The 57,671-nt window shown below is 52.9% G+C and carries 53 protein-coding genes and 2 pseudogenes (1 of these 55 running past the window's edge); 27 read left to right on the top strand and 28 right to left on the bottom strand.

The genetic code is table 11. The annotated features are described in order from the left end of the window. The 8 genes and pseudogenes from E0E20_RS12250 to E0E20_RS14660 form a co-directional block, all read right to left on the bottom strand. Positions 1–171, bottom strand: the 5' portion of a protein-coding gene (locus tag E0E20_RS12250) for an ABC transporter ATP-binding protein (protein ID WP_330508976.1). Its footprint begins 1,581 nt before the window's first position; 171 of the gene's 1,752 nt are visible here — the first part of the coding sequence; its start codon is at positions 169–171; the stop codon falls past the left edge of the window. Further along, the gene (locus E0E20_RS12245) at positions 168–1,919 is read right to left on the bottom strand and encodes an ABC transporter ATP-binding protein (RefSeq protein ID WP_130838476.1); all 1,752 of its coding nucleotides are present in this window, start codon (positions 1,917–1,919) and stop codon (positions 168–170) included. The genes E0E20_RS12250 and E0E20_RS12245 overlap by 4 nt, the downstream gene beginning before the upstream one ends. Beyond that, entirely contained in the window at positions 1,919–3,373 is a 1,455-nt protein-coding gene (locus tag E0E20_RS12240) for an ABC transporter ATP-binding protein (protein ID WP_130838475.1), read from the bottom strand. The genes E0E20_RS12245 and E0E20_RS12240 overlap by 1 nt, the downstream gene beginning before the upstream one ends. Before the next feature lie 3 nt (positions 3,374–3,376). Then, entirely contained in the window at positions 3,377–4,075 is a 699-nt protein-coding gene (locus E0E20_RS12235; RefSeq protein ID WP_130838474.1) for an energy-coupling factor transporter transmembrane component T family protein, read from the bottom strand. Further along, complete coding sequence (locus E0E20_RS12230; protein ID WP_130838473.1) at positions 4,076–4,678, bottom strand: MptD family putative ECF transporter S component; 603 nt, start codon at positions 4,676–4,678, stop codon at positions 4,076–4,078. A gap of 73 nt (positions 4,679–4,751) precedes the next feature. After that, positions 4,752–5,417, bottom strand: a complete 666-nt coding sequence (locus E0E20_RS12225; RefSeq protein WP_330508975.1) for a TetR/AcrR family transcriptional regulator — start codon at positions 5,415–5,417, stop codon at positions 4,752–4,754. A gap of 75 nt (positions 5,418–5,492) precedes the next feature. After that, positions 5,493–5,864, bottom strand: a complete 372-nt coding sequence (locus E0E20_RS12220; protein WP_242622784.1) for a hypothetical protein — start codon at positions 5,862–5,864, stop codon at positions 5,493–5,495. Between the two features lie 183 nt (positions 5,865–6,047). Continuing rightward, positions 6,048–6,253, bottom strand: a pseudogene (locus E0E20_RS14660) (arsenate reductase family protein); the annotation flags it as partial. Between the two features lie 82 nt (positions 6,254–6,335). On the opposite strand from E0E20_RS14660, the gene E0E20_RS13960 reads away from it, so the two are divergent. Further along, a complete protein-coding gene (locus E0E20_RS13960; protein ID WP_165444099.1) occupies positions 6,336–6,494 on the top strand; it encodes a hypothetical protein in 159 nt (52 codons plus the stop codon). Between the two features lie 134 nt (positions 6,495–6,628). Here the strand turns inward: E0E20_RS13960 and E0E20_RS12205 are convergent, their stop codons facing one another. Continuing rightward, the gene (locus E0E20_RS12205) at positions 6,629–6,850 is read right to left on the bottom strand and encodes a type II toxin-antitoxin system RelE/ParE family toxin (protein WP_130838470.1); all 222 of its coding nucleotides are present in this window, start codon (positions 6,848–6,850) and stop codon (positions 6,629–6,631) included. Beyond that, positions 6,847–7,152: a type II toxin-antitoxin system RelB/DinJ family antitoxin gene (locus E0E20_RS12200; RefSeq protein WP_130838499.1), complete on the bottom strand. Its 306-nt coding sequence runs from the start codon at positions 7,150–7,152 to the stop codon at positions 6,847–6,849. The genes E0E20_RS12205 and E0E20_RS12200 overlap by 4 nt, the downstream gene beginning before the upstream one ends. 239 nt (positions 7,153–7,391) lie before the next feature. Here E0E20_RS12200 and E0E20_RS14845 point away from each other — a divergent pair, with 239 nt between their 5' ends. Both E0E20_RS14845 and E0E20_RS12190 read left to right on the top strand, forming a co-directional pair. Beyond that, positions 7,392–7,721, top strand: coding sequence for a hypothetical protein (locus E0E20_RS14845; protein WP_165444098.1), 330 nt, complete (start codon positions 7,392–7,394; stop codon positions 7,719–7,721). Between the two features lie 44 nt (positions 7,722–7,765). Next, positions 7,766–7,915 (top strand): annotated as a pseudogene (locus tag E0E20_RS12190) (ribonuclease H-like YkuK family protein); the annotation flags it as partial. 128 nt (positions 7,916–8,043) lie between these two features. On the opposite strand, the gene E0E20_RS12185 reads toward E0E20_RS12190, so the two are convergent. The 14 genes from E0E20_RS12185 to E0E20_RS12120 all read right to left on the bottom strand — a co-directional run bounded on the left by E0E20_RS12185 (position 8,044) and on the right by E0E20_RS12120 (position 22,740). Continuing rightward, a complete protein-coding gene (locus E0E20_RS12185) occupies positions 8,044–8,940 on the bottom strand; it encodes a DUF3881 family protein (protein ID WP_130838468.1) in 897 nt (298 codons plus the stop codon). Between the two features lie 108 nt (positions 8,941–9,048). Then, positions 9,049–10,338, bottom strand: coding sequence for a serine--tRNA ligase (serS, locus tag E0E20_RS12180; protein WP_130838467.1), 1,290 nt, complete (start codon positions 10,336–10,338; stop codon positions 9,049–9,051). Further along, entirely contained in the window at positions 10,338–10,865 is a 528-nt protein-coding gene (locus E0E20_RS12175) for a DUF4446 family protein (protein ID WP_130838466.1), read from the bottom strand. The genes serS and E0E20_RS12175 overlap by 1 nt, the downstream gene beginning before the upstream one ends. 125 nt (positions 10,866–10,990) lie before the next feature. Continuing rightward, on the bottom strand, positions 10,991–11,980 hold the full coding sequence (locus E0E20_RS12170; RefSeq protein WP_130838465.1) for a ParB/RepB/Spo0J family partition protein: 990 nt from the start codon (positions 11,978–11,980) through the stop codon (positions 10,991–10,993). 1 nt (position 11,981) lies between these two features. Continuing rightward, positions 11,982–12,755 carry a ParA family protein gene (locus E0E20_RS12165; protein WP_130838464.1) on the bottom strand — a complete coding sequence of 258 codons (774 nt, stop codon included), beginning with the start codon at positions 12,753–12,755 and terminating at the stop codon, positions 11,982–11,984. Positions 12,756–13,403: 648 nt separating this feature from the next. Further along, positions 13,404–14,132, bottom strand: a complete 729-nt coding sequence (rsmG, locus tag E0E20_RS12160) for a 16S rRNA (guanine(527)-N(7))-methyltransferase RsmG (RefSeq protein WP_130838498.1) — start codon at positions 14,130–14,132, stop codon at positions 13,404–13,406. Positions 14,133–14,281: 149 nt separating this feature from the next. Further along, positions 14,282–16,312 (bottom strand): tRNA uridine-5-carboxymethylaminomethyl(34) synthesis enzyme MnmG, encoded by a 2,031-nt coding sequence (gene mnmG / locus E0E20_RS12155; RefSeq protein WP_130838463.1) that lies wholly within the window; start codon positions 16,310–16,312, stop codon positions 14,282–14,284. Positions 16,313–16,461: 149 nt separating this feature from the next. After that, a complete protein-coding gene (gene mnmE, locus E0E20_RS12150) occupies positions 16,462–17,943 on the bottom strand; it encodes a tRNA uridine-5-carboxymethylaminomethyl(34) synthesis GTPase MnmE (RefSeq protein WP_130838462.1) in 1,482 nt (493 codons plus the stop codon). A gap of 139 nt (positions 17,944–18,082) precedes the next feature. Next, positions 18,083–19,045, bottom strand: coding sequence for an RNA-binding cell elongation regulator Jag/EloR (gene jag / locus E0E20_RS12145; RefSeq protein ID WP_130838461.1), 963 nt, complete (start codon positions 19,043–19,045; stop codon positions 18,083–18,085). 28 nt (positions 19,046–19,073) lie between these two features. Next, the gene (locus E0E20_RS12140) at positions 19,074–20,381 is read right to left on the bottom strand and encodes a YidC/Oxa1 family membrane protein insertase (protein WP_242622786.1); all 1,308 of its coding nucleotides are present in this window, start codon (positions 20,379–20,381) and stop codon (positions 19,074–19,076) included. Positions 20,382–20,417: 36 nt separating this feature from the next. Then, on the bottom strand, positions 20,418–20,630 hold the full coding sequence (gene yidD / locus E0E20_RS12135) for a membrane protein insertion efficiency factor YidD (protein WP_207302877.1): 213 nt from the start codon (positions 20,628–20,630) through the stop codon (positions 20,418–20,420). Next, positions 20,587–20,985, bottom strand: coding sequence for a ribonuclease P protein component (gene rnpA / locus E0E20_RS12130; RefSeq protein ID WP_130838458.1), 399 nt, complete (start codon positions 20,983–20,985; stop codon positions 20,587–20,589). Before rnpA ends, yidD begins: the two co-directional genes overlap by 44 nt. A 130-nt stretch (positions 20,986–21,115) precedes the next feature. Continuing rightward, positions 21,116–21,259, bottom strand: a complete 144-nt coding sequence (gene rpmH, locus E0E20_RS12125; RefSeq protein WP_130838457.1) for a 50S ribosomal protein L34 — start codon at positions 21,257–21,259, stop codon at positions 21,116–21,118. A gap of 581 nt (positions 21,260–21,840) precedes the next feature. Further along, positions 21,841–22,740: an AraC family transcriptional regulator gene (locus E0E20_RS12120; RefSeq protein WP_130838456.1), complete on the bottom strand. Its 900-nt coding sequence runs from the start codon at positions 22,738–22,740 to the stop codon at positions 21,841–21,843. A gap of 351 nt (positions 22,741–23,091) precedes the next feature. On the opposite strand from E0E20_RS12120, the gene E0E20_RS12115 reads away from it, so the two are divergent. The 12 genes from E0E20_RS12115 to E0E20_RS12060 all read left to right on the top strand — a co-directional run bounded on the left by E0E20_RS12115 (position 23,092) and on the right by E0E20_RS12060 (position 39,744). Beyond that, on the top strand, positions 23,092–24,447 hold the full coding sequence (locus tag E0E20_RS12115; protein ID WP_130838455.1) for an ABC transporter substrate-binding protein: 1,356 nt from the start codon (positions 23,092–23,094) through the stop codon (positions 24,445–24,447). 78 nt (positions 24,448–24,525) lie between these two features. Next, complete coding sequence (locus E0E20_RS12110; RefSeq protein WP_130838454.1) at positions 24,526–25,431, top strand: carbohydrate ABC transporter permease; 906 nt, start codon at positions 24,526–24,528, stop codon at positions 25,429–25,431. Positions 25,432–25,446: 15 nt separating this feature from the next. Beyond that, on the top strand, positions 25,447–26,280 hold the full coding sequence (locus E0E20_RS12105) for a carbohydrate ABC transporter permease (RefSeq protein WP_130838453.1): 834 nt from the start codon (positions 25,447–25,449) through the stop codon (positions 26,278–26,280). A 33-nt stretch (positions 26,281–26,313) separates the two neighbouring features. Next, complete coding sequence (locus E0E20_RS12100) at positions 26,314–28,242, top strand: glycoside hydrolase family 127 protein (protein ID WP_130838452.1); 1,929 nt, start codon at positions 26,314–26,316, stop codon at positions 28,240–28,242. Positions 28,243–28,279: 37 nt separating this feature from the next. Continuing rightward, on the top strand, positions 28,280–29,728 hold the full coding sequence (gene dnaA / locus E0E20_RS12095) for a chromosomal replication initiator protein DnaA (RefSeq protein WP_242622783.1): 1,449 nt from the start codon (positions 28,280–28,282) through the stop codon (positions 29,726–29,728). A gap of 389 nt (positions 29,729–30,117) precedes the next feature. After that, positions 30,118–31,221: a DNA polymerase III subunit beta gene (gene dnaN, locus E0E20_RS12090; RefSeq protein WP_130838451.1), complete on the top strand. Its 1,104-nt coding sequence runs from the start codon at positions 30,118–30,120 to the stop codon at positions 31,219–31,221. 33 nt (positions 31,222–31,254) lie between these two features. Further along, the gene (locus tag E0E20_RS12085) at positions 31,255–31,470 is read left to right on the top strand and encodes an RNA-binding S4 domain-containing protein (protein WP_130838450.1); all 216 of its coding nucleotides are present in this window, start codon (positions 31,255–31,257) and stop codon (positions 31,468–31,470) included. A 71-nt stretch (positions 31,471–31,541) separates the two neighbouring features. Further along, on the top strand, positions 31,542–32,639 hold the full coding sequence (gene recF, locus E0E20_RS12080; RefSeq protein ID WP_130838449.1) for a DNA replication/repair protein RecF: 1,098 nt from the start codon (positions 31,542–31,544) through the stop codon (positions 32,637–32,639). Between the two features lie 63 nt (positions 32,640–32,702). Beyond that, on the top strand, positions 32,703–34,823 hold the full coding sequence (gene gyrB / locus E0E20_RS12075; protein ID WP_130838448.1) for a DNA topoisomerase (ATP-hydrolyzing) subunit B: 2,121 nt from the start codon (positions 32,703–32,705) through the stop codon (positions 34,821–34,823). A gap of 26 nt (positions 34,824–34,849) precedes the next feature. After that, positions 34,850–37,360, top strand: a complete 2,511-nt coding sequence (gyrA, locus tag E0E20_RS12070) for a DNA gyrase subunit A (RefSeq protein ID WP_130838447.1) — start codon at positions 34,850–34,852, stop codon at positions 37,358–37,360. A 184-nt stretch (positions 37,361–37,544) separates the two neighbouring features. Continuing rightward, entirely contained in the window at positions 37,545–38,762 is a 1,218-nt protein-coding gene (locus E0E20_RS12065; RefSeq protein WP_130838446.1) for a cation:proton antiporter, read from the top strand. 19 nt (positions 38,763–38,781) lie between these two features. Next, positions 38,782–39,744 (top strand): 3'-5' exonuclease, encoded by a 963-nt coding sequence (locus E0E20_RS12060; protein ID WP_130838445.1) that lies wholly within the window; start codon positions 38,782–38,784, stop codon positions 39,742–39,744. Here E0E20_RS12060 and E0E20_RS12055 read toward each other — a convergent pair. The 3 genes from E0E20_RS12055 to trmB all read right to left on the bottom strand — a co-directional run bounded on the left by E0E20_RS12055 (position 39,711) and on the right by trmB (position 42,407). Next, complete coding sequence (locus tag E0E20_RS12055; RefSeq protein ID WP_130838444.1) at positions 39,711–41,303, bottom strand: D-alanyl-D-alanine carboxypeptidase family protein; 1,593 nt, start codon at positions 41,301–41,303, stop codon at positions 39,711–39,713. The genes E0E20_RS12060 and E0E20_RS12055 overlap by 34 nt on opposite strands. 1 nt (position 41,304) lies before the next feature. Continuing rightward, the gene (gene trxA / locus E0E20_RS12050; RefSeq protein ID WP_130838443.1) at positions 41,305–41,622 is read right to left on the bottom strand and encodes a thioredoxin; all 318 of its coding nucleotides are present in this window, start codon (positions 41,620–41,622) and stop codon (positions 41,305–41,307) included. A 131-nt stretch (positions 41,623–41,753) separates the two neighbouring features. Next, the gene (gene trmB, locus E0E20_RS12045) at positions 41,754–42,407 is read right to left on the bottom strand and encodes a tRNA (guanosine(46)-N7)-methyltransferase TrmB (protein ID WP_130838442.1); all 654 of its coding nucleotides are present in this window, start codon (positions 42,405–42,407) and stop codon (positions 41,754–41,756) included. 174 nt (positions 42,408–42,581) lie between these two features. On the opposite strand from trmB, the gene E0E20_RS12040 reads away from it, so the two are divergent. The 7 genes from E0E20_RS12040 (at position 42,582) to E0E20_RS12010 (ending at position 50,924) form a co-directional block, all read left to right on the top strand. Then, positions 42,582–43,325: a hypothetical protein gene (locus E0E20_RS12040; protein ID WP_130838441.1), complete on the top strand. Its 744-nt coding sequence runs from the start codon at positions 42,582–42,584 to the stop codon at positions 43,323–43,325. A 72-nt stretch (positions 43,326–43,397) separates the two neighbouring features. Continuing rightward, positions 43,398–44,477, top strand: a complete 1,080-nt coding sequence (locus E0E20_RS12035; protein WP_130838440.1) for an alpha/beta hydrolase — start codon at positions 43,398–43,400, stop codon at positions 44,475–44,477. 285 nt (positions 44,478–44,762) lie between these two features. Continuing rightward, entirely contained in the window at positions 44,763–45,689 is a 927-nt protein-coding gene (locus E0E20_RS12030) for an ABC transporter permease (protein ID WP_130838439.1), read from the top strand. A gap of 44 nt (positions 45,690–45,733) precedes the next feature. Next, positions 45,734–46,798 (top strand): ABC transporter permease, encoded by a 1,065-nt coding sequence (locus E0E20_RS12025; protein ID WP_130838438.1) that lies wholly within the window; start codon positions 45,734–45,736, stop codon positions 46,796–46,798. Between the two features lie 90 nt (positions 46,799–46,888). Next, on the top strand, positions 46,889–47,899 hold the full coding sequence (locus tag E0E20_RS12020) for an ABC transporter ATP-binding protein (RefSeq protein WP_130838437.1): 1,011 nt from the start codon (positions 46,889–46,891) through the stop codon (positions 47,897–47,899). After that, complete coding sequence (locus E0E20_RS12015; protein ID WP_130838436.1) at positions 47,896–48,921, top strand: ABC transporter ATP-binding protein; 1,026 nt, start codon at positions 47,896–47,898, stop codon at positions 48,919–48,921. The genes E0E20_RS12020 and E0E20_RS12015 overlap by 4 nt, the downstream gene beginning before the upstream one ends. 116 nt (positions 48,922–49,037) lie before the next feature. After that, a complete protein-coding gene (locus E0E20_RS12010; protein ID WP_130838435.1) occupies positions 49,038–50,924 on the top strand; it encodes a peptide ABC transporter substrate-binding protein in 1,887 nt (628 codons plus the stop codon). A 156-nt stretch (positions 50,925–51,080) separates the two neighbouring features. On the opposite strand, the gene E0E20_RS12005 is transcribed toward E0E20_RS12010, so the two are convergent. After that, positions 51,081–51,587 (bottom strand): GreA/GreB family elongation factor, encoded by a 507-nt coding sequence (locus tag E0E20_RS12005; protein WP_130838434.1) that lies wholly within the window; start codon positions 51,585–51,587, stop codon positions 51,081–51,083. Positions 51,588–51,929: 342 nt separating this feature from the next. Here E0E20_RS12005 and E0E20_RS12000 point away from each other — a divergent pair, with 342 nt between their 5' ends. The 5 genes from E0E20_RS12000 to E0E20_RS11980 form a co-directional block, all read left to right on the top strand. Next, the gene (locus tag E0E20_RS12000) at positions 51,930–53,573 is read left to right on the top strand and encodes a VanW family protein (RefSeq protein WP_130838433.1); all 1,644 of its coding nucleotides are present in this window, start codon (positions 51,930–51,932) and stop codon (positions 53,571–53,573) included. 174 nt (positions 53,574–53,747) lie between these two features. After that, on the top strand, positions 53,748–55,079 hold the full coding sequence (locus tag E0E20_RS11995) for a TrkH family potassium uptake protein (RefSeq protein ID WP_130838432.1): 1,332 nt from the start codon (positions 53,748–53,750) through the stop codon (positions 55,077–55,079). 103 nt (positions 55,080–55,182) lie between these two features. Then, on the top strand, positions 55,183–55,830 hold the full coding sequence (locus E0E20_RS11990; RefSeq protein ID WP_130838431.1) for a potassium channel family protein: 648 nt from the start codon (positions 55,183–55,185) through the stop codon (positions 55,828–55,830). Positions 55,831–56,020: 190 nt separating this feature from the next. Further along, positions 56,021–56,590 (top strand): DUF6553 family protein, encoded by a 570-nt coding sequence (locus E0E20_RS11985; protein ID WP_130838430.1) that lies wholly within the window; start codon positions 56,021–56,023, stop codon positions 56,588–56,590. 58 nt (positions 56,591–56,648) lie between these two features. After that, positions 56,649–57,671 (top strand): LacI family DNA-binding transcriptional regulator (locus E0E20_RS11980; RefSeq protein ID WP_130838429.1); only part of this gene is annotated, 1,023 nt, incomplete at its 3' end.

Genomic DNA, 57,671 nt, shown 5'->3' with positions numbered 1-57,671 from the left:
CATCTGTCCGCCTGAAATCTGCATCAGAATTCCTGAAAGCACCGTCAGTATTGCCATAATCGGAATCATCTCAAAGAAGGAGCTTATCAGATAAGCAATAAATGAGCGGATGAGACGACTTTTCTGCGTGCCTGAAAAATCAAGGAGCCTCTGAAACAACTTTATCATCATGCCACCCCCTCTGCGATATCCCGGCCCTTCACATGCGCACTCCACAATTCTTTATATAAATCGCTCGTTTTGAGAAGTTCTTCATGTGTGCCCTCTGCTGCAATATTCCCCCGGTCCACAACGAGGATTTTATCTGCCTCCGTAATCGTTGAAAGCCTGTGCGCTATGACAATCAGTGTTTTACCTGATACAAGTTCTGCAATGGATGACTGGATCACCGCCTCATTTTCGGGATCGGTAAAGGCGGTTGCTTCATCCAGAACAACAACCGGACTGTCCTTTAAGATTGCCCTTGCGATGGCAATTCTCTGCCGCTCGCCTCCGGACAGATGGCTGCCTGCATCTCCGCAGGAAGTATCGTAACCATCCGGCAGGGAAAGAATAAAGTCATGGCAGCTGGCTTTTCTCGCTGCGGCCTCTATTTCCGCGTCCGTTGCATCAGGTTTTCCGATTCGGATATTTTCCCGTATAGAAAAATGAAAGAGGAAGTTGTCCTGGGAGACATAAGAGACAAGCTCCATCACCTGTGATAACGGTATGTCCCTTACATCAGCGCCTCCAATTTTGACACTGCCGCTCTCCGCCTCCCAGAAGGACGCGATAAGCCTTGCGATTGTGGACTTTCCGGAGCCGGAGGGTCCGACAATTGCCGTCATGCCGCCCTTTACGCAATCAAAGGAAATACCATGCAGAACTTCCTCCTCTTTGTAGCGGAATGTGACATTTTCAAAAGATACATCTGCATCCGCAAGTTCTTTTCTTTTGTCCGGCCTTACAAGTTCCTGCTGATCAAGGAGACTTCCGACTTCTTTCACTGTGGAATCCACCATAGCAAGGCTGTCCGTATATTGCAGTGCCTGAATCAGCGGCTTTACAAGACCCAGCGCAAGAATAATGCAGGTGATCAGCGTCCCCGCCTCGATTTTCCCATTGATAAACAGCCAGCTTCCAAGCGGCAGTACACCCACAGGAGTTGCCGTAAGTATGGCAAGACCCGCTACATAATATCCGTTGGTCTGCTTAAACCATGTCGCTTTAGATGCTTCATTTTCCGCCACGGCATCGGCGTATTTTTTATAGGAGCGATCGCCCTGGTTGAACGTCTTGACCACCTCAATACCGCCGATGTACTCAACCGTTGCGGCGTCCATGTTTTTTCCGGCGGCAAGCACCCTGGCGTATCTGTTTTCATAATCTTTTAGCATTCCCATATAACAGAAGGCCCCGACAGGGATTGTAACAAGGGAAATGAGCGCGATTCTCCCGTCAAGAATAAAGAGATAAACAAGCATCAGAACGGGAATCAGAATATTCGCCGTCAGTTCCGGAACCATATGCGCCAAGGGAAGCTCCAGTTTTTCCACTGTGTCCACAATGGTTGTCTTAAACTTTCCCGAAGGTGTGTCCAGAATCATCCCCATCGGAACACGGGAAAGTTTGCCAGTGACAGCCATACGGATATTTCGCAAAATAATGAATGCCGATTCATGGCTTTTCATGGTCGAAAATGTACCGAGCCATACCTGCCCAAGATAGCCGGCGAGCGCGATCAATGCAATCAGGACAAGCCTGCCGAAATGATAATCCGAGTGGCATATCATAATTACGCCCTTTGACACGGCGATATAGGGAATCATCCCGCAAAGGGTTCCAAGCACCGCCAGCACTACGGAGGCGGCAAGCTTCCCCTTGCAGGCCGCGGCAAATCCCATGAGGATTTCCACAGCGCTTTTTTCTTTTTTCTCCATCAATTTTTACCTCCGAGAAGATCTATGATTTCTTCCTTCGCTTCACCCTCAAGATTTCTTTCGATTTTTCCATCACGGATAAATAGTATCCGTGTACATATCTTTTTCATAAATTCAATATCATGAGTAATAATCAGGATCACCTTGTCCTGCCCTGCAAGCATCCTGGCAATCTCACCGACTTCTTCCATGCTTTTTAAATCAAGGCCGCTCGTCGGCTCATCAAATACGAGAAGCTCCTTTCCGCAGATTTCGCTTACAGCTACTGAAAGTCTCTGCATCTGTCCTCCGGATAGAGAAAGCGGATGCCGCTCTTTATATTCCAGAAGATCAACCTTATTCAGAATTTTTTCGATTTCCCCGATATCGGGATTCTTTATACCAAGTGTACATTCAGACAGAACGCTTTCCGTGAAAAGCTGGTGTCCCACATCCTGCATGACCATGTAAGCCTTTCCTCGCCTCATGCGCCGGCTTAAACAATGTCCGTTCCAGAAAACATTTCCTTTTATATTTTTCTGCAGACCGCAGATTGCCCTTGCGAGAGTGGTTTTTCCCGCGCCGTTTAATCCCGCTATGGCAATGATTTCGCCGCCCCCAGCCAGAAAAGACGCTCCTTTAAGAACATCCCTGCCTCCAAGCCGGACATGAATATCCTCCACAGACAGATGATTTTCGGAGATGTTTTCCCGCATACCTCCCTGCTCAGATAAAGAAAGATTTCTGACCCTGAGGCCCATCTTTCCCATATCGGATTCAGGAAGTGTAAGGAAAGCAGAAATCGGCATGTCAGATACAATCTCCCCGCCTTTCATATAGACAACACGATCCACGATATCCATCAGGTACCAGAAGCGGTGTTCTGCGATCAGGATTGTTTTTCCCGCATTCTTCGCATTACGTATCAGTTGCGAAAGCTCCCCGATGGATTTCATATCCAGATTGGATGATGGCTCATCAAAAACGAGAATGTCCGGCTCGGCGGCATATACACTTGAGAATGCAATCTTTTGTTTCTCTCCTCCGGAAAGTTCAAAGATGCTTCTTGAGCGAAGACTATGCAGATCGAGTTCTTCTGTAATCTCAGAAAGGCGCCTTAACAGTTCCTCTCTCGAAACGCCCCTGTTTTCCAGTCCGAACACAATCTCGCTGTCAGTATCGGTGTTGAAAAACTGCGTCCTCGGATTCTGAAATACCGTTCCCACCGTATTGGACAATACGGCAATTTCTGTCTTCTGTGTGTCCATCCCGTTTACAAGGATTCTTCCGGAGAGTTTTCCATGATAAAAATGAGGAATCAGTCCATTTACAAGGCGAGTGATTGTTGTTTTACCGCACCCGGATGCGCCGCTGAGCAAAATGCATTCTCCTCGCTTAATTTTAAGAGATACATTCCGTACTCCTCCATATTCACTTTCATCATAAGCGAAAGAGACATTTTGAAGCTCTATCATAAATCAAAACACCCCCTTCCTATTGGCGTAGATCATCCCTGCGACAAGCGCGATATAAAGCAGGATCACAAGCAGATCCCAGACGGAGAACGCCACATTTTCCATACAGGTTCTCTCATTTGCATGCTCGATGCCTCTTGTGATTGCCGCCTGCGTTATTTCATCAGAAATTTTAGATGCCGATACAAGCATGGGGACATAAACATGCTCCATCGTCTGCACAGGGTGCATAAGTAATCCGACAGGAGATGCCGATATACCTCTAAGTGCCATCGCATCCCGGATGGATGACCACTCCTCTCCCATCGTAGGAAAATAGCGAAGCGTGACGGCAAGAGCTATGGTAAGCCCCTTGGGCAAACGCATCTTTGTGATAGCCGCCAGAAATTTGCTCACGCTGGTTGTCGCAATCAGAAAGCTTCCCAGCATAAAGCATGGCAGGAGCTTACGGATATATACCGCAAACATATAGACAATCCCTCCGACAGTCACGGGAAACAAAGGCACAACATATAGCTGTATCAAAAGGAGGGCAAGGAAAAAAACCGTATATTTTATCGTCTTTTTTAGATGGCCAGATAAGGCCAGCAGCAAAAGCCCGGTTCCGGCAAATATGCACTCAACCGTTATGCTTCTGTTCAGGAAAATGGAAACACTGGTTATTGCAAGAATGAAAAGCTTTGTTCTCGGATCAAGTTTCATTTATACAATCCCTGCTTTTTCAAAGTGCTTTTTCAAAAGCTTTCTTCCGATGAGTCCGCCGATGATGGCGCAGACGACCGTTCCGATGACCATAGCCGGAAGAATCCACCATGTCCCGCCAATCGAATGGATTACCCCTTCAAAGGAAGCAAAGTCTCCCTTGTTCTTCATGAATGCATCAAATTGCTCTGGCATAACTGCCATCGGAATGTATGCGCCCATCGGCGCAAGTGCCATGACGCAGTATGCTGTCAGATTCTTCCTGAAGGATCTGAAATCTCCGGAAGCACAGATGAAATCCGCGATAATACCGAAAATCAGAAAGAATACGGACATCATCCAGAACATTCCGGTCACGAAAAGCAGGATGGCGGCAATGACGCCCAGAATCGTAAGAGCACCCTTTTTAGGAATCCTGGCCACATACAGCATGAATACTGTTCCCGTAAACAGCGCTACGATCATCGGCATAAAAGGGAATGTAACAGGCGTCATCTGCGCAATACCGCCGACAACAAAAGCCACTACGGCATAGATCAGCGAAAAAATACCGACGGAAATAAAGTCCCTTGTTTCCAGTTTATTCACATTTGCTTTGTTCATAAAATAAGCCCTCCATTAATGATTTTTTTATGTTAGATATTGCTAACTCAAAAATAAAAAATATTAGGATGTGTTATTCCAGACGGAGCAGCCCTTCCCATCCCGCGTTAAAAAACTTCGCAAGTTCTTCAATATATTGCACGGCTTCTTTTTTCGGCATATCATGAACGATGGTTTCACATACCGCTGTAAAGTAGGCGCTTGTAATCATGTGGTGAAGCTGCCTGCTCATTTTTCCGGAAAGTTTCCCCTTCTTTCTAAGGAGCCTGTAATATTCTTCGGATCTTTTGACTTCCAGATCCACCAGTTCCTCCAGAAAGTTTGCATAGCGGGTTCCTTCTGCTCGGCAGAAAATCAATTTGAATTCATCAAAGTGCTCGTAGATATACTCCACAAAGACGTGCAGATACTGTGTGGAGAGCTTAAGGCTGTCCTTTGTTTTGTCGTCCGGAATCAGTTCAAAATGCGCATCCTGTGCCGCCCGAAACTGCGTAAGCAGACCATCTGCGGCCTCTCCTACGAGATCTTCAAAAAGGGCTGCTTTGTCCGCATAATATCCGTAAAAGGCACCTTTTGTGAATCCTGCTTCCGCAACAATCTGATTTAAGGATGCATCCTTGAAGCCTTTCTCTAAAAATTCCCTCTTCCCGATTTCAAGAATCTTCATCTGGGTGTCTGTTCGTTCCATCTTTGCCCTCCAGAAATATACTACAGGTATATACCGCTGGTATAATAGCATCTCCCATGTATGTTGTCAAGGTTCCTCATAAAAAACCGCGGATAACAAAATTTATAGTAACAAAATTTATAAAATTTAATCCGCATTACTTAGTGGCAAGCAATGCAAACTTGTACAAGTTTGCGAATTTTGCGAGGCGGCCGCATGGCCTGTCCCCGCAAAATTTCCCGCCCGGATCGCCTGTTCGGTGTAGTCGCCTTTCAGGATATTGCAGCGTGTATAACGATCCTGTCCCGGAAGTTTCAGCCGCAGGTTCTTCCGCTCGGTATTGACCTCTACGCTGGACTCCTCCAGCTTTTTCAGAAAGTCGGAAAAGTCTTTTGGCTTTTCTTCCAGCACCGCGTCGATGATTCGGCGAAGCCGTTCCTGATAGGAGGGCTGCTTTTCTTCGCCGAGCCATGTGCCATAGTGCCCGCGGCTGGGTTTTGGATTTTCGACGATGGACAAGTCCATGCTCCATGCAGAGCTTGTCGTTCATGCGCCCGATCGCCCAGGTCGATCCCCAAAAGTTTCTGAATTTCCGGGTGCAGTCAAGATCCACGGAATTGATGATTATGATGAATTGAAAAGAGCTGTCCCGAAGGACAGCCCTTACTATGTATTCCGCCGTGTAGTCTTTTTGTTCCGTATTCACTGCCATGTCTTCCATACCTCGGGCATATAGCCAACGGTTGCCTGCCGTTTCGGACGATGGGCTGCTTCAGGACAGCCTGATTTTCCAGCATTTTTTGTGCCTTATCTTCAGCAGCAATATACCTGATCAGAGCAAGCAGGTCCTTATCCTTACAGTCCGGGTCGATCATGGCTTCCAGACCGCCCACGGCCTGCATCACCGATCCGCCTTACGCGTATCATTGGATTTCTTTGTTCCGAAAATCTGGATATTCATACTGGCTTCCGACTCCTCAGCAAATGTTCTTGTACTTCGGTCAGCATTTCCCGCTCCTGCATTCCCTTACGGTATCCCCGATGCCAAGCGGCCTCGTCAAGGTCAAGACCGGGACAAATCCGAGGTTCTACCGGAACCAGTTTCACCGGGATATCTACCGGGATCTGAACGATCTGCAAATCTTCTGACGATCGGCACGGTCAATGACATGTATACGGAAATGAGCAACGGCGACTATGACTACCCGGAAGTCGCGACACAGGAAATGATGGACCGGTTCTGAACACATAAGCCCCTGCCTTTGCAGACAGGGACTTTCATGTTACCACCCAGTAGTTTCGTTCAGCTGATGCCGGATGTCTCTACCGCCGTACATAATACGTGCAATAGAAACCATATCAGCAGAGTGATCCACGGTATAGAAAATCAGATAGTTATTGATGGGCAGAAAACGGACACCTCTGCTGTGCCAGGGCTCCTCTTTATACAAAGGATTTCTCTCTGGCATGGAATCAAGCGCCCGAAACGTATAGACAATCTTCATTCGCTGTACCGTCTCCTCATTTCGGTTTCCACATCGTCTGCGGAAATGATGCGGCCTGCTGCAATATCATCCATACCCAGCTGCATTTCCGCATCGAACTGTTCCTTCGTTAGTTCGCCGATGGAGACCGGCTTTGCGGCAGGCAGTCTCATTTCAAACGGCATGCCCCGCTGAATGACAACCTGCTTTAAGAACATACCAATTGCATTAGACATCGGGATTCCCAGCTGACCAAGGATTATCTCAGCCTGCTCCTTTGTCGCGGGATCAACACGTGTGTACACGTTCGCTGTTTTGGATATGGTTCTTGCCATGAAAAGCACCTCCTCAATATTTTTGAGGTCAGTATATCACAAATGATTGCTTAAAGAAATCTTAAAGCAATTTTCAAATGAAATGGCCTATGTCTGGAAGGAGGAACCATATGGCTGATAGAATTCGCGGTATGACTGTTGAGATCGGCGGTGATACGACCGGCCTCTCGAAAGCACTGTCCGGCGTCAATAAGGAAATCTGAAACGCCCAGACCCAGCTGAAGGATGTGAATAAGCTCTTAAAGCTCGATCCGACCAACACTACGCTGCTTGCTCAGAAGCAGGGACTGAAGAACCTGGAGAAGGAAGCAAAGAACACAGACTCCTCCATCGCTGCTGCTCTGAAGCAGACCGGGAGCAAGCTGCAGGAAGTGGGCGGTAAAATCTCCGGTGTCGGGGAAACCCTCTCCAAGGACATCACCGCCCCGATCACTGCCATCGGTGCGGCATCCCTCGCCGCCTTTAACGAGGTGGACGCGGGAAATGTCGCAGCAATTCATGAAGCACGGGTATCAGCTTCCGAACATCATATTCTGGAACGTTTCCAGCAGGCATGATATTTTCCATACTTTGATCGCACGAAAATAGTTTCCGTGATCGCAGTCATGTGGATGCAGGCAACAGTACGAACGGTAAAACAAAAGAGCTGATCCCGGAGCTGGTCGGCTGGATCAAAGCCTGCGGCTACGACTGCCAAGTGAAGTCGGAGAGCTTTGTTGCAGGCACGATCGCCGACAGGATCAGAAAGTAAATCCAACCGGCGGGCTATGTTTTCACAGGCGTTGCATCAAATTGAGGGATTTCTCTGGAACAGCATCCGGAGGATGACGCATTATGCGGAAATTCGGACAAGTCTACTAAAATCTGTGAATTCCACGTTTACAGCTCCGTCCCGAACTGCACCGTCCCCTGCATCCAAACAACGCCCTTGAAGCGCCGGCCCACCTCCGGTTCCCCATACAGATCCTGCGTATGAATCATCAGGGCAAAGCGCAGCCCGTTACAGTCCACGACAAGGCGCCACAGCTCCTCATCCGTCATCTTATTTCTGACGATCTCACACTCCCTGATGTCCCCCATCACCGAGTACATATCACATTCCACACCGTAGGGCATGAAATATGAATCCACCAGAGAATACACGTCGTTCGTCTGAATCTGGTGCGAGATCGCGGCATACATGTCCATATCCTGCATGGTCAGATTCTGCATGGCGCCGTCGTCCCCATCCATGGCCTGCCGAAGGAGATTCGTTCGCTTTTCGCTGCGGCGCCTAGAAACCTGAACATCCTGCACGGTCTTCATCACCGGCAGCATGATCGTTCCCTCTGAGGAAAGCGCCGTCAGCATGACGGAGTTCCCGTCAAGATCTCTCACATCCGCGTTGCCCTCCCCCGCCAGCTTCGCGCAGTCGATGAGATTCTGCAGATGAAAAATCAGTGTGACCCCTACCTTGAGATCGTCGCAGACTCCGGCATACATTTCCTCACGGATTCTGGGTTCGATGGTAATCTTCTGCGACGTGCTGATTTCCGAACTGATCGCGTAGGGATAGCAGTACTCATAGCGGAACTGATCCTCTGCATCAAATTCTCCGACAACCGACACACCAAAATCCGGCCCGCAGCTCATTCGGAACTCTGCAAGCAGCGTGTCTTCACCATTTGTCGTATATGCGCGATATTCCGGTGTGATCAGAACCTGATTGATCAGGATCTGCAGTCCTGCGGCTGACATCGGTTCCGAAAATCCGATGGCTCTGAAAAACTTATTCAAAAGAACCTCACTAAATCACTGTGCTTCATATCCGGCAAGGTGCCTGACGGATAGCAAATTCGCCCTTGTCAGTCCTGACGCCGCCTCTGCTCTTTCTTGCGCCCGGCATCAGTGCTTTGGCGTAAGTACCGTCTGCCCGCCCATATAGGGCTGCAGCGCTTTCGGAATCAAAACCGAACCGTCCGCCTGTAAATTATTTTCCAGCAGAGCGATCAGCATTCTCGGGGATGCCACCACCGTATTGTTCAGCGTATGCGCCAGATATTTCTGCCCGTCTGCCCCCTGCACACGGATGCGCAGACGTCTTGCCTGTGCGTCTCCCAGATTGGAGCAGCTCCCGACCTCGAAATACTTCTTCTGACGGGGGCTCCACGCCTCCACATCACAGGAGATCACCTTGAGATCCGCAAGATCCCCCGAGCAGCAGGCCAGCTGTCTGACCGGAATATCCATGGAGCGGAACAGCTCGACCGTATACTGCCACAGTTTTTCATACCACTCCGAGGACTCCTCCGGACGGCAGACGACGATCATTTCCTGCTTTTCAAACTGATGAATGCGGTATACGCCCCTCTCCTCGATGCCATGCGCACCCTTTTCCTTACGGAAGCAGGGGGAATAGCTGGTCAGCGTCTGCGGGAGCTTCGCCTCCGGAACAATCTGATCAATAAAGCTGCCGATCATCGAATGCTCAGAGGTTCCGATCAGGTACAGATCCTCGCCCTCGATCTTATACATCATGGCGTCCATCTCGGCAAAGCTCATAACGCCCTCCACCACTGCGCGGCGGATCATGAACGGCGGCAGGCAGTAGGTAAAGCCTTTCCCTATCATAAAATCGCGGGCATAAGACAGCACCGCCGAATGGAGCCTTGCAATATCGCCTTTCAAATAGTAGAACCCGTTGCCGGCAACACGGCCCGCCGCATCGAGATCAATTCCATCAAAACGCTCCATGATCTGCGTGTGATACGGAATCTCATACTCCGGAACCACCGGTTCGCCGAACTTCTGAAGCTCGACATTCTCACTGTCATCCCGGCCAAGCGGAACCTCCGGCGAAATGATCTGCGGGATGATCATCATATCGTTCTTCACCACCGCAGCGGCCTCTTCCTGTATCTGATCCAGCTTGCTCAGACGCTTTGCATTCGCCGCGACCTGCGCTTTCTTCTGCTCCGCCTCTTCACGGCGCCCCTCTTTCATGAGCACACCGATCTGCTTCGAGAGCGCATTCCTCTCCGCGCGGATCTTATCTGCCTCCACCTGCGCGGCGCGGGCCTCTGCATCCTTTGCAATGACCTCGTCAACCAGAGGCAGCTTTTCATCCTGAAATTTCTTCCGGATATTTTCCTTTACCGCCTCCGGGTTTTCTCTCACAAATCTGATGTCAAGCATTATCGTTCCTCCCTCTTATGAAAACTGGCAAGCGCGTTCGCCAGCGCCTGCTCTTCCTCCGCGCCGAGTTCCACGTCGCTTTTCCCATTGTGAATCACCTTGGTGTAGGAATAGCAGCCGTCCGCGCTGTGCACGGAATTGATCATAATCCCGCTGTTGTTCTCGTCCAGAAGCGCCACCGCATAGCTGAGCATTCCTCCGAGCTGTGCAAACGCATCATATTTTACCACGCCGACTTTCTGTATGGTACTTCTGAGACGGTAATAAATATTGCCGATCTGGCTGCCGCAGCGGTCAAGATCGTCACGGATTCTGGCATTCTCCTCAAACATCTCGTAGACTGCTTCCTCCAGATTTCTCCCGTCTGCCCCCCGCATGAAGCGGTCACAGCGTTCGGAAAGTCTTCTCAGCTTTACATTCTGGACGATCAGCAGGATTCCGAAAACCAACAGAAGAACGGCAAGCACCAGCACAGCAATCCACAGGCTGCCCTGATCCAGTCCCAGACTGTTTACCATTTCATTCATATATTAATCCTCCATGCCGAAGTGTTCCTCCGCGAGGCACGCGCCGTAAAAACAGCCTGCGCCGGCGCGCGGGCTGCCGAGCCGCAGGGTGGCTCATGCCGCAGGAATATCCCACAGATCCTCATTCAGATTTCTTCCCGGTCAGACTTTGTGAGCATCCGCGCAAGACGCTCAAACTCCGCATCGCTGTAATACTCGATCTCGATTTTTCCGGAGCGGTCTTTCTTTCTCTGAATCGAAACCTTTGTCCCCAGCGATGTTTTCAGCTTTTCCTCATACTCCTGATAAATCAGCTCCAATGCGTGATCTTTTTTCTCAGGCGTCTTTTCCTTTTCCGGTTTGCTCATCTTCCGGATGAGCTTCTCGGTCTCGCGGACGCTCAAATTCCCCCGCACAATTTCCTGCGCAATCCGATACTGCTCATCGCCGTCCTCCACGACAATCAGTGCACGTGCGTGGCCCGCAGAAATTTTTTCGTTGATCAGCATCGCCTGCACCGGATTACAGAGCTTCAGAAGACGCAGGGAATTCGTCACTGCCGCACGGCTCTTCGACACGCGGCCCGCCGCCTCATCCTGTGTCAGATGGAACTCCTCAATCAGACGCTTATACGCCTTGGCTTCTTCAATCGGATTGAGCTGTTCTCTCTGGATATTTTCAATGAGAGAAAGCTCAACGACCTCTTTTTCTGTGAGATTATTCCGGATAATTACCGGCACCTCTTTGAGGCCCACCTGCTTTGCAGCCCGCCAGCGGCGCTCGCCGGCGATAATCTCATAATGCGTTCCCACCGTTCGGACAATCAGCGGTTCGAGCAATCCGAATTTTTTGATTGAATCCGCGAGCTCATCCAATTTTTCCTGATCGAATGCCATTCGAGGCTGCTTGCGGTTCGGTTCCACTTTTGTGAGACGGATTTTTATGGAGCCGTCACTGCCAAGCTTCTCCGCGGTTACGCTGTTCTTTTTCTCTTTTTTTGCTGTTGTGCCGCTTCCCGCAGGATTATTTTCCCCGTTTTGCGTGATCTCCTTTTTCGGTTCTTCGATCCCCTGACCGCTCTGTGAGAACAGTGCATCAATTCCCCGTCCAAGACCTCCATGCCGTTTTGTCGCCATATCAGTTCAGATCCTTTCTTTCGATAACCTCTTTGGCCAGTGCCATGTACGCAAGCGCTCCGGGCGATTTGGGATCATAGGTCGTGATCGGCTCCCCATAGCTCGGTGCCTCTGCCAGCCGAACACTCCTCGGAATGATGGTTTGATAAATGTGCTGGCTGACATGATCTCTCACATTTTCCACAACCTGCATGGAAAGATTTGTCCGTCCGTCATACATGGTAAAGACGATACCCTCGATATCCAGACTGGGATTCAGACGTTTCTTGACGTGATTGATCGTCGTGATCAACTGACTCAGCCCCTCCAGTGCATAATATTCACACTGGATCGGTACCAGAACCGTTTTCGCCGCCGTCATGGCATTCACCGTGAGAATATTCAGCGACGGCGGGCAATCCATAATAATGAAATCATACTCGTCTCTGACGTAGTCCAGAATGTTTTTGAGAATTACGCCGCTCGGACGATCCAGATTGATCAGCTCCACCTCGGCGCCGGCCAAATTGACATTCGCCGGAATCACATCCACGCGCTCTCTGACGTTGCGGATAATAGCATCCTGTATAGAACACTCATCCAGCAGCAATTCATACACCGTGTTGACGAGACGAATTTTATCAATTCCAAAGCCGGTCGTTGTATTTCCCTGTGGATCCGTATCCACAACCAGAACTCTTTTTCCCTGCTCTGCGATTGCGGCAGAGAGGTTTATGGTTGTCGTTGTTTTCCCGACGCCCCCTTTTTGATTCGCTACCGCGATTATTCTGCTCATGGACACCCTCTCTTCTATTACAGCTCGCTGACACCGGCGCAAAAGCCAGCTTTCACTATATCACAGTTAATTTTCTCTTTCTAGCCGATTACAAATGTTTCACGTGAAACATTTGTAATCGCAATCAGCTGTTCTGTTTTGCTTTTGTTTCCTGCTTTGTCAACAACTCCCGGCTATTGGGTCAATGATCTTTCCCGTCCTGTCTATCAAACACTAACCCTCATTATATCGAGCCGATCCCTACTGTCATCAACTCCATTATCGAATCAATCTCTGCCTGCCATCGAATCTTTTCACCCCCACTATCGGTTTGATTCATATTAATCACCATGTCGAAGCACGTTGTGCGAGGCACGCGCCGTAAAAGCAGCCTCGCGTCTCATGCCGTCCCACTACGCAACAGCACTTTTCGCTTGCGGGGCAAATCAGCGCATCAGCGTGATTTTTCACACTAAGTTTATCAGAAAACACGGCATAAAATTGTTAAATGTTCGCTCTTCCAAGGCAAGGGGACGTCGTTTTGAACGAGTGTTTGTCGGAGCTTTTCCTCATCATTTTCCTTTCCGCTGATCCGCGTTCGATCGTCCCTGCCCTGCCTCTTCTCAGTATTTTCTGCCTCTGCCGAACAAAAAGCAGATGTTTTATTTTTTATTCCAGCGGTGTCTTTGCCGGTGTTCCTGCCTTCCTCGGGTATTTTTTTGGTGTTATTTTTACTTTTTCAATAGAAATCAACGTTCGTCCGTAGTCTGTTCCCGGCAGATAAAAAGAGATTTCCTTTTTCTTTTTTCCTCCGAGGATCTGAATCGCTCTTTCCGATCGCTCCATTTCTTCGCCTGCTTTTTCTGATTTGTAGGCGATAAATTCTCCACCGGTTTTCACAAAAGGAAGCTCGTACTCACACAAAACGCGCATCTCCGCAACAGCCCGAGCAGCAGCAAGTGCAAAATGTTCCCGGTATTCTTTTGCCCGCGCCAGTTCCTCCGCCCGCGCATGAATCGCAGAACAGTTTCGGAGCTGCAGGCGTTCAATGAGCTCTGTAAGAAAACGAACCCGCTTATTCAGTGAGTCCACCAGTGTCACCCTGGTCTCGGGAAAAGCAATCGCCAGCGGCACGCCCGGAAATCCAGCCCCGGTTCCTACATCGATCAGTTCAATGCCTTCTTCCAATTTTCTGATGTCATAAATGTAGACGATGGACAAGCTGTCCAGAAAATGTTTGGTGAGCACCTCCGGCAAATCAATGATCGCCGTCAGATTCATTACTGCATTCCAATCCACCAACAGGCAATAATACCAGTAGAACAGTTCCATTTGCCGATCTGACAGATGAATTCCCCATTCTTCTGCCTGTTCCCGAAATTGTTTCACGTGAAACATTTCTAAAAAGGCCTGCTCATTTTCTGGTAGTGCAATTTCTTTTTGGTTCATAAAGGCTTCCTGTCCGTTTCTCAGATCAGAGTTTCATTGAATGTTTCCACTCTGTAATATCCCATTTCTGCACCACTCGCAGTTCTGCTCTGTGCATCTCATTTCTTAAACTTTTCAAGATAAATCAACAAGACCTGCACATCCGCCGGGGTTACACCCGACAGGCGCGTCGCCTGCCCGATGGAAGCCGGCCGGTACTGCTTCAGCTTCTGACGCGCTTCGATCCGCAGGCTCTTCACCTCATCATAATCTATATCTTCCGGAATGTGACGGCGCTCCAACTTCTCAAACTGTTCCACCTGTCTGCGCTGTCTCTCGATATAGCCCTCATAACGGATTTCAATTTCCACCTGCTCTGTCACGGACCGGCTGTACTTCGGTCTGTCCGGATCCAACCCGGCCAGAGCATCATAATCGAGCTCCGGACGGCACAGAAGCTCAGCAAGAGAACAAGCGGTTTTCAGCTCCGCAGAGTTTTTCGCCGCAAGAAATTCCTGTACAGGACGCGAGCCCCCGACCTTTACCCGCTTCAGCCTCTCGATTTCCTTGTGAATCGCCTCCTCCTTATTACACAGAGCCTCATATTGCTCCCGTGTGATAAGTCCGACACGATAGCCGTATCTGCGAAGCCTGAGGTCGGCATTATCCTGACGGAGCAGAAGACGATACTCGGCTCGCGAGGTCATCATCCGATAGGGCTCCCGGTTATCCTTACTGACCAGATCATCTATGAGAACGCCGATATAACCCTCGGACCGCTCGATAATCAGAGGTTCCTTTCCTTTGAACTCCATGGCGGCATTGATTCCTGCAATCAATCCCTGCGCCGCCGCCTCCTCGTAGCCGCTGCTGCCGTTGAACTGCCCTGCGCAGAACAGTCCGTAAATATCTTTTATTTCCAGCGTGGGCTTCAGAATATTCGCGTTGATGCAGTCATACTCGATGGCATAGGCATTTTTGATAATTTCGCAGTGCTCCAGCCCGGGCACCGTGCGATACATTCTCTGCTGCACATCGTCCGGCATGGAGGAGGACATTCCGTCGACATAGACTTCATTGGTTCCACGTCCCTCCGGCTCGATAAAGACCTGATGACGGGTTTTCTCCGCAAATTTGACGACCTTATCCTCAATCGACGGGCAGTACCGCGGTCCGGTTCCCTCAATAATTCCCGCATAGATCGGGGAGCGATCAATATTCTCCCGGATGATATGGTGTGTTTCTTCATTAGTATAGGTCAGATAACAGGGAAACTGTTCTATCTGTACCTCCGCAGGATCCGTGGAATAGGAGAACGGGACGACGACCGGATCGCCCTGCTGCACCGTCATTTTGGAATAATCGAGAGAACGTCCGTCCATGCGGGCCGGGGTTCCGGTTTTAAAGCGGCGAAGAGGGATTCCCGCGCTCTCCAGCGAGGCAGAAAGAAGCTCGGAGCGCTGCATTCCGGAAGGGCCGGTTTCCGTAATACATTCCCCCACAAGACAGCGGGCATTCAGATAGGTTCCGGTACAGACAATCACGGCGCGGCACTCATAAACGGTTCCGGTCACAATCCGGACGCCCGTGACCCTTTTCCCGCCTTTCCTTTCTACTATGCTATCTTCTGACCTGTCTGTCGATCTGTCTCTCGATTTGTTTCTCGCTTTATCTTCCGAAGAAGCACTTGTATCCTCCGGCCGATCCAATGCTTTATCCCTCAGCTTATCCTCCGAGGCAGCAGAAGCTTCCGCCTCCTCCAGCAGAATTTCCGTCACCTCTGCCTGACGGATATGTAGCTGCTCCTGCCCCTCGAGCACGCGGCGCATTTCCTTTGAATACTCCGCCTTATCCGCCTGCGCACGCAAAGAATGAACCGCCGGCCCCTTGGATACATTCAGCATCTTGGACTGGATAAAGGTCTTATCGATGTTTTTTCCCATCTCGCCGCCGAGCGCATCGATCTCACGCACGAGGTGTCCCTTGGATGAGCCGCCGATATGCGGATTGCACGGCATCATCGCAATGCTGTCTACATTCATCGTAAAGATTGTCGTATCCAGTCCGAGACGGGCGCAGGCCAGCGCCGCTTCGCAGCCCGCATGTCCCGCACCGATTACACATACTTCCGTTTTTATCCTGTATTCCATAATTTCTCCGCGCTTCAAACAGAACCCGGGCTAAAAGGAACCCCGAAAAGGAAGCTCGAAAAAGAGCTCCGAAAAGAGACTCGAAAGAGAAACCCGAAAGAGAAACCCGAAAGAGAGCTCCCGCAGCAATTCCACTCTACTTCCCCAGACTATTTCCCCAGACAGAATTTTGAAAAAATCTCCTCTGCGAGATCATCCTCCACCTGCTCCCCGAGAATTTTTCCGAGCTCTGCATAGCAGTTCATCAGATCGATGGAATAAAAATCCTCACTCAAACCGGCTTCGATGCTCTGTCTGACCAGATCAAGAGAGCGGCGGGCATTCGAGACCGCCTCCGCATGACGGCGGCTCACAAGATACGGCTCGTTTCTTTCTTTCAGCTCGCCGACATGGAAGAGACGGAGGATTTCTTCTTTCAAAAGCCCCATGCCGCTGCCGGTGAGAAGCGAGGCGCTGAGAAACAGTGGACTGCTGATTTTTGAATTTTTATTCGCATGAAACAGATCCATTGCCTCTTTTTCTGTTTCCCTCAGCGCCAGCTCGGATTTGACGAGATCCGATTTATTGAGAAGAACAATACCTTTCGCTCCCCTGTGCAGAGCCTTTTCCATCGCCTCCGCAATTTCTTTCTCCTCCGCGGAGAGAGGGAGCGAAGCGTCGATGACAAAGATCACGAGATCCGCATCCTCTATCGCCTGTCTGGCGCGGCCCACGCCGATCTGCTCTACGATATCCTCTGTCTCCCGGATCCCTGCCGTATCAGTCAGATGGAGCAGCGCCCCTCCGATCCGAACCGATTCCTCCAGCGTATCTCTTGTCGTTCCGGCGATCTCCGTGACGATTGCCCGCTCCGAGCCGACAAGATAATTCATCAGAGACGATTTTCCGGCATTGGGTCTGCCGATGATGGCGGTACGGACTCCCTCCTTGATAATCCGGCTGTCGTCCGCATACAGAAGAAGAGCGTCCATTTCCTCAATCAGCCCGGCGACCGCAGTGTGCAGAATTTCCGGATAGCTCTCCGTATCATAATTCTCGGGGTCGTCGATCGCCGCTTCAATAAAGGCGAGCTCGTGAAGAACTCTCTCACGAAGAGAACAGATTTTTGACGAGACCTCGCCGGTCATCTGTCTTGCCGCCGTCTTCATGGCAAATTCGTTCTGCGAAGAGATCATGTCCATCACCGCCTCCGCCTCCGCAAGATCAATCCGGCCTCCGAAAAACGCCCGTTTTGTAAATTCGCCGGGCTCTGCGAGGCGCACTCCCTGATCGAGAACAAGCTGCAGAATACGGTTCATCACATAGACACCGCCATGACTGTTGATCTCCACGGTATCCTCCGTGGTATAGCTGTGGGGACTCTTCATCACGGAGATCATTACCTCATCCACAATGTTCATTTGTTTTGCGGCTTCGGCAGGGCTTTCGGGATCGACGATATGCCCGAAATGAATGGTATTTGCCGCATAAGAAAGAAGAGCCCTCTTCCCCGCCGCATTGCGGAAAATCCGGTCGCATGCGGAAAAAGCCTCCGGCCCGCTTACCCGGATGATGCCGATTCCGGCCTCCGTCATCGCCGTGGCCGCTGCCGCGATGGTATCTTCATTGGTATTCTTTACCGGAAGCGCCATCCTTTTCCTCCCTTCCGCGTTCTTTACGAAATCCCGCAATCCCCTGTCCGAGCCGGACTGCCGGTGAAACGAAAGTCCAACAGTCTCCCCGATAGCAGGAGCACTGTTGGACCCTCTTTCATAAACCGCAGCCGTTTTCTTACCGCTTCATCGTCACCACGACCTTGCGGTAAGGCTCCTCGCCCTCGGAATGCGTCGTCACGTAACGATCCCCCTGAAGCGCCGAGTGGATGATGCGCCGCTCGTAGGGATTCATCGGCTCAAGCGCCACAGGTCTGCGTGTGCGTTTTACCTTATATGCGATGTTTCTTGCCAGATTTTCAAGCGTCTCCTTGCGGCGCGCGCGGTAGTTTTCCGTGTCCGCCTTGACATGAATATACTGCTCCGTATCCCGGTTCACAATGAGAGAAACCAGATACTGGAGAGAATCAAGCGTCTGTCCGCGCTTTCCGATGAGAACGCCCATCTCGTCGCCCGAAAGGTCGAGATTCAGAAGATTCCACTCCTTGTCAAAGCTCATGGAGGCAGAAACCGTCATGCCCATGGCCCCGAAAACATCCCCGAGGAACTTCTCCGCCTTTGCCTTGATCTCCTCTGCCGCTTCATCCGAAAGCTGCTGCTCGGCAGGGATTTTCTTATTCTCAGGCGCCGGCTCTTCCTTTCCTGGCTCTCCGCTCTCGCGATAAGGGCTGTGATTTCTCCTCTCGCGATGTCTTCCCGGCTCGTCGTGACGCTCATCATAACGCCGGCCGTGCTCACGCGGCATGCGGTCTGAACGGTGCTCTCCTCCCGCCAATACGAAGGCTTCTTCCTGTTTTTCCGCCTGATCTTTTTCTTTCAGATCTTCTTCTGCCGTTTTTTTTGCCTTTTCGTCGACCTTGTTCAGGATATCTTTCAGCACGGATTCCGTCTCGCTTAAGGAGACCGCTTTGATCCGCGCCTTGATGACGGCAGGCTTCGCATTAAATCCAAGGAAACCGCTGCTTCCCTCGCTTACAACAATGTAATCAAGACGATCGCTGATGACAGAAAGTCTCTGACACGCCGCAGTGATCGCATCTTCAAGAGTTTTTGCCTTGATCTCAATATATCCCTGTTCCATTGTTCCCTCCCGGCCGCGTCTGTGACGCTTACATTTCCTGTCCGCTGTCCGACTGATTATTGAATTCGCGAACCAGATTTGCCTTGGCGGCAAGACTGTCTCTGCGGTACTTTCTGCCCGCGTAGGTCTGCTGCGCGGTGCGCAGCGCCGCCTCTTTCTGCTCCTCGCTCAGAGCATTTCCCGCAGGAGCGCTCTCCTCCCCGATATTTCTTGTATTCATCGTGGAATACTGATTCATCAGGCGCTGGGAAACAGTCTCCCGTCCCGCATTTTTCGCGGCCCGCTTTGCTTGCTTTTCAACATTCTTTGTGATCATCTCATCAATGTCCATCCTGTCGATGTGCTTATTGATGACGACCTGCTGAATCGAGCGCACGACAGCGCTGGCCACCCAGTACAGTCCCATACCGGCAGGAAGCGTGAAGCAGAAATACGCAGACATGAGAGGCATCATGACGTTCATCATCTTCATGGACTGCATCATGGAATCCTGCTGCGCATCCCCGGTGGACTGCCCCTGCGGCGTCAGCTTGATGCTGATCCACTGCGTCAGCGCGGAAAGAACCGGTATCACCACCGAGGCCACGGCAAGCCCGAACGCCCCGGCCTCCCAATACGTTCTCATGGAATAGAACGGGGAATTTCCCATATTCAGACCGAGAAAATTATTGTAGTGATTCAGAAGCTCCGTCGTTTTGGCGATATCGCCCGACAGCGCCGGGAACTTCGCGGCAAGCTCCGCCCAGTCCGTGGTAGAAAAGCGGTTCAGCACGTCGATGAACGTATTGCTCATCACCTCACCACCGAAGCCCTCTGCGGAAAACTGCTTTGCAAACATCGCGGCGGCCTGCGTGGACTGCAGGTACTCCGATGCGCCGGCTGTCGCCGTCAGATTGGTGACGAGGGGAAAGAACGCTTCCTTGACCTGCGTCACATAGGCCGGAATCCGGTAAATAATCTGATACAGAGCGAAGAGAATCGGCATCTGGATCAGGAGCTGCGCGCAGCTTCCGGTCGCCGAGACCCCGTATTTCTTGTAGACACTCTGAATCTCCTCATTCTGCTTGAGCATGGAGTTCTGGTCTTTTTTATTCTTGTATTTTTCCTGTATCTTCTTGATTTCCGGCTGCATTTTGATCTGCAGCTTGGAAAATTTCTGCTGACGTATCGTCAGGGGCATCAGTGCTGTCAGAATCACAATCGTGAAAAGAATGATGGACAGACCGATGTTCGGAATACCGATCTTATCAAGCAGCCAGAAAATCGCATTCATCAGATATCCCAGAAGAACTGCGATCTGTCCGATGATCACGGTTGAAGATTTTGTGAGCATCATAGGGTCCAAGTTGTAACCTCCTGCCTTATGAAACGATCAGGGCACCGGATCATATCCCCCGTGAGAAAACGGATTGCAGCGGAGTATTCTCCACAACGCGAGCAATCCGCCTTTCAGGGCGCCGTATTTTTCCACCGCCTCCAGACCGTACTCGGAGCAGGTCGGAATGTAGGGGCAGCGCGTATATTTAAGCGGGGACAGATATTTACGATAAAGCCTGATCATTGCAATCAGAATTTTTTTTGTCATTGTCATATGCTTCGACCGGTTTTTTTCTGCGATACAGCTTCGCTCTTCCGGCCAGATTCAGAAGCGCGCTCTCGATCTCATGAAATCCGGCATCCTTTGCCTTCACGCGCGCGACGACTGCCAAGTCCAAACCACTATTGAACTCTTCCTTATGCAGTCTGTAACTTTCCCGTACCAATCGGCAGATATGGTGTCTTACGACACTGTTTCCTACCTTTTTGCTGACGGAAATCCCGAGCCGGTTGCCGTCTGTCCCGTTGCCACACACATACAGAATCAGATAGGCATTCGCGTAGGATTTTCCATGTGAATAACAGTTCCTGAAATCCTCGTACTTTTTCAGCGAATTTTTCATTCTTAAAAATAACCGCCAGATTCGTTTCCCTGCCTGCGGATGATAATGGAAAAGGCCGCCGCATCAGCAAGTCCTAAGCTTCTAATGCGACAGCCTCCTCCGACAGGGTACTCCTTCAAACATTTCCATGTTATGCAGAGAGCTTCTTTCTACCTTTTAATCTTCTTGCTGCCAGAACCTTACGTCCGCCGGGAGTCGACATTCTTGCGCGGAATCCGTGCACCTTGGAACGCTGCCGTCTCTTCGGCTGGTAAGTCATCTTAGACTGTGCCATTTGCGAAACACCTCCTTTATCCGAAACCGAAACCGGTCCTTTATTCTTAATTAGAAGAAACTCCTCTAATCGATGCGCTGCTGTCCGTGTGGTAAACAGCGTTTTAATTATATATAAAGGAAACAGGGGCGTCAAGCCTTAAAAACCGCGTTTTTACGCGTGCTCCGGCCTTTTCCGGCTGCGGCTGGATATTCGTGAACACCTGTTTTTCCCGACCTTTTTTGCCTCAACAAAATATTGATCTGCAAAATTTTTATTATCAACATTTTGTGGTGATCAGAGTGAATAAATTGTGGATTCGACATTTTTTTCTATCCACATTTTGTTGATAAGTTGTGGATAATTTAATAAACAATCTGCTCTCGGTCTGGTATAAAGTGCCGGTTTTATGTTCACTGAACGATATTTCCTCCGGTGATATCCGGACAGAAAGTTATACACTTTTACACCAAAGTCCAGATGATAAGAGATTTTTACAATTTTATCAGGATTTTCCTCAGACAGATCCTCGCTTGACGTCGGACAGTAACGAATTTTCGGTTCTTCCTTCTGAGTAAGGATCCTGCTCTGGTCGGTGGGATTCAGGATCGGTTGGCCTTTTTGAGGTAAATGGTTTTCCGATACTGAGAAGGCGTCATCCCCACATATTTCTTAAAGGTTTTCATAAAATATTTGGAATCATTGTAACCGCAAAGACCCGCGATGGTCTGAATGCTTAATCTCGGATTGGTAAGCAGGTTTTTGGAAACATCAATCCGAAGGCTGTTAATGTAGGATATAATGGAATAGTTAGTGGATCCTTTAAATACTACTTCCAGGTAAGAAGGCGTATAGCCGAAGATCTTCCCGATCTGATCAACGGTGATTGGCCCTGCATAATGGGTTCGTATCCATTCCATAATGGATACGACTATCTCTGGAATTTTCTTTTCCGCAATCACGTTGGACAGCATGGATTCGTGTGACACTTCCAGCAAAATATAACTTAATAGATAGTGACTTCTCCATGTGACTCTGTAATTTTCCCGTTTCGCCATATCCAGAAGTTGACGGAAAATGGGAGTCACCTTATTTACGTTGTCCAGTTTGCCACAGGCAGGGAGGACATAATGGTTATCGTGGGCTGAATTTTTAACAAAGTCTGCGGAAATATCCAGGTTGGATCGTTTCAGAGCTCCCTGATTATGAATCCGGTAATCGGGATCATTGATATAAAAATGGACCCAATAATAGCGAAGTTTCCCGCTGCTGGGTTTTGAAGAAGTATGATTCCGGTTCGGAAAAAGGATCAGAAATTCATTCGGTCCCACAGAATACTCCGGCATTCCATCCTGTATGATATTAAGTTCTCCCTGAATCCCCACGATTAACACAAATGTGTCAATGTTGCGAGTAGGATGGACAAAACCGCTTTCACTGTCCAGAATCCCACTGGACACATATTCGACCGGGTACTTGGCATCAGAAATACAATATAACATTTGTTCACCTTTCCAATATAAATATAAGAAAAATACACCTTATTAATAGTATGAACGATTATTGCAAAATTTCTTTATACCCATATGCTATTCAAAATTAATGTTTTATTTTAATTATATCATTAAAATAACAAACAATAAACAAAATAAGTGTAATAATTACCATTTTTTATTTAACAAAACCATGTTAAATTACATCTTCTTTTTAAAAAAGAGCATCATATATCAAAGAAAAATACACCTAATATGGGGTCTGTATGTTTTATCTTGTGCGGAAGTGACTATACTTTAACTAACACAGGAGGACATCCGGAAATGTCCTGAAAGTCCAAAAAACAGAAGGAGGAAAGTATGAAAAGGAATTCATTTTTGACAGTTTTACTCATAGGAAGCCTGTCCCTTGGGCTCTTGGCCGGATGCGGTTCTGCCCCCTCCCAGGATGCCGGAATGCGCAATCAGGCCGGCACAGAAGGCGCAGACCGTGCCAGATCCGATCCCGGCGATATTGTAGAGCTCACTTTTACCGGCTGGGAGGCTTCACCTCTTGAGACAGAAGCCGTAGAAAAGGGCATCAAAATATTTGAGGAACAGAACCCTGATATTAAGGTGAGCTACACCCCGGGACTGTCTGGCGCTGAATATACAGCAAAACTTCTTTCCGCTGCATCGGCAGGATCTCTTCCTGACATTATGTTCATGCAGTCGACAGATTACAGAGCTTTCGCTTCCAAGGGAATTCTTTTGGATGTAACGGATCGGTTTTCCGGTGAATTTTCACTGGATGATTTCATTGATTCATCGCGTGAAATTATGGATTTTGATGGAAAGGTTTATGGCGTTTCTTCTTGTTCTGTTATGCCGATTATTTATTACAACAAAGACCTTTTTGATGCAGCTGGAGTGGACTATCCGAAATCCGACCCTTCCAACTGCTGGACGATGGATGCGTTTCGTGAGGTGGCAAAAAAACTGACTTCGGATGATGTGTATGGCTGCTACGGCTTTGAGGTAGACGGTATGTGGCCGGCCCTTGTCAATGAAAATAATGGACATTACTATGACCCGGCTGACAAGGCAACACCTCAGTTTGACACAACTGAAAACAAGGAAGTCTTCCAGGCTATTATGGACATTCGTTCCGTAGACGGATCTGCTCCCGATGCAACAACCCTTTCCAACGTCGGTATGACAGCCCTCCAGATGTTTGAAACGGGTAAAATTGCTATGCTCTGCGATGGATCCTGGTCTTTACAGGAGCTGGCGGCTACGGATCTGAATATCGGCATGGCTCCTCTTCCTTCCTTCAAAAAAGCTTCTTCGTCCGGACAGGCTCATCTGCACTGCATCAATGCGAAGACCGAGCATCCCGAAGAGGCGTGGAAATTTGTAAAATTTCTTTCCGGTGAAGAGTATCAGACTGAAATGATCAGTACAGGACTTTGGATGCCGAATCGCAAGAGCTGGTATACAGAAGACGGCTTAAAGATCTGGTATCGCAAAGATGTCCATGGTGACGATTATATGAATATGCTCCGTTATTTTGAGGATGCACAGGCGGATGAGAGACCGTTCACCCTTACGACAGAAACAACGGATGCGATAACTGAAGAGATGCAGTTATTCTTCTCCGGTGACAAAAGTCTGAATGATGCGATGTCAAGTGCGCAGAGCCGTATGATGGATGCCTACCGGGCTTCCATTCAATGAAATACTGTGTGAGAAAGCCTTGATGCGACAGCCCCCTGTAAAACAGGCGGATTTGTTTTTTCGAAAGGAGGGCAATCAATGTCTGGTAAGGCAGTAAAAATTAATTTTAAAAAAAAATTAAACCGGGATGATGGCTGGGCATGGCTGATGCTGGCGCCGAATGTAATCGGTTTTCTTATGTTTATGCTGGTTCCCATGGCCGCTACGTTTGTGCTCAGCTTTATGCAGTACGATATGCTGACTCCTGCCAGGTTTGTGGGATCAGATAATTACAAGACCTTGATTCATGATCCGATTGTATGGGAAGTTACGTGGAACACCATTGTCTACACCATTCTAACTGTTCCGATTGGTCTATGTCTTTCTCTGCTTCTTGCCGTGGCGCTGGATAACATTCGTCATTTTAAACGTTTTTTCCGGGGAGCTTATTTTCTGCCATCCATTACCTCTATGGTTGTCGTAGCCATTGTCTGGCAGTGGATCTACAATCCAGAATATGGAATTTTCAACTGGGTACTCAGCTGGTTCGGAATTCCGGCTCAAAAATGGCTGACCAGTTCTGCTACTTCTCTTTTATCTCTTGCTATTGTAGGAATTTGGAAGAAACTAGGTTATGATATGATCATTTTTCTTGGCGGACTTCAGGGAATTTCAACCTCCTACTATGAGGCAGCCCAGCTCGATGGAGCTTCCAAAGTTCAGATTTTCCTCAGAATTACCGTTCCCCTGCTTCGTCCCACCATCATGTTTGCTTTTATAATGGCAATGATAAGCTCTTTCCAGGTATTTGATCAGGTTAGTCTGATGACCAAGGGTGGGCCGGGAAGATCGTCATCCGTCCTGGTTCATTATCTTTACCAGAATGCTTTCCAGTATTTTAAAATGGGATATGCGTGTGCAATCGCATACCTGCTCTTTGCAATTGTTCTGATCCTGACTGCCATTAATATGAGACAAGAAAAAAGAATGAGAGAAATTTATTAATGGGGGGAATGGGGTATGAGTTCTAAGGTGAAGAAAATAATTTTTAACAGTCTTTTATACTTTATATTAATCCTGGGTGCCATTACCATGCTGGTTCCTTTTCTCTGGATGCTGTCATCCTCATTTAAATCCCTGACCGAAGTGTTCCAGTATCCTCCGAAACTGTTTGGAGAAAAATTAATCTGGGAAAATTATACGCAGATCTCCTCCCGTTTTGATTATTTTGCCTATTTTATGAACAGTATAAAGGTATCGGTCTGGGTAGTTGTGACACAGGTATTCACTTCCGCTACCGCGGGATATGTATTTGCCAAACTGAATTTTAAAGGAAGAGACCGGATCTTTCTGATGTATCTGGCAACGATGATGGTTCCCTTCCATGTGACGGTTATTACAAACTTCCTTCAGATGTCCATGTACGGTCTGGTCAACACTCTTTGGTCTTTGATGCTGCCGGCTTCGGTTTCCGCATTCGGCACTTTCATGATGAGACAATTCTTTATTACTGTACCGAATGAACTGGTAGAATCGGCCAAGATAGATGGATGCAATCCTTTTACAACCTTTATCCGAATCTGTCTTCCCCTCGCGAAGCCTACGATTGCTACGCTCAGTATTTTCTGTTTCATGAATACCTGGAATGATTACTTCACACCTCTGGTATACTTGAATGACAGCAGAAAATATACGCTTCCACTGGGGCTGGCGGCCATGAAAGGCCTGTATTCTACAAACTGGCCTGTTCTCATGGCTGCATCCTGTATTGCCGTCCTGCCTGTTCTGATCGCCTTCCTTCTTGCTCAGGATGTATTTGTCAAGGGTGTTATGATGTCCGGCATGAAAGAATAATCAATATAAAAACCACTATTTAAAGGAGAAATTATGGTACATGCTATTGAAAATCAGCCCAATATCAAACAAGTGAAAATTAATGACAGCTTTTGGGGATTTTATCAGAATCTGATTCTGAAAACAGTAATTCCTTATCAGGAGAAGATCCTGAAAGATGAAATACCAGGAATTGAAAAAAGTCATGCCATCGAAAATTTCAAAATTGCTGCGGGTTTGTCTCAGGGAGAATTCTACGGAACAGTTTTCCAGGACTCCGACCTGGCCAAGTGGATGGAAGCGGTCTCCAATGCACTGGCTATTTCAGATGATCCCTGTTTCAAAGAAAAAGCAGATACAGCGATTCAGTTGATTTCCGCAGCTCAGCAGGAAGACGGTTATCTTGACACCTATTTTCAGATCAAAGAACCAGATAAAAAATGGAATAACCTGCAGGAATGCCATGAAATGTATTGCATGGGACATATGATCGAGGCAGCAGTTTCTCACTATGAATCCACTGGGGAAACCAATTTTCTTAAAATCGGAAAAAAAATTGCGGATTGCATTGACCGCAGGTTTGGCAAAAATAAAGTCCGCGGCATTCCCGGTCACCCTGAAATCGAAATCGCTCTGATGCGCCTTTATCATGCAACCGGTGAAAAGCGCTACTGTAACCTTGCAAAGTACTTCATTGATGAGCGAGGAACAGAGCCGAACTACTTCGCCGAGGAAGCAAAAAACCGTAAGGTTTCCATTTGGTATATGGATCCGGAGGACCGGAATTACACACAGAATAACAAACCTCTTAGAGAATTGGATGAGGCGGTCGGTCATGCTGTGCGTGCCGGCTATCTCTATACTGCTATGGCGGATCTGGCAGCGGAGACAGGGGATCAGGAGCTTTATGATGCTTGCAGAAGGCTTTGGGAAAACATTGTATACAAAAAGATGTATCTGACCGGAGCAATCGGTTCTACCGCTAAGGGAGAGGCCTTCACCATCAGCAATGACCTTCCAAATGATACCATTTATGCCGAAACCTGTGCTCAGATTTCCATGATTTTCTTTACCAGAATGATGCTTAGAATAAGACCCAGCGGTGAGTATGCGGATGTTATGGAGCGAATTTTTTTTAACGGCATGCTCTCCGGCATGCAGCACGATGGAGAGAGGTTCTTCTATGTCAATCCTCTGGAAGTTGTCCCGTCCATCTCCGGAAAGCTGTTTGGCTATGAACATGTACTGCCGCAAAGACCCAGGTGGTATGCCTGCGCATGCTGTCCTCCCAACGTTGCAAGACTTCTGACTTCCATCTCCCGTTATTGCTGGGGGGAAAATGACAACACCATTTACTCACATATGTTCCTGGGAGGAGAATATACCTCTTCCTCCATTGAAGGCGTTAAACTCAATGTTTCTTCCGAGTATCCCTGGCACGGACATGTGACTTATGAAGTGGCTGCCAACAGCCAGAACAAGGAATTTTCCCTTTCGATCCATATTCCTTCTTGGGCAGAAAACTGCAAGATTATGCTAAATAGTGAGGCGATTGGATTCAGTCAGCTTACCGACGGTTACCTAACCCTTAAGAGAAATTGGAAGACCGGCGATATTCTTGACATTTCCTTTGAGATGTCGGTCAGAATGGTGTATTCTAATGCCGATGTCCGTGAGGACATAGGACTGGTTGGAGTTGTAAGAGGTCCCATTGTCTATGCATTGGAAGAAAAGGAAAATGGAGCAAAGCTCTGGCAGCTGAAACTTGAAGATAACCCTGCTTTTACAGTATCCCTGTTCAAGGATGATATGATTGATGATTATATCGGAATTGAGACAGAGGGTAAGCGAATCCATTCAAAAAAGAAAGCTCTTTATTCAAGTGAAAAGCCTCCTGTAACAAGTCAGAAGATACACTTTATCCCTTACTTTCTCTGGGGTAATCGAGGGACAGGAGAAATGAGAGTATGGATTCATCAGTAGAGTTTTATATAGAAACAGAATCAAGAGGTTTTTTACAATGAACGGAATGACAGACGGACAGACTTTCGCAAGACTGCAGCAGGAATGGGATCATATCAAGGAATATATTCAGAGGGAATATGATCTCTCATCCATTTCCTACAAGACGTGGATACAGCCCCTTACCGTAGAAAGCGTGGAGGGAAATACTGTCCATATTCTGATTCATTCCAATCACAACAATATGCTGGACTATATTTCCGGCCGCTACACCAAATTTTTTGAGGTCGCCATCACAGAGCTGCTGAACAGCAATCCCGCCACCGGGGAATATCTGGACGGCCCGGATTATCATGTCGTCTTTCTTCTCGAAACCGAGGAGCAGCTCCGCCGGGAGGAGGAGAGGCAGAACGGAAATGCCGACAATTCACAGGAGCCGTCCGGGAAAGAAGATTCCATTTATCTTGAATCCAATCTGAATCCCAGATACCGCTTCGATACCTTCATTGTCGGCGGAAACAATAAATTTGCGCAGTCCGCCTGTCTCGCCGTGGCGGAATCTCCCGGACAGGCCTACAATCCCCTCTTCATCTACGGAGGAGCGGGACTTGGAAAAACGCACCTGATGCACTCCATCGGCCACTATGTTCTGGAGCATGATCATAATAAGAAAGTTCTCTATGTCACCTCCGAGCAGTTCACGAATGAGGTGATCGAGAGCATCCGCTCCCGCAACGCCTCCTCCATGTCGAGACTCCGGGACAAGTACCGGACGGTCGACGTGCTTCTCATCGACGACATTCAGTTCATCATCGGCAAGGAATCGACGCAGGAGGAATTTTTCCATACCTTTAACGAGCTTCACGCCGCCGGAAAGCAGATCATTCTTTCCTCCGACCGACCGCCAAAGGAAATGGAGACTCTCGAGGAGCGCTTCCGCTCCCGCTTTGAATGGGGACTGATCGCGGATATCCAGCCGCCGGACTATGAGACGCGGATGGCCATTCTCCAAAAAAACACGGAGAATCAGCATATCGAGATCGATCCCGCGATTCTCGAATATATTGCGACCAACATCAAATCCAATATCCGCGAGCTCGAAGGCGCCTACAACAAGATGATCGCCTACTCGAAGCTGAACAATGTCGAAATCAATCTGGAAAATGCCAGAGAGGCGCTGAAAGACATCATCTATCCCGACAACAGCACCGTAGCTACACCGGAAATGATCGTTAATACCGTATGCGAGCATTACGGGGTCCGCGAGAGCGATGTCACAAGCCGCAAGCGCAGCAGCGAATATGTGGTTCCCAGACAGGTCGTCATGTATATCCTCCGGGAGCACACCGATCTCACGCTCGACCGGATCGGCAAGATGCTCGGCAACAAGGATCACACCACCGTCATGCACGGCGCAGACAAAATCAAGGAAGATCTGAAAGGAAACGAGGAGCTGAAAAACAATATCGAGCTCATACTGCGAAAACTCAATCTCATCAGCGGATAACGAAAGGGACTGCGAAAAGCAGTCCTTTTTCATTTATCACGACGGGTTATCCACAATTTACTGTGAATTTTTGGGGATATTGTGAACAAAATCCACAACTTTTTTCAAAAAGAGCCTCTCCCGGGCTTTTTCAGGCGGTTTTTCTTCCACCCCTATCCACTGATCAAAAACGGTCTTTCCACCGCCTTAAATTTGCTTATAGGCCGCATAAATTATATAATAGACAAGGTTATGAACAAAATCACAGACCTTACGAATACTTCTTCTTTTTCTTATCTTTTTCTTATCTTTTCTTATTAGAGATAAGAGTGCCGGACTCCCGGTGTTATGAAAACGAATAAGTGAATAAGTTCAGCATAAATTCAAAATAAATCATAAGGAGAGCGTCAATGAAAATCCTCTGCGAAAAAAAAGAGCTCGTGAATGCCATCACGATTGTATCAAAAGCGGTTCCGACAAGAACGACCATGACCATTCTGGAATGTATTCTGATCGACGCGGCCGCTCAGAAAATCACGCTGATCGCCAATGATACGGAGCTCGGCATACAGACCTCGATTCAGGGAACCATAGAGGAAAAGGGGATGATCGCCATCGACGCCGGCGTGTTTTCCGGTATTGTGAGAAAGCTGCCGGACGAAACGGTTTCCATTACCGCCTCCGGTGAGAGGGTGACGATTGTCTGCGGAAAGGCAAAGTTCGAGATCGGAGGACGGGACGGCAGGGAGTTCACGAGACTTCCCGAGCTGGAAAAGAACAACGGAATCAATATTACCGAATTTACGCTCCGCGACATCATCAACAAAACGATTTTCTCCATCTCCGACAATGACAGCAACAAGCTGATGACCGGAGAGCTGATGGAGCTTAAGCAAAATGTTCTGAAGCTGGTTTCTCTCGACGGGCACAGAATTTCCATCCGCAAGGTGGAGCTTGCCGGTTCTTACAGCGACAGGAGGCTCGTCATTCCCGGCAAGACTCTCGGGGAGATCGCCAAGATTCTCGGCGGCGATATGGAAAAACAGGTCTCCGTTTTCTTTACGGACAAGCATGTTCTGTTTGAATTTGACGAGACGGTCGTCGTGTCCCGCCTGATCGAGGGGGAATATTTCCGCATCGACCAGATGCTCTCGAGCGATTACGAGACAAGGATCACGATCAATCGCAGAGAACTGCTCGACTGTATCGACCGCGCGACGCTTCTCATCAAGGAGGGGGATAAAAAACCGATCATTCTCTCCGCGTCAGAGGAAAATCTGGAGATCCGGATTTCGACGGCCATCGGCTCCATGGATGAAAATATCGAAATTTCCATGGAGGGGAGAGAGATTATGATCGGCTTCAATCCCCGCTTCATGATCGACGCGCTCCGCGCCATCGACGACGAGGAGATTGATATTTATTTCATGAATCCCAAGGCGCCGTGCTTCATCCGCAACGCGGAGGAAAGCTATAACTATGTGATTCTCCCGGTGAATTTCACAACGGTTTGAGAATGAATAGATCCCGTGAGAAAGGGAGATGTCATGAAGGTTGTCATCAAGGATGATTTTATAAAGCTCGGGCAGGCGATGAAGCTGGCCGGATTTTCGGAATCGGGATCCGAGGCGAAAGAGGATATTGAGAACGGCTGCGTTGCCGTCAACGGCGAGATCGAGACAAGACGCGGGCGCAAGCTCCGAGACGGGGATGTTTTTTCATACGGAGGAGAGGAAGCGGTGATTGTCTCTCTTGCAGAGTGATCGCGGCGAGGGCCTCTCTGAGGGTGCCCCGGCGCGCGTCTCGCTGTGAGTGCTTCGGAATGGTGGTTTTTATGTTTATTCAATCGCTGGAGCTCTCGGATTTCCGGAATTATGAGAGGCTGCAGACAAGCTTTTCGGAGGGAACCAATATCATCTGCGGCAGCAATGCGCAGGGAAAGACCAATATTCTGGAAGCGCTCTATATGGCGGCTCTCACGAAATCCTACCGGGGGCAAAAGGACCGCGACCTGATCCGCTTCGGCCATGAGGAGGCGCATATCCGCTGCGGCCTCATGAAAGGCGGAATCGATTACCGTATCGATATGCATCTGCGCAGAAACAAGGCCAAGGGCCTTGCTCTGAACGGGCAGAAGCTCCGCCGGGCCTCCGAGCTTGTGGGAATCCTGCATATTATCTTCTTCTCTCCCGATGATCTTCGCATCATCAAGGACGGACCCTCGGAGCGGCGGCGCTTCATGGATATGGAGCTCTGTCAGCTCGACAGAAATTATCTTCATGATCTTGGCCAGTACAACCGCATCGTGGAGCAGCGGAATCGTCTTCTGAAGGATATCGCGCTGCACGGGGAGCTCGCGGATACTCTGGGGATCTGGGATGAACAGATTGTGAATTACGGTGTAAGAATCATCCGTCGGCGCGAGGAATTTATGCGCCGCGTGGGCGATATCGTCGGTGTCATTCATGAAAAGCTTTCCGGAGGCAGGGAACATCTGAAAATAAGCTATGAGCCGAATGTGACCGAGGAGCTTTTTGCAAAAAATCTCGCTTTTTTCAGAAGCCGGGATATTCGTCTTCGAATGACGACGACAGGGCCTCACAGGGATGATTTTTCCTTTGTGAGCGATGGCATCGATCTTCGGGTTTTCGGTTCGCAGGGGCAGCAGCGTACCTGCGCTCTGTCTCTCAAATTATCGGAAATCGAGCTTGTAAAGGAAATCATTCATGACAATCCGGTTCTGATGCTGGACGATGTTCTCTCGGAGCTGGATTCGGACAGGCAGAATTATCTTCTTGGCAGCATCGGCGGGATTCAGACCTTTATCACTTGCACCGGTCTGGATGAATTTGTGAAAAACCGCTTTACGATGGATCGGGTATTCCGCATCCGGGACGGCAAAATTGATCTGGATAACGGAAATCATCGGTAAAAAACGAGCGGTTCCGCGTTCTGTCCGCAGCCGTTTTGCGGCTTGTTCATTTTGGAGGAAAACATGGCAAAGCAGGATCTTGGTCTTGATGCGAATGACAAAAAGGCGAGAAATATTCTGGAGGAGCTGAATGGCAGCGCGCCGGAGCAGATAAGTGCCCCGGCTTCGGAGAGTACGGAGCCGGAGGAGATCATCATAGAGGAATACGAGGAGAACCTCCGCGAATATAAGGATGACAATGTCAAGGACACCACCGACGTCAATGAGTACACCGCCGACGATATTCAGGTTCTCGAGGGCCTTGAGGCGGTGCGCAGGCGTCCCGGCATGTACATCGGGACGACCTCCTCTCGGGGACTTCATCATCTTGTTTATGAGATCGTGGACAATTCTGTCGACGAGGCGCTGGCCGGATACTGCACGCATATCGAGGTGACGATTCACAGGGACAATTCCGTCTCCGTCCGTGACAACGGGCGCGGGATTCCCGTGGGCATCAATCACAAGACCGGAAAATCCGCGCTCGAGGTCGTGTTTACAATTCTTCATGCCGGCGGAAAATTCGGCGGCGGGGGCTATAAGGTATCGGGAGGTCTACATGGTGTCGGCGCGTCGGTCGTCAACGCGCTTTCGGTCTGGCTTAAGGCGGAGGTGAGGCAGGACGGCAGGGTCTACGCAATTGAATTTGCCCGCGGCGCGATCACAAAGCCGCTGGCGCAGGTCGGCGTCTGCCCCGAGGAGGATACGGGGACGAGAGTGACGTTCCTTGCCGATCCGGAGGTGTTCCAGGAGACGACCGTCTATGAATACGACGTTCTGAAGCAGCGCCTGCGCGAAATGGCGTTCCTCACCAAGGCGCTCCGCATTACGCTCCGGGATGAGCGCGTGGAGGAGGGAGAAAAGCTGAGGGAGCAGTCCTTTCATTACGACGGCGGAATCAAGGAGTTTGTCAGCTACATCAACCGGAGCAAGACGCCTGCCTACGAGGACATTATGTACTTCGAGGGAACGAAGAACAATGTCTACGTGGAAGTCGCGATGCAGCACAACGACGGCTATAATGAGAGCGAGTACGGCTTTGTCAACAATATCAACACGCCCGAGGGCGGCATGCACATCATGGGCTTTCATAACGCCCTGACAAAGACCTTTAACGACTACGCGAGAAAAAATAAGATCATAAAGGAAAACGAGCAGAATCTCTCCGGCGATGATATCCGCGAGGGGCTGACCGCCATCGTCAGCATCAAGATCGAGGACCCGCAGTTTGAGGGACAGACAAAGCAGAAGCTCGGCAATATCGAGGCGCGGGGCGCGACGGACAGCATCGTCTCCGAGCAGCTCACCTATTATCTCGAGCAGCATCCCGCGGTGGCAAAGGCGATCTGTGAAAAGTCCATCATGGCGCAGAGAGCCAGAGAGGCGGCGCGGCGCGCCCGCGATCTCACAAGGCGCAAATCGGCGCTCGACGGACTGGCGCTTCCCGGCAAGCTCGCGGACTGCTCGGACAAAAATCCGAAGAACTGTGAAATTTTTCTCGTCGAGGGCGATTCCGCAGGCGGTTCCGCCAAGACGGCGAGGAGCCGTGCGACGCAGGCGATTCTCCCGCTTCGCGGCAAGATACTGAATGTGGAAAAGGCGCGGGAGGAACGGATCTACGGGAATGAAGAGATCAAGGCTATGATCACGGCGTTCGGAACCGGAATACACAAGGATTTTGACATCAGCAAGCTGCGCTACGACAAAATCATCATCATGACGGATGCCGATGTGGACGGCGCGCATATCGATACGCTGATGCTGACGTTCCTGTACCGTTTCATGCCGGAGCTGATCCGGCAGGGCCATGTGTATCTCGCAATGCCCCCGCTCTACAAGCTGGAGAAGAACCGGAAGACATGGTACTGCTACAGCGACGAGGAGCTGAACCGGGTTCTGAACGAGGTCGGGCGGGATCAGAACAATCACATCCAGCGCTACAAGGGACTGGGTGAAATGGATCCGGAGCAGCTCTGGGACACGACGATGAATCCCGAGACCCGCATTTTGAAGCGCGTGGGGATCAACGAGGAGGATGAGGCGGAAATCGATCTGACCTTTACCACGCTTATGGGGGATCAGGTGGAACCGAGGCGGGAATTTATTGAGGAAAACGCGAAATTCGTGCAGAACCTTGATATCTGAGCTTCCGTTTCGGGATGGAGAGAGCAATGGACGATAAGATTTTTGACAGAATACAGGATGTGGATCTGCAGAAAACCATGAAGACCTCCTACATCGACTACGCGATGAGCGTCATCGCGTCGCGGGCGCTTCCCGATGTGCGGGACGGCCTCAAGCCGGTGCAGCGCAGGATACTCTACTCCATGGTCGAGCTGAACAACGGTCCCGACAAGCCGCACCGGAAATGCGCGCGTATTGTCGGCGATACGATGGGTAAATACCATCCCCACGGCGACAGCTCCATCTACGGCGCGCTGGTCTATATGGCGCAGCCGTGGTCGATGCGCTGCTGTCTCGTGGACGGGCACGGAAATTTCGGCTCCGTGGACGGAGACGGCGCGGCCGCGATGCGGTACACGGAGGCGCGTCTGACAAAGATTTCCATGGAAATGATCGCCGACATCGGCAAGGATACGGTCGACTTTGTGCCGAACTTCGACGAGACGGAAAAGGAGCCCAGCGTCATGCCGAGCCGTTTTCCGAATCTCCTTGTGAACGGCACCACGGGAATTGCCGTCGGTATGGCGACCAACATTCCTCCGCACAATCTGCGCGAGGTCGTCGCGGCCTGCGATAAGATCATGCAGAACCGGATCGAGGAGGACCGCGAGACCGATATCGAGGAGATTCTGCCGATCATCAAGGGTCCGGATTTTCCGACCGGCGGAATTATGATGGGTGTGTCCGGTGCTGTGGAGGCCTACCGCACCGGGAGAGGCAAGATCCTTGTCCGCGCGGTGACAGATATCGAGACGATGCCGAACGGCAAGAGCCGGATCATCGTGACCGAGCTCCCCTATCTCGTGAATAAGGCGACGCTGATTCAGAAAATCGCGGAGCTTGTCAAGACAAAGCGGGTGGAGGGCATCACGGATCTCCGTGACGAATCCGACCGCGAGGGCATGCGCATCGTGATCGAGCTCCGGCACGACGCAAACGCAAACGTGATTCTGAATCAGCTCTTCAAGCACACGCAGCTTCAGGACACATTCGGCGTCATCATGCTGGCGCTGGTGAACAACGAGCCGAAAGTCATGAATCTCATGGAGATTCTCGGCCACTATCTCTCCTATCAGGAGCAGGTCGTGACGCGCAGAACCCGCTATGAGCTGAACAAGGCGGAGGAACGGGATCATATCCTGCAGGGACTCCTCGCCGCGCTCGACAACATCGACGAGGTGGTGACCATCATCCGCCGCAGCGCCAATGTCGCGGAGGCGAGAGGCGCCCTCATGGAGCGCTTCGGTCTGTCCGAGGCGCAGGCGCAGGCTATCGTGGACATGCGGCTGCGGGCGCTGACCGGCCTTGAAAGAGAAAAAATCGAGTCCGAGCACGCCGAGCTTGTCGCCACGATTGCAAGGCTGACGGCCATCCTTGGGGATAAAAAGCTCCTTTTACAGGTCATCCGTGACGAAATGAACGCGATTGCCGAGAAATACGGGGACGCGCGGAGAACGCAGATCGATCTGTACGCGAGTACCGATATCGAGAACGAGGATCTCATCCCCACCGAGAATGTTCTGATTGCCCGGAGCTCTCTGGGCTACATCAAACGGATGAGCGTGGACAACTTCTCGGTGCAGCACCGCGGCGGCCGCGGGATCCGGGGGATGACGACCATTGATAACGATGTGACCACGGATCTTCTTATGTGCTCGAACAAGAGCTATCTGATGTTCTTTACGAACATGGGACGCGCGTTCCGCATGAAGACATGGCAGATTCCGGAGGCGGGCCGGACGGCGCGGGGAACGGCTGCCATCAATCTTCTGAACCTGAATCCCGGCGAGCGGATATCGGCCATCATCCCTCTTGTCGAGGCGGAGGAGGAAGGAAAAAACCTCTTCTTCGTCACAAAGAACGGAACGATCAAGAAGACGCCGCTCAATGATTTCCGCAACATCAACCGGAGCGGAATCATCGCCATCGCTCTGCGGGATGGGGATGAGCTGATTGAAGTCAAGCTGACGGATCGGACAAATCAGATCTACATTGTTACAAAGAATGGTATGAGCATCTGCTTTGATGAAGAGGATGCAAGGGCAACGGGCCGCAACTCGATGGGCGTTAAGGGCATCACGCTCCGGGACGGCGACGAGGTCGTCGGCATGCAGCTCAATACGCAGGGAGATTCGCTTCTCGTCGTGTCCGAAAAGGGTATGGGCAAGAAGACGGCGCTCTCCGAATTCCGTCATCAGGGGCGCGGCGGCATCGGAACCAAATGCTATCGCGTGACGGACAAAACGGGTTTCCTGATGGGCGTCAAGGCGGTTACGGACGAGGATCAGATCATGATGATCACGACGGAGGGCGTCATCATTCAGATCCGGATGGACGAGCTCCGGGATCTGAGCCGCATCACCTCGGGGGTCAGGCTCATCCGTCTGGATGAGGGCAGCACGGTCGCGCAGATCGCAAAGGTACGCAGCGGGCTTTCCCCGGACGGAGAGGAAACCGCAGAGGAGGAGGAAACCGGCGCGGCGGAGGCGGACGAGTAAGCTGCGGACTTTTCAAAAAAGTCTGTTGCCAAAAAAAGAAAACAGGACTACATTAATTGCAGTAGATACAGATCTTCAGTAGAACAGAAAGGACCGGAATATCGATCCGGTTCTTTCTTTATGAGACGTTGCTGCATGGTGGGAAGATCAAAAATACGGGATCTGTGAGAGAGAGGCGGGAAAAATGAGTACATTGGAATTACTGAAATCGCTGGCGATCATCATCGTGTTTGCCAAGGTGTTTGGCCTGCTTGCGAGGAAGCTCCGGGCTCCGCAGGTTGCGGGCGAGATTATCGCGGGGCTTCTCATCGGACCGAGTGTGTTCAACTGGGTGCAGGACGGGGATGTGATTTCGGGACTCGCGGAGATCGGCGTGATTATTCTGATGTTCAACGCCGGTCTGGAGACCAATCTCAAGCAGCTCAAAAAGACCGGGCTCAAGGCGACGCTGATCGCCTGCGGAGGCGTGTTTGCTCCGCTTGTTCTCGGAACGCTTCTTTATATGTGCTTCTACGGCTTCGCGCCCTACGGGACAAATGAGTTTTACGAGGGGCTCTTCATCGGCACGATCATGACGGCGACCTCGGTGAGCATCACCGTGCAGGCGCTGCGCGAGCTCGGAAAAATTCAGGGCTTTGTCGGTACAACGATTGTCAGTGCGGCGATCATCGACGATGTCATCGGCATTCTGGTTCTCACCTTTGTGGTGGGAATGAAAGACCCCACGCAGAATCTCGGCAAGGTTGCTCTGCAGACGGCGTTCTTCTTCGTATTCGCGCTCGGCGTGGGCTATGTGATCTATCTGATCTTCCGAAAGCTGGATGAGAGATACCGCCACACGAGACGGATTCCGATTGCCGGACTGGCGCTCTGCTTTGCGCTCGCCTATATTGCGGAGGAGTATTTCGGTGTCGCGGATATCACCGGCGCCTATGTCGCGGGCATCATTCTCTGCTCCATCGACGATTCGGAGTATATCGCCCGGAAAATGGATATCAATTCCTATATGCTCTTCGGCCCGGTGTTCTTTGCCTCCATCGGGCTGCAGACGGATCTCAGTGAAATCAATCTGGGCATTCTCTGGTTCTCCGTCGCCTTTGTGCTTGTCGCGATGGTGGGCAAGATCATCGGCTGCGGCGGAATTGCAAAGCTCCTCGGATTTACGGGCGAGGACAGCCTGAAAATCGGCGTGGGCATGATGACCCGCGGCGAGGTTGCCCTGATCGTGGCGCAGAAAGGACTGCAGGTCGGCATGGTGTCCCCGGCCTACTTCACCTCCGTGATTCTTCTTATCATCACGAGCTCCATTGTGACGCCGATTCTTCTCAAAATTCTGTATTCAAAGCACGGCGAGGCGGATTATCTCGACATGAAAAAGCCGGTGAAGCCTGCACGCCGGTAAATACAGCGGTTATGTGTCTATGAATTATATTGTTCTGGATCTGGAGTGGAATCAGGGGGATGCGCACCGGGACAGGCAGGATCCGGTCATGCCCTTTGAGATCATCGAGCTCGGCGCGGTAAAGCTTGACGGAAACCGGAAAGTTTTGGGAGAATTTTCAAAGCTCGTCCGGCCGAGCCGCTACCATACCATGCACTATATTACCGGAAAGCTCCTCCATCTCCGGATGGAAGAACTTTCCGGGGAGGCGGACTTTCCCGCCGTCATGCGGGACTTTCTGGGCTGGTGCGGAGATACGCCCTGCTTCTGCACATGGGGCCCCTCCGACCTCACGGAGCTGCAGAGAAATATGAAATACCATGGAATGGGATCGCTTTCCGACGGGCCGCTCCCTTTTTTTGATGTCCAGAAGCTCTATGCGCTGGCGCAGGGGCAGCCGAAAAACCGCTGCGCTCTGGAAACGGCGGTGGAAGGTTTCGCGCTCCCCATGGAGGCGCCGTTTCACCGGGCGTTGGATGATGCGCGGTACACGGCGCAGATTTTCCGGCGCCTTTCGGAATCGGTTCTTGTCAATTATTCCTATGACTATTTCACCCTGCCGGAGGACCGGGAGAGCGAGGTACACGTCCGCTTTGCGGGCTATACAAAATATATTTCGCGCAGCTTTCCGGAGCGGAGCGTCGCGCTTGCGGATGAGGCGGTCATGGAGACGCGCTGTCTGCTCTGCGGACGGCCGCTCCGGAAGCACCCGGTATCGTGGTTTACGCCGAACGGCAGACATTATTACAATGTTTCGGAGTGCCCTGAGCACGGGCTGATGAAAACGAAGGTGAGGATTCGCAGGGCGGAGGACGGCGGGGTCTATGTCGTCAGGACGAACCGTTTTATCGAAAGGGAAGAAATGCAGGCATTGAAAAGCCGCGCGGAGAGAGCCGAAAAGACCGGCTCTCAGAAAGAATCGGTGCGGCGGAACCGACGGTAGCCGCCGATGCTGTCGGCATTTTCATTTCTCTTCCACCGCCGCCTGCGGATGCGCCCGGGCCTCGTGTACGAGCGGATGTAGGAAATCAGGAGAATCAGAAGAAAGAGGAGCGCGGAGAGGCCCGAAAAGGCAAAAACCAGCGAGCGGCCGTCGATGTAGACCGTCCCGGCGCTGCTCCGGTGAACGAAATGAAGAAGCAGGCGGCGCGCTGCCGCCCGGCCGCGCTGGAACAGGGAAAGCTCCTCCGCGGAGGGAGCCTCCGGAAAGGAGAGATACTCGCCTGCGCTCTCATCCGGCTCGAGCAGAAGCAGCTCCGCGGAGCCGACAAAGACGGAGTGAAAATAGCAGGAAACCACCCCGCAGACGCGGCCGTTCTGTGCTTCCGCATAAGAGATCTCTGCGGTGAGATCGGAAGCGCTGCTGCGCACCGGCAGTACGGCGACGCGGTCCGGGGACAGGCGAAAGAGCGGGGAGGCGTTTCCCAGAGGCGACGATCCGCTGGAGAGAAAGGCGGGCTCCGGGGTTCGGAACAGCGTCTCGCTGTCCGCAATATTCACATGGCTGAAATTGTGGAAGCCGTAGTCGAACAGGGCGGCTGTCTCAGTGAACTGAGAAGGAGATTCGCATTTCATGACGACGGCGATCAGCGTCATGCCGTTCTGTTCGCAGGCCGTCACAAGCGTCTGCCGGGCGGCGTCCGTATAGCCGGTTTTGCCGCCGAGAATCCCCGTGTAGGGGAGGGCTCCGGTGATGAGCTCGTGCTTGTTGTTCAGCCAGAAATCGTCGGGCTGCTCCGCCGTCGCCTCGAAGTGATAGCGGGGGGTGTTTCCGATCCGGGCGCAGACGTCGTTTTCAAAAAAGGCCTGCGCAATTTTTGCGAGATCATAGGCCGTCGTGTAGTGATTTTCGTCATGGAGACCATTAGTTGTGACGAAATGCGTATGGAGGCAGCCGAGCTCCTTTGCCCGTTCATTCATCCGGCGGACAAAGGCCTCCGTGCTGCCGGCGACCTTTTCCGCCACCGCGTTGGAGACCTCGTTGGCCGAGCCGACAAGAATGCCGTACAGAGCCTCTTCGACCGTGATCCTCTCCCCGGCGTCCATGCCGATGCAGGAGGAACCCGGGGGGACGGAGGCAAGACAGCTCGCCGTGATCATTACGGTGTCGGAGAGAGAGAGCTCCTCCGCAGCGATGAGGCAGGTGAGGAGCTTCGTGGTGCTGGCCGGATAGAGCGGCTCGTCCATGTTCTTGTCATACAGCACGACGCCGGTATCCGCATCGAGAAGACAGGCCCCCTCTGCGGATATTTCCGGGCCCTGCGGCCATCCCTCGGCGGCATTGCTCCGGATGGGCAGCGCTTTCCGCGCCTCGGCCTCGGTGGCGTAATCCCGCGCGCCGGAGGCAGAAAGAATGACCTCCCCCTCCTGCACGGCGGCAGCGGATACCCGCTGCGGAAAGAGGAGCGCCGGCAGGAGGACGAGAAAGAGAACGGAAAACAGGACGAAAACGGGCGTCAGGATGGGAAGGCGCGCGGGCGCAGAAAAAAGCGGGCGCCTCATGTCACGCTCCGATCACACCGCGGATCTTTTCCTCCAGAGTGGATCTCGGGATCGCGCCGACGGCGGTATCCACCACCTTTCCGCCGCGGAAAATCAGAAAGGTCGGAATGGACATGACGCTGTATTTCTCGGCAATATCCGGGTTGTCGTCCACGTTGAGCTGGCCGACGAGAATCTTCCCTTCGTATTCTCCGGCGAGCTGCTCGACGACCGGCGCCATCATCTTGCAGGGCCCGCACCAGTCGGCGTAAAAATCGACAAGAACCGGGAGCTCACTCTGTAAGACCTCGTGTTCAAAATTGGCAGAATCAAAACGCATGCTGAAATCCTCCTTGATCTCCTGAAAGCAGGTGAGCCGCTGCGCACCGGGAAATCCGGGGAGCGGTCTCAACGTCAGTATAGCATATCGGATTTTCACGGGGTGTAAAGAAAGTCTAAAAAACGACGGGATCAGCTCTCCCGGACTTTCCTTGAAATAATATATTTGCAGATAGGGTTTCCCTTGGCGGAGAAGCGCTCCTCGTATTCCGTCATAATATTTCCTTTGCCTAAGACCTTGTCATGGTGCAGATCGAAGCTGAGGGCCTCAAGCTGAAAGCCGCCGGGTCCGATCTCCCCGAGGGCGAAATCAAAGAGACCGCGGTTGTCTGTCTTGAATTCAATGACTCCGCCCGGACGGAGAAAACGGTCGTAGAGACGCAGAAATTCCTTGCAGGGGAGGCGTCTGCCCGCCTGCGATTTTTTGGGCCACGGGTCGGAAAAATTCAGATAGATGCGGTCGATCTCACCGGGGGCGAACACATTTCCCAGAAGCTCCGCCTCGTAGCGCAGGAACAGGATATTCGGGAGCTCCGCCTCCTCCTGCTTCTGTACGGCGCGCAGAAGCACGCTGCTGTATTTTTCGATGCCGATGTAATTGACGTCGGGATTTTCCTGCGCAAGCTGCAGGAGAAAACGCCCTTTGCCGGTTCCGATTTCGAGGCGGACCGGGTTCGGGCTGCCGAAGCGCTCGCTCCACTTTCCTTTCCATTCTTCCGGATTGCCGATGACACAGGGGCTCGCGGCCAGATGCTCTTTTGCACCGGGAATATTGCGCAGTCGCATGGGAATCCTCCGTGATACGCGGTAATATATGACGCAGAGTATCCGGGCCCCCGGGAACGCCGGGGGCCGCCATAAAAACGATTGTAGCATAAAACTGCCGCGGACCGGTATGCGATGGTATAATAGACGCAGTTTTGACAGCGGACACTGCATACGGAGCGCATCGGAACAGCTATGGGGATCATGAAAAGAGAGAAGAAAACGGGAATCGCGGCGCTGCTTCTCGTCCTCTGCCTCAGTGTGGGAGCCGTCACGGGGCTTGGGGGGTGCGGCGCTTGCTCCGGGCCCGGAAACGTGCGGATCGAGCTCACCGGAGGGGAAACGGACGGGAGCGGGGAAACCGCACAGGAGAACCCTCAGACCGGGGGAGAAACGGTGCAGATTCCGCGCTTTGTGTCGGATTCCTGCGGGGACTCGGCGGCTCTGAACCGTCTGAACGGAGAGACAAAGCTCTTTACGGACGCACTTCGCAAGGCGGGGGAGAGCGAGGGTACGTGCATTGAGATCCGCTCCTATCCGAGGGAGAACAGCCGTTATCTCGAGGTCACGACAATATGCCGGCTCTCGTTTGCAGGCGACGGCGAACCGGCGCGCGCCCCGGAGGAGGAGCTCATGACGCTGGCCTACGACCGGGTGAATGACGAGGCGATCCTCTGCCGGGAGGCGCTCGCTATGGCGGGGCTCGGCGGGGATGAACTGAGCATCGCCGTCCATACCGCCTATCTCGAAGCGGGCGGAGACGGAGAGGTTGAGGCGACGGAGATGCAGGGCTTTGCGCTCGATGAAACGGGGCGGGTCGTCAGTATATATATGAAGCTCCGCATCCGGGAGGAGACAGGAACTGAGCCTGCGGAGCGCTTTTATGTTTTTGATCCCGCGGGAAAGAGCCTTGCTCCTCTCGACGAGCGGGCGCTGTGACGCGGATGCTGCGGCAGAGGACATCTTTAATAGGGATATCTGCATACGGATATCCGGACAGGGGAATATATCATGGGAAATACCATAGAAAAAAGCTATATCAGCAAGCGTTATGAAATCTGGAAAGAAGGGGAATACGCCTTTCGCATGGCAGATCGTTTCCGTCCCAATCTGGTCTGTTACCTGCACCCGGAGAGCGAGGGCGCGGAGCCCCGCCCGTGCATGATCGTGGTGCCCGGAGGCGGCTACGAGCTGGTCTCGCCCTCCGAGGGGGAGCTCGTCGCGCTCCGCTTTTATGAAAAGGGCTGGAACTGCTTTGTCTTTACCTATACGACCAATTTTCTGCGGAATGAGCCGCTCCACGACAGGGCCGAGCAGGACCTGTCCCGCGCCATCCGCTTTGTGAGAGCGCGGGCGGAGGCGTTCCGCATTGACCCCGCAAGGCTTGTGATCACGGGCTTCAGCGCGGGAGGGCATCTTTGCGGGTGCCTCGCCGTGCACCCCTCGGAGATCCGGGATCCGGATCCCGTCTTTCAGGGGATATCCAACCGGCCGGATGCGGTGATCCTTTCGTACCCCGTGATTTCCACCGATCCCGCGATCGCGCATCAGGGATCGGTCGACGCGCTGCTCGGCCCGGCGCCGACAGAGGACGCGTCCCCGGCCGAGGCCGGGGGAGATTCTTCTGCGGCCGTAAAGGCCCCTGCCGCGTCCCGCTACGCGCGAGAGCTCGACTTCTATTCCCTCGAAAAGCACGTGACAAAGGAGATGCCGCCGGTATTTGTCTGGCTCACGGCTACGGATGATCTGGTTCCGGCGGACAATAGTCTCCGCTTTGCGTCCGCGCTCCGGGCGCAGGGCGTGCCGTTCGCTCTCCATCTGTTTTCGAGTGGAAAGCACGGGCTGTCTCTCGCCACGCAGGAATGGGCAGACGGTCGCTTCGGAGAACCCTACTGCCTTGAGCAGCTCTATGAGCTTCTTGACGGATGGCAGGGCGGCAGAATTACCGACAGCGCCCGGGATGAAAAGGAGCTGCGGGCGTGGAACTATGTGCGGGAACATACGGCGGGCGCTTTCCCGGCCGGAGAACCGAATGGAGAGGTGCAGTGCTGGCCCGAGCTTGCGCAGAGCTTTCTGGAGACGGTGATGTAAAGACGGTGCTGTAAGTCCGGAGAACCGGGGCAGGAAAAGGGCTGGCTGCAGCGGCAGAGATCCGGGAGGACTTTTTGCTGAAAGACAGCCTTTTTTGTTGTACTAATTGATGAATGTTTGAAATTTTATGCAAAAACAGGCGTTTCAAACTTGTAAGCCTTGAGAAAAGTGTGTAAAATACCGTTTACTGCTTGACGTTGACAAATGTCCGTTATAGACGGACTGCGCTGCACCCGGAGATGCCGCAGCGTGTCGGAAGCCGGCAGGGATAGGGGCTTTTTATTCATGAATCCGAAAACGCTCAAATATATTCTGAAACGAATTGTACTTGCGCTTTTTACCATCTGGGTGGTGATTACGCTGACCTTTTTCGTCATGCACGCGGTACCGGGCGGTCCGTTTGTCGGGGAGAAAGCGGTCTCTCCGGCGGTGCAGAAAGCGATGGAGGCCAAGTACGGCCTCGATAAACCGCTGGGCGTACAGTACTGGACCTATCTGACGGACGTGATCCAGTTCCGCTTCGGCCCTTCCCTGAAGCAGCGTGGTCGCATGGTGATCGACATCATCGGCGACGGGCTGCGGACCTCTGCAAAGCTGGGAGTGATTTCAGCAGGGCTTGCTACTCTCTTTGGCGTGGTTCTGGGCTCCGTTGCGGCGCTCCGGCGCAATACGGTGACGGACCGCATCATCATGGTGATCACCACGGCGTTCGTATCTATGCCCTCCTTTATCATGGGCTCGCTTCTTCTTGTCACCTTTGCCGTAAAAACGCATATCTTTCCGGCGAACGGCTCCACCCGCGCAGGACTGGTGCTGCCGATCGTCACGCTGATGCTCTATCCGATGGCGTATATCACCCGTCTGACGCGCTCCTCCATGCTGGATGTGCTCGGACAGGATTACATCCGCACCGCAAGGGCCAAGGGCGTATCGGGCATGCGGATCATTTTCGGTCATGCGCTGAAAAACGCTCTCATTCCCGTCATCACCTATCTCGGACCGCAGCTCGCCTATATTGTCACCGGTTCTCTCGTCGTGGAACAGATCTTCGCCGTGCCGGGGCTCGGCCGTTCCTTTGTGAACAGCATAACGAACCGTGATTATACGCTGATCATGGGGACGACGATCGTTCTCGCGACGCTGATCGTTGTCATGAACCTTGTGAGCGATATTATGTATAAGATCGTGGATCCCCGCATCCATCTGGAATGAACGGGGAAAAGGCTATCAGTAAGCAGCGGAAAGGCAGACAGGAAATGGACAATAAACGCAAACGCCTGAGCATGCAGGTTGATCTCAGTGATTTTATGCCTGCGGCGGACGAAGAAAAAGAATACATGGTCAGAATGCGGCCCTCCACGACCGCATTCAAGGACGGAGTAAAGCGGCTGCGCAGGAACCGTGTCGCGATGATCAGTTTCTGGGTCATCGTGATCATCACGCTGGCGGCGATTTTTGTTCCCATGTTCTGGCCTTACAAATACGAGGCCATGCTGGGCATGGTGCCGGGCAAGCCGATGGACCCCTCGTTCAATAACCTCCGGCCCTTTGAGTATGCCAGAACGGAGCTGAACGCGATGGAGAACGGGGCAAGAGTCATGCCGCATCTTTTCGGAACGGATGCAAACGGCCGCGACTACTTTATCCGGGTGATCTACGGTACGCGCATTTCCCTGGCGGTCGGTTTTTTCGCCTCCATCATCGTTCTTCTCATCGGCCTTGTCGTCGGCTCTGTTTCCGGCTATGCGGGCGGCGCCGTCGATATCGTGATCATGCGCATTGTCGATATCATCTATTCTCTGCCGGACATGCTGATGGTCATTTTGCTGGCGTCGGTCATGAAGGTTACGCTCTCGCAGAAGCTGGAGGGGACGCCGCTTGCAAAGATCGGCTCCAACATCATTTCGCTGTTCATTATTTTCGCATTGCTCTACTGGGTATCCATGGCACGGCTTGTGCGCGGCCAGATTCTCTCTCTTCGCGAGCAGGAATATGTCCTCGCGGCACAGGCAAGCGGCGCAAAGGGGAGCTGGGTCATCCGCAGGCATCTCATTCCGAACTGTGTTTCCGTCATCGTGATCAGTACGGCGCTCCAGATTCCGAGCGCGATCTTTACGGAGAGCTACCTGTCCTTTCTCGGCCTCGGCGTAAACGCGCCCATGCCGTCTCTGGGGTCGTTGGCGTCGGATGCGCTGAACGGCCTGAGCTCCTATCCCTATCGTCTCGTGATCCCGGCGATTGTGATCTCGCTTATTGTGTTATCGCTGAATCTTTTCGGCGACGGACTGCGGGACGCTTTCGACCCGAAGCTGAATGCGTGACGGGACGCGCCGCGATAAAGACAGAACGCAGACGCCGGGGAACCAGCCGGAAGGGAGGCGGAGCTTGGCAGCGGGAGGAAATGAACGACCATGGCATTATTAGAAGTGAGAAATCTGTCGACCTCTTTTTTTACGGATGAGGGCGAGGTGCGAGCGGTAAACGGGGTTTCGTTTGACCTGGAGCGCGGCAGGGTGCTTGGCATTGTAGGCGAGTCCGGCTCCGGAAAATCGGTCACGGCCTACTCCATCATGCAGATTCTGGCGTCCACGGGACGGATTGTCGGCGGCTCGGTCCGCTTTGACGGACAGGAGCTGGTGGGGGCCGGCGAAAAGGTCATGAAGACCGTGCGCGGCAACCGGATCTCCATTATCTTTCAGGATCCGATGACCTCTCTCAACCCCACCTATACCATCGGCCGACAGCTCATGGAGGCGATTCTCCTCCATACGGACCGCAATCGGGAGCAGGCCCATGAGCGGGCGGTCGAAATGCTCCGGCTTGTCAACGTCAATGAACCGGAGAAGCGGATGAAGCAGTACCCCTATGAATTTTCCGGAGGTATGCGGCAGCGTGTCATGATTGCCATGGCGCTGGCCTGCGAGCCTGATATTCTGATTGCGGACGAGCCGACCACGGCGCTCGATGTCACGATACAGGCCGGTATCCTTGAGCTGATGAAAGACATTCAGAAGAAGATCGGCATGGCCATCATCATGATCACGCATGACCTCGGCGTCGTCGCCCAGCTCTGCGACGAGGTGATCGTCATGTATGCCGGGGCCATCTGCGAGCAGGGCACGGCGGATGAGATTTTCTACAATCCGAAGCACGAATATACCAAGGGCCTGCTCCGCTCAATCCCCACAGCGTCCAACACGGACCAGAAGCTCGAGCCGATCAGCGGGACGCCTATCGACCTTTTGAATATGCCGAAAGGCTGCCCCTTTGCGCCACGCTGTGATGCGGCGATGAAAATCTGCATCCGGAGCCGCTGTGAGCGCATGGAGATCAACGAGCATCATGCAGCGGCATGCTGGCAGAATCTCCGTGAGGAGATGCTGCGCGCGGGCGTGGAGCAGAAAGGCGGTGAGCAGTCATGACACAGGATACCATCACGGCGCCGGTTCCGACAGAGCCGTCCGCAAAGGAGCAGCCGCTGATCCGGGTGCGCTCCCTCAAACAGTATTTCAATATCAACACCGGCTTCTTTCAGAGCCGTCCGCTTAAGGCGGTCGACGATATTTCCTTTGATATCCGCGCGGGCGAGACGCTCGGTCTTGTCGGTGAGTCCGGCTGCGGCAAGACCACGGCGGGGCGCACGATCCTGCACCTCTACCAGCCCACGGCGGGAGAGATCATTTATAGGGGAAAGACGATCCGGACGCGGGAGGATGTGCAGGAGTTTCGCACCCATGCGACCATGGTCTTTCAGGACCCTTATTCGTCGCTGGATCCCCGCATGACGGTCGAGGATATCATCGGCGAGCCGCTCGATGTCCATCATATATACCGGAATCCGAAAGAGCGCCGGGAGCGCATCCTTGAGCTGATGGAACATGTCGGGCTCAATTCCGAGCATGCAGCCCGTTACGCCCATGAGTTTTCCGGAGGACAGCGGCAGCGCGTCGGCATCGCGCGGGCGCTGGCGGTCAGCCCGGATTTCATCGTCTGCGATGAGCCGGTCTCGGCGCTGGATGTTTCCATACAGGCGCAGGTCATCAATATGTTTGACGAGCTGCAGGACAAGCTGGGCCTGACTTACCTCTTCATCGCCCATGACCTTCTGGTCGTCCGCCATATCAGTGACCGCATCGCGGTCATGTACCTCGGCAAGATGGTGGAGCTGGCGGATTCCGGAGAGATTTACAGCCGGCCGCTGCACCCCTATTCCAAGGCGCTGATGTCGGCGGTTCCGGTTCCGGATCCGAAAGCGGCGCGGGCGAATCAGAGGATCACGCTGACCGGCGAGATCCCGAGTCCCTTAAACGCACCCGGCGGCTGCCCCTTCCACACGCGCTGCCCCTATGCGAACGCGCGGTGCACCGAGCTTATGCCGGAGTTCCGCGAGCTGGAAAAAGGCCGTTTCGTCGCCTGCCACCGGGCGGAGGAAATCAACGGCTGATCTTCCGAAAGGTTCATTTCATATCCTGCCGGAGCGCCACAGGCAGACGCGCCGCGCCGGATATGTTTTGATATCGCTTCATTGATCTTTGTTTTCAAAGAAAAGAGGAGTCAATTATGAAAAAGTTCATTGCACTCGGACTTTCCGCAGCGATGATGCTCAGTCTTGCTGCCTGCGGCGACTCTGCGGCCGGCACGGCCTCCGCAGATACCGCGGCCTCCGGGACGGAGACCGAAGCGGCGGAGAGCAGTACGGAAGCGGCCGCGGAAACGACTGCTTCTGCGGATTCGCTCAATGTCTGTCTGGCCTCTGAGCCCGCCTCGCTCGATCCGGCGCTCAATACCACCGTCGACGGCGGCACGCTCTGCCTGCATCTTTTCTCCGGTCTGGCATCGTGGAGACAGGCGGAGGACGGCTCGATGGAGCTGGTTCCGACCTGCGCGGAGGAGCTTCCGGAGGGCGTCGTCAACGACGACGGCACGGTGACCTACACCTATACGCTGCGCGACGGCCTCAAGTGGTCGGACGGCAAGCCGCTCACCGCGGGCGACTTTGTTTTCGCGTGGAACCGCGCGGCCTCCACGGCGCTGGCGGCGGACTACGGTTATATGTTTGAGGCCGTAAAGGGCTATGCCGATATCTGGGAGACGGATGCGGACGAAAATTATGTGAATCCCGACGCGAAGCTCGCCGTCGAGGCACCGGACGACAAGACCCTTGTCGTCACCCTGAACAACGCGATTCCCTACTGGAACGAGCTTCTCGCGTTTCCCGCGTATCTGCCGGTCCGCGAGGATGTCGTCTCGAACGAGGCCTGGGCGACCGACCCGTCCACCTATGTCGGAAACGGCGCCTATGTGATGAGCGGATGGGAGCACAACAGCGTCATCACGCTCAAGAAGAACGACCAGTATGTGGATGCGGCGGAAGTGACCATGCCTGAGATCAACTTCTACCTCTCCGACAATTCGAACAACATGCTGACCAATTTCCAGAACGGCGACTGGCAGATGATCGACGACGTTCCGACCAACGAGATTGCCGCTCTCAAGGAGCAATATCCCGAGGAATTCAAGGTGACGGGACAGCTTGGAACCTACTATGCCTGCTGGAATGTCAATCAGGAGATTCTGCCGAAGGGCAGCAGCCTGACCGGTGTCGAGGCGGAGAGAGCCCGCGAGGAGATCCGCAGAGCCATTTCGCTTCTCTTTGACCGCAATTACATCGTTACGAACATCACGCAGGCCGGACAGGTTCCCGCGTCCTCCTTTGTCGCGATGGGACTTACGGATGCGGATGGCTCCGAGTTCTATCAGAACGCCGGCCCCTCCGATGCATACAATGGCTATTACGATGTTTCCGCCGATGCGCTGGAGAGCAATTACAACGAGGCGATCGAGACGCTGAAGAAGTATTATGAGTTCGACGAGGCGAAGCAGCAGTTCACCAATGTCCCGAGCCTGATTTACCTCTATAACACCTCCGAGGGGCACAAGGCGATCGGCGAGTATCTGCAGAGCGCGCTGGCCGGCATCGGCATCACCATGAACCTTGAGAATCAGGAATGGAACACCTTTATCGCAACGCGTAAGGCCGGCGATTTCACGCTTGCCCGCAACGGGTGGCTTGGCGATTACAACGATCCGATCTCGTTCCTCGACATGTGGGTGACGGTATCGGGCAACAACGATGTGCAGCTCGGCAAGGGCGCGCATAAGGATCTCAAGGCGTACAGCCTTGATCTGACCGATCTCGGTTATGACCTCAAGGTCACGGACGGCACCTGGGCCGAGACCTACGATGTCCTCATCACGGACATCAAGACCTGCACGGACAAGGAAACCCGCTACGAGCTGATGCACAGAGCGGAGGATCTGCTGATGAGCACCGGCACGATCTGCCCTCTGTACTATTATACAGATCTCTTTATGGTCGATCCGAACCTCAAGGGCTTCTTTACGAGTCCTCTGGGCTTCAAGTATTTTACCTATTCTCACTTCTGATAAGCATGGCAGCTGCCCTGACGCTGCACAGGAGCTTATACACTAAAAATAAAACCGTTCGTCTGCGGCTCTCTTTAAGAGAGGGCAGGCGGGCGGTTTTTTATGTTCTCAGGAACAATTTCAGAAATATGATCGGAGACGTGATCAGAAGCGGGGTCAGAAGCTTCGCAGGGCGGCTTTCTCCGCGTCGTCTCCGGCATCCTCGATCCGGCGGATCACGGCGGTATAGCGGTAAGCGTCGCTCACGCGGACCGTGACGGTGTCGCCGGCTTTCCGGCCGAGCAGCGCCCTGCCGAGCGGCGATTCGATGCTGATGAGATTTTTCAGCGAGTCTCCGCGGATGGTCGAGACGAGGCAGTAGCTCTCCTCGGTGTCGTCCTCCGGAATATAAATGGTCACCCGCTTGTTGATCCCGGCCTCATCTCCGGAGGACGATTCCTCGACGATCTCAGCGGTCCGGATCATCCGCTCAAGGAAGCGGATCCGGCTCTCATTTTTGTTTTTGAAGCGCTTGGCGGCGTGATATTCAAAGTTTTCGGACAGATCGCCCTGCGCGCGGGTCTCCTTTACCTCCTCGAGAGCCTGCTGCCGTATCACAAGACGGCGGTGGTCGATCTCCTTCTGCATTTCCTCGATATCATTTCGTGTCAGCTTGTTCCGCATGATGATTTCCTTTCTGCAAAGCTCTGTATATTATAGCGCAGATTTGTATAAAAATCGTAACAAACGGAGATTTCTTGCAATGTGCGGGAAAGAGGATTATAATAGCAAATCAGACTTGAGGAACGTCTGTTCGAGACTGCGCGGCACCGCAGGGTGACGCCGGCGCATGCCTCGCATAAGTGCTTCGGCAATGGAGATATCTATGTTTCATATGAAAACAGGCACCCGGCGGGTGATTGCGGGAGTGATCGCGGTGCTTCTGATTGCGGCAATGGTGGTCACGCTGCTCGCGGCGGTATAGGCATCGGATGTTTGAGCAGGTGCTTCGGCACATGGTATTTTATGAACGGAAAATTACAGAAGAGAATATTGCGTCAATCGACGGCAGGGGCGGTGCGGACGCTTGTGTATCTTGCGGCTCTCCTGCTGCTTTTTGCTGCAGGCGGCGCGCGGGTGCGTGCGTCGGAGAGCGATCTGGTCTATCCGGACCGTGTGATACGAAACGGGATCTCCATCGGCGGCGTCGATCTGTCCGGCCTCAGCGAGACGGAGGCCTATCAGAAGTATGCGGCGTGGGTTGAAGAGATACGGCAGACGCCGGTCACGCTGCAGGGGAAAGAGCCGGATCAGACCGTTGCGCTCACGGCCGATGCGTTCGGCCTCAGCTGGGACAACCCGGCGGTCATCGACGAGGCCGGAAGCTACGGGCGAGGCAGCAACATTATCCGCCGCTACAAAGAGCAGAAAGAGCTGGAACGGAATGGCGCGGATCTGAAGTCCGGCCTCCGGCTTGACAGGACAAAGATCGCCGATGTGCTTGCCAATCAGTGCGCGGCGCTGAACAGGGAGGCCGAGAACGCCTCCCTGAAGCACGAAAACGGCGTATTTACGGTTGTGGGCGGAACGGAGGGCTATGTCGTCGATAAGGAGGCCTCCGCGGCGGCGATTTACGATGCGCTGACCGGCGGCTGGGATGGCACGGCGCTGGTTATTCCTCTCCCGATCACGGTCGACAAGCCGCAGGGGGATGCCGAGACGCTGTCCAGAATCAAGGATGTGCTGGGGAGCTACACCACAAAATACCCGAATTCAGGCAAGAACCGCTGTGACAATATCGCTAATGCGAGCGCCAAGCTGAACGGCAGGACGCTGTACCCCGGCGAGCAGCTTTCCGTTCTCGATGCGATCACGCCCTTTACGGAGGAGAACGGCTATTATCTTGCGGGCTCTTATCTGGGGTCGCAGGTGGTCGAGAGCTTCGGGGGCGGAATCTGTCAGGTTTCGACGACGCTCTACAATGCCGTGATCCGGGCGGAGCTCCGGGTGGACGAGCGCTACAACCATTCCCTGATCGTCAGCTATGTCGAGCCCTCCATGGACGCGGCCATCGCGGAATCGAGCGGAATGGACCTTAAATTCACGAATACCTCGGAGTATCCGGTCTATATCGAGAGCTACACCGAGGGAAAGAGCATCACGTTCAAGGTATGGGGCGTGGAGACGCGCGACGCAGGGCGGAGCGTCTCGTTCGAGAGCGAAACGCTCGAGACGATCGTGCCGGAGGGCGTGAAGATATACACGGACAGCACGCGGCCGATCGGTTATATCAGCACCTCGGCGGCGCATACCGGCTATCGGGCGCGCCTGTGGAAGACGGTGAAGCAGGACGGAAAAGAGCTGAGCCATGAGGTATTCAACTCGAGCTATTACAATGCGGCCCCCGTTTCCTACACGGTAGGAACCGCGGGGAGCGTGTCCGAGGAGCTGTCCGCGGCGATTGCGGCCAATGATATCGAGACCGTCAAGACGCTGATTGCGGGCGGAAGCCCGAGCACTCCGGCGCCGGATGCCGTCACTGCGGCGGCGCAGCAGGCGGCACAGGAGGCCTATGCGGCCGCGCTGGCCTCCGGCGCGGATGAAGCGACCGCCATGGCGCAGGCGCAGGCCGCCGCCGCGGCTACTGTGGCGTCGCAGACACCGCAGTAGGCGGCAGGAGAGGCGATGGATCGCCCGCCGCGGGCGGATACGCGGGCAAGGCAGGCACGGACGGAAACAGCAGCATTTTCTTCCCGCACCGGGGGGCTGAAGAAACAGGGTCCCTCCGGTGCGTTTTTTTGGTAGAATGGACCAGAGGAACAGAGAGGACGGCAGAGTGACGGCATGAATCGACTGCGTACAAAAATACGTTTATCGACCTTTCAGGTCATTATTTTTTCGTTCGCAGGCGTGATTCTCATCGGAGCCCTGCTTCTGTGTCTGCCGTTTGCGTCGCGGGACGGCTGCGCGGCTTCCTTTGAGGATGCGCTTTTCACCTCGACCTCGGCGGTCTGCGTGACGGGACTGATTGTCCGCGACACATGGTGGGGCTGGACGGTGTTCGGCAGAACGGTGATTCTCCTGCTCATTCAGGCGGGCGGCATGGGTGTCGTGACCATTGCGATTCTGATCTCGCTCTTTTCCGGAAGAAAGATTTCCCTCTCCCAGAGGACGCTGATGAAAGAGGCGATTTCCGCGGAGAAGATCGGCGGAATCGTCCGTCTGACCTCGTTTATTCTGAAATTCACACTGGCCGCCGAGACGCTCGGCGCGCTCTTCCTTGCGCCGACGTTCTGCCGGCACTACGGCGCGGTCCGGGGCATCGGCTTTGCCGTCTTCCATTCCGTCTCCGCGTTCTGCAATGCGGGCTTTGACCTGTGCGGGGAGCCGGAGCCCTTTTCCTCTCTCACGGCCTATGCCGCGAGCGTTCCGGTCAACCTCACGGTGATGCTTCTCATCATTGTCGGCGGGCTGGGCTTCCGCACGTGGGAGGATATCGGCCGTCACCGGCAGAATGTCGGCAGATATCAGCTGCAGACCAAGGTGATCCTGTCGATGACGCTGTTCCTTATTTTTCTCCCGGCGCTGTATTTTTATTTTTTTGAGTTCCGGGGAGAGCCCTTTGGGGAGCGGCTTCTCGCTTCGCTTTTTCAGGCGGTCACGCCGCGGACGGCGGGCTTTAATACCGTGGATGAGACGGCGCTCAGCGAGACGGGCAAGATGGTGATTATCTTTCTGATGCTGATCGGCGGCGCGCCGGGATCCACGGCGGGCGGAATGAAGACGACGACCGCCGCCGTGCTGCTTGCTTCGGCGGTCGCGGTGTTCCGGCACAGGCAGAATGCCGAGATGTTCCGGCGGCGGGTCGAGGCGGAGGTGATCCGCAAGGCGGCGGCGCTTCTTCTGATGTATCTGCTGCTCTTTCTGTCGGCAGGCATGGTCATCAGCCGGGTCGAGGGTCTGCCGCTGCTGCCCTGCCTGTTCGAGACGGCCTCCGCCATCGGCACCGTGGGATTGACGCTGGGGCTTACGCCCGGGTTTTCGCTCGTATCAAAGGTGATTCTGATGCTGCTCATGTTCTTCGGAAGAGTCGGGGGACTGACCATCATGTTTGCGGCGGTATCGTATCGCTCGGACTGCGTCACGCTGCCGCGCGAGGATATTGCGGTGGGATGAGGGGACGGTACCTGCCGTGCCATCGATTTTGACCGCAGGGGAGAATCCGCCCGTGCGAAATTTTTCCTGCGGACGCCGCAAAATTATGTAGGAGGAGAAACGCATGAAATCAATATTGCTGATCGGACTGGGAAGATTCGGGCGTCACACCGCCATCCGTCTGCAGGAGCTGGGACATGAGGTCATGGCGGTCGACCGGCAGGAGGGGCGCGTGGAAGCGGCGCTGCCGTATGTGACGAGCGCCCTGATCGGGGACAGCACGCGGCAGGACTTTCTGGATTCGCTGGGCGTGGGCAACTATGACCTCTGTATTGTGACGATCGGGGACGATTTTCAGAGCTCGCTGGAGACGACCTCGCTCCTTAAGGAGCTCGGGGCAAGGCGGGTGGTGGCCAGAGCGTCCCGCGATGTACATGCAAAATTCCTTCTGCGGAACGGGGCGGACGAGATCGTGTACCCGGAGAAGCAGATGGCGGAGTGGACCGCCACTCGGTACAGCTCGGACCACCTGTTCGATTATTTTTCCATGGGCGACGGCTATGCCATCATGGAGATCGAGGTCCCAAAGGACTGGAGCGGGCGGACGGTCGGGGAGCTGGACATCCGGAACCGCTACAAAATCAATATCATGGCGGCCAAGACGGACGGCAGGCTCAATATGCAGATTTCCAACGTGACAATGTTTACCGGACACGAAACGCTGCTGGTGCTGGGAAAAGGGGCGGATATTCAGCGCTGTTTTCATATCTGACGAGCGCGCCGGGCCGTCCGGCCCGTGCGCATATTCCCGTCTTTCCTTTTTGCTTTCTTTTTCGCGCGTCGGATCCCTCTCCGCTTTTCCCGTCCTGTGGCTTGACATTCCGGAAACGGCAAAGCTAGAATAAAGGAGAACAAAACGTTACGCGCATATTTCACCCGAGTTTCGGCATGGAGAACGCAGGATGAACGAAGAACAGGAAATGGAGCGGAAGTCTCTCGTGCAGCAGTTTTACGATGTGACGGATCGGAGCGGGAGAAGGGAGCTTCTTGCGCGGATTACGGCGCTTGAGGGGGAGACGGAGGAGAATGTTCTCCGCCGGAACGTCATGGAACGGCGCTACGACGTAAAGAACGGGGCCGAGGTGGATTATTTTATCCGCGGCTGGATGCTTCTTGGCTCTCTGCGGAGCCGTTTCTGGGGCGTGCGGGCCATGCGCCGGGATGCGGCGGAGGTGCTCGCGTGCTGGCAGATGGACAGGGCAGAGAGCGAGCCGGGGCGGAGCGTGATTTCCGGCGAGCTCTACAACATGACGCGGCTTTATATCGAGCTTTGCGGCCGCGACCGGGTCTACAACTCTCTGCTGTGGGGCTTTGGAACCATCAGCGACAGGCGGCGCGGCGACAAGATCGCGGAGGAGATCGTCCGGCAGACCGAGACGATCCCGAAGAGGCTCAGCATGGAGACGGAGTTTGCCCTGTTCCGCGAGGCGGCGCAGGCGGCGTGGAGAAAGTCGTCTTCGGAGCGCGCATAGGCTTCCGGCAGAACGCCGGACGGACGGCGCAGACAGATGCAGATCGCGGGGAAAAATTATGGCGTCTACAATCAAGGACATACGGGAGGAGACAGGACTCAGTCTTGCGACGATCTCCAAATATCTGAACGGCGGGCATGTGCTGGCGGAAAACAGGACAAAGATCGAGGCGGCGGTAAAGAAGCTCGACTATCATCCGAACGCGCTGGCGCGCGGACTGGTGAAGAACCGCACGATGACCATCGGCTTCGTCTGCCACAATGTGAGCAGTCTGTTTGAGTGCACGCTGATCCATTATGCCGGGGAAATTCTGCGCCGCAAGGGCTATGGTCTTATGATCTGCGACTCCTCGGGGGACGCGGAGCAGGAGCGCCGAAACATCCGTTTTCTCGTGGAGAAGCAGGTCGACGGGATCCTGATTGTCGCGATTTCGCAGTACAGCGATTTCCTGAAGCCCGCGATTTCGGCGGGGATCCCCTTTGTTCTGCTCGACCGTCTGGTGTACGGAGGGCAGTTTGACTGCGTGACGATCGACAATCGGGAGGCGGCGGAGACGGCGGCGCGCTATCTCATAGAAAAGGGGCATCGAAGGATCGCCTGCATCTGCTCCAATCAGGAATACACGGGGGAAAAGCGTCTCGAGGGCTTTCACGCCGCGATGCGCGCGGCGGGCATTCCGGCCAGGGAGGAATACTGCAAGACGACGGACAAGTTCTCGGTGGACGCAGGCTATCAGAAAATGAAAGAGCTCATGGCGCTTCCCGAGCCGCCGACGGCGGTGTTCCTCGGCAATTACGAGGTCGATCTGGGCTCTGTGATCGCGCTGAACGAGCTCCATCTGAAATATCCGGAGGACGTGTCGCTTATCGGGATGGACGACTTGTTTCTGTCCGGTCTTACCAGGCCGGAGCTGACGCTCCTGCTGCAGCCGATGAACGAGATGGTCGAGGTGGCGGTGGATATGCTGCTGCGCCGCGCGGAGGGGGACAGGCTCTACGCGCCGCAGAAAACCGAGCTGTTCGTTACGCTGAAGGAGGGGGAGTCCGTCCGGGATCTGCGGGAGGAAGCGCAGCAGCGGTCG

Source organism: Lachnoclostridium sp. Marseille-P6806 (genome assembly GCF_900625025.1).
Taxonomy (GTDB): Bacteria; Bacillota; Clostridia; order Lachnospirales; family Lachnospiraceae; genus CAG-791.
This window is presented reverse-complemented; position numbering and strand designations above follow the sequence as displayed.

Excerpts from the sequence above, each read along its gene's own strand:
- E0E20_RS12245 (WP_130838476.1), bottom strand. The coding sequence starts at position 1,919 with ATGGAGAAAAAAGAAAAAAGCGCTGTGGAAATCCTCATGGGATTTGCC.
- E0E20_RS12240 (WP_130838475.1), bottom strand. The coding sequence starts at position 3,373 with ATGATAGAGCTTCAAAATGTCTCTTTCGCTTATGATGAAAGTGAATAT.
- E0E20_RS12235 (WP_130838474.1), bottom strand. The coding sequence starts at position 4,075 with ATGAAACTTGATCCGAGAACAAAGCTTTTCATTCTTGCAATAACCAGT.
- E0E20_RS12230 (WP_130838473.1), bottom strand. The coding sequence starts at position 4,678 with ATGAACAAAGCAAATGTGAATAAACTGGAAACAAGGGACTTTATTTCC.
- E0E20_RS12225 (WP_330508975.1), bottom strand. The coding sequence starts at position 5,417 with ATGCTATTATACCAGCGGTATATACCTGTAGTATATTTCTGGAGGGCA.
- E0E20_RS12205 (WP_130838470.1), bottom strand. The coding sequence starts at position 6,850 with ATGAAGATTGTCTATACGTTTCGGGCGCTTGATTCCATGCCAGAGAGA.
- serS (WP_130838467.1), bottom strand. The coding sequence starts at position 10,338 with ATGCTTGACATCAGATTTGTGAGAGAAAACCCGGAGGCGGTAAAGGAA.
- E0E20_RS12175 (WP_130838466.1), bottom strand. The coding sequence starts at position 10,865 with ATGAATGAAATGGTAAACAGTCTGGGACTGGATCAGGGCAGCCTGTGG.
- E0E20_RS12170 (WP_130838465.1), bottom strand. The coding sequence starts at position 11,980 with ATGGCGACAAAACGGCATGGAGGTCTTGGACGGGGAATTGATGCACTG.
- E0E20_RS12165 (WP_130838464.1), bottom strand. The coding sequence starts at position 12,755 with ATGAGCAGAATAATCGCGGTAGCGAATCAAAAAGGGGGCGTCGGGAAA.
- rsmG (WP_130838498.1), bottom strand. The coding sequence starts at position 14,132 with ATGTTTCACGTGAAACAATTTCGGGAACAGGCAGAAGAATGGGGAATT.
- mnmG (WP_130838463.1), bottom strand. The coding sequence starts at position 16,312 with ATGGAATACAGGATAAAAACGGAAGTATGTGTAATCGGTGCGGGACAT.
- mnmE (WP_130838462.1), bottom strand. The coding sequence starts at position 17,943 with ATGGCGCTTCCGGTAAAGAATACCAATGAAGATACCATCGCGGCAGCG.
- jag (WP_130838461.1), bottom strand. The coding sequence starts at position 19,045 with ATGGAACAGGGATATATTGAGATCAAGGCAAAAACTCTTGAAGATGCG.
- E0E20_RS12140 (WP_242622786.1), bottom strand. The coding sequence starts at position 20,381 with ATGATGCTCACAAAATCTTCAACCGTGATCATCGGACAGATCGCAGTT.
- yidD (WP_207302877.1), bottom strand. The coding sequence starts at position 20,630 with ATGACAAAAAAAATTCTGATTGCAATGATCAGGCTTTATCGTAAATAT.
- rnpA (WP_130838458.1), bottom strand. The coding sequence starts at position 20,985 with ATGAAAAATTCGCTGAAAAAGTACGAGGATTTCAGGAACTGTTATTCA.
- rpmH (WP_130838457.1), bottom strand. The coding sequence starts at position 21,259 with ATGGCACAGTCTAAGATGACTTACCAGCCGAAGAGACGGCAGCGTTCC.
- E0E20_RS12120 (WP_130838456.1), bottom strand. The coding sequence starts at position 22,740 with ATGTTATATTGTATTTCTGATGCCAAGTACCCGGTCGAATATGTGTCC.
- E0E20_RS12115 (WP_130838455.1), top strand. The coding sequence starts at position 23,092 with ATGAAAAGGAATTCATTTTTGACAGTTTTACTCATAGGAAGCCTGTCC.
- E0E20_RS12110 (WP_130838454.1), top strand. The coding sequence starts at position 24,526 with ATGTCTGGTAAGGCAGTAAAAATTAATTTTAAAAAAAAATTAAACCGG.
- E0E20_RS12105 (WP_130838453.1), top strand. The coding sequence starts at position 25,447 with ATGAGTTCTAAGGTGAAGAAAATAATTTTTAACAGTCTTTTATACTTT.
- E0E20_RS12100 (WP_130838452.1), top strand. The coding sequence starts at position 26,314 with ATGGTACATGCTATTGAAAATCAGCCCAATATCAAACAAGTGAAAATT.
- dnaA (WP_242622783.1), top strand. The coding sequence starts at position 28,280 with ATGAACGGAATGACAGACGGACAGACTTTCGCAAGACTGCAGCAGGAA.
- dnaN (WP_130838451.1), top strand. The coding sequence starts at position 30,118 with ATGAAAATCCTCTGCGAAAAAAAAGAGCTCGTGAATGCCATCACGATT.
- E0E20_RS12085 (WP_130838450.1), top strand. The coding sequence starts at position 31,255 with ATGAAGGTTGTCATCAAGGATGATTTTATAAAGCTCGGGCAGGCGATG.
- recF (WP_130838449.1), top strand. The coding sequence starts at position 31,542 with ATGTTTATTCAATCGCTGGAGCTCTCGGATTTCCGGAATTATGAGAGG.
- gyrB (WP_130838448.1), top strand. The coding sequence starts at position 32,703 with ATGGCAAAGCAGGATCTTGGTCTTGATGCGAATGACAAAAAGGCGAGA.
- gyrA (WP_130838447.1), top strand. The coding sequence starts at position 34,850 with ATGGACGATAAGATTTTTGACAGAATACAGGATGTGGATCTGCAGAAA.
- E0E20_RS12065 (WP_130838446.1), top strand. The coding sequence starts at position 37,545 with ATGAGTACATTGGAATTACTGAAATCGCTGGCGATCATCATCGTGTTT.
- E0E20_RS12060 (WP_130838445.1), top strand. The coding sequence starts at position 38,782 with ATGAATTATATTGTTCTGGATCTGGAGTGGAATCAGGGGGATGCGCAC.
- E0E20_RS12055 (WP_130838444.1), bottom strand. The coding sequence starts at position 41,303 with ATGAGGCGCCCGCTTTTTTCTGCGCCCGCGCGCCTTCCCATCCTGACG.
- trxA (WP_130838443.1), bottom strand. The coding sequence starts at position 41,622 with ATGCGTTTTGATTCTGCCAATTTTGAACACGAGGTCTTACAGAGTGAG.
- trmB (WP_130838442.1), bottom strand. The coding sequence starts at position 42,407 with ATGCGACTGCGCAATATTCCCGGTGCAAAAGAGCATCTGGCCGCGAGC.
- E0E20_RS12040 (WP_130838441.1), top strand. The coding sequence starts at position 42,582 with ATGGGGATCATGAAAAGAGAGAAGAAAACGGGAATCGCGGCGCTGCTT.
- E0E20_RS12035 (WP_130838440.1), top strand. The coding sequence starts at position 43,398 with ATGGGAAATACCATAGAAAAAAGCTATATCAGCAAGCGTTATGAAATC.
- E0E20_RS12030 (WP_130838439.1), top strand. The coding sequence starts at position 44,763 with ATGAATCCGAAAACGCTCAAATATATTCTGAAACGAATTGTACTTGCG.
- E0E20_RS12025 (WP_130838438.1), top strand. The coding sequence starts at position 45,734 with ATGGACAATAAACGCAAACGCCTGAGCATGCAGGTTGATCTCAGTGAT.
- E0E20_RS12020 (WP_130838437.1), top strand. The coding sequence starts at position 46,889 with ATGGCATTATTAGAAGTGAGAAATCTGTCGACCTCTTTTTTTACGGAT.
- E0E20_RS12015 (WP_130838436.1), top strand. The coding sequence starts at position 47,896 with ATGACACAGGATACCATCACGGCGCCGGTTCCGACAGAGCCGTCCGCA.
- E0E20_RS12010 (WP_130838435.1), top strand. The coding sequence starts at position 49,038 with ATGAAAAAGTTCATTGCACTCGGACTTTCCGCAGCGATGATGCTCAGT.
- E0E20_RS12005 (WP_130838434.1), bottom strand. The coding sequence starts at position 51,587 with ATGCGGAACAAGCTGACACGAAATGATATCGAGGAAATGCAGAAGGAG.
- E0E20_RS12000 (WP_130838433.1), top strand. The coding sequence starts at position 51,930 with ATGAACGGAAAATTACAGAAGAGAATATTGCGTCAATCGACGGCAGGG.
- E0E20_RS11995 (WP_130838432.1), top strand. The coding sequence starts at position 53,748 with ATGAATCGACTGCGTACAAAAATACGTTTATCGACCTTTCAGGTCATT.
- E0E20_RS11990 (WP_130838431.1), top strand. The coding sequence starts at position 55,183 with ATGAAATCAATATTGCTGATCGGACTGGGAAGATTCGGGCGTCACACC.
- E0E20_RS11985 (WP_130838430.1), top strand. The coding sequence starts at position 56,021 with ATGAACGAAGAACAGGAAATGGAGCGGAAGTCTCTCGTGCAGCAGTTT.